A 54,639-nucleotide genomic window follows, 5' to 3' on the forward strand; every position below is an offset into this window, starting at 1 on the left:
GGAAAAGCGCTTCGCCGACCTGCTGCCGGAACTCGTGCTCGGCATCGGGCCCGAGCAGCTCGCCAAGATCGCGGCACGGGCCTTCACTCCCAAGGCGCCGCCGTCGGTGTCGGTCTCGCACATCTACCAACCGATGGCCAGCGTCAGGGAGCAAGCCGCTATTCTTGTCGAGCGGCTGAGGCGGCTGCACACGGCGACCTTCCGGGCGCTGACCGCCGACTGTGCGGGGACGTTCGAGGTCGTCGCCCGCTTCCTGGCCGTCCTTGAGCTGTTCCGGGAGGCCGCGGTCTCCTTCGAACAGGTCGAACCGCTCGGCGATCTGTACGTCACCTGGACGGGAACCGCCGACGGCGACGTCACGGTGGGCGACGACTACGACGAGGGCCGGCGCGAGGAGCGGTCCGCCGAGGCGGCGGCCGCACGGGACGAGTGAGGCGGGCCGCCACGCCCGACCGCTCGAGGCCGCGCCGAACCAGGACGCCGGACGAGTGGCGCGGCGGAGACGTAAGCCGTACGACGAGCGAGGAGCGATGGACGCGAGCGACACCCCCGGTTCCGGCGGCGACCTCTCCGGCTCCGCCGGCGATGTGACGGGGCGGGACGGCGGCGCGCTCGCGTCACCCGGCCTCGGATCGCCGGATCCGGCCTCCGCCGCCCCAGAGTCGGAGGCGGAGCCGCCGGCCGAGGGGGCAACGCTCAGCGCGGCCCTCGAGGCGATCCTGATGGTGGTGGACGAGCCGGTCGCCGAGGTGACCCTCGCCCAGGTGCTCGAACGCCCGACGGCGGAGGTCGCCGCCGCGCTCCGCGCCCTGTCGGAGGAATACACGGCCGCCGGACGGGGTTTCGACCTGCGAGAGGTGGCCGGAGGCTGGCGCTTCTACACCAGGGCGGAATGCGCCGCGCTGGTGGAGAGGTTCGTCAGGGACGGCCAGCAGGCGCGGCTGACGCAGGCCGCGCTGGAGACCCTCGCCGTGGTCGCCTACCGGCAGCCGGTCAGCCGGGCCCGGGTGGCGGCGGTGCGCGGCGTGAGCAGCGACGGCGTCATGCGGACGCTGGTCGCACGCGGCCTCGTGGAAGAGGCCGGAACCGACCCGGAGAGCCAGGCAGTGCTCTACCGGACGACGAGTTACTTCCTGGAGAGACTGGGGCTGCGGAGCCTCGACGAGCTTCCCGAACTCGCCCCGTTCCTCCCGGACGACGTGGAAATTCTTGAGGAGCAGAAGTAGTGAACAACAGGCGTGGCACCCCGTCCGGTGAGGGACGCGGTCGGAGCCGGAGCACCGGTCAGCAGGGCGCGAGCCCGCGTGGATCCCGCGGCGGGTCCGGCGGCTTCCGCCCCCAGGGCGACCGGCGCGGCGGTTCCCGCGTCCCTGGTTCCCGGTCCGGGTACGGTTTCGACTCCAGGTCCGACTCAAGGTCCGACTCCCGGGCCGACTCCCGATCCGACAGGCCGGACTCCAGGCGGTTCCGCGACGAGGAGGCCCCGCGCGGCGACCGGTACGGCGACCGCCGTTCCGGCGAGGGCCGCGACGACCGCTCCCGCGGCCGTTACGGTGACGCCGGTCGTCAGGGCGGCACCAGTCGTTACGGTGACACAGGTCGTTACGGTGACACGGGCCGCCGCGACGCGCGTTCCGGCGGCGAGCGGTATCGCGACGACGACCGGACACCCTTCCGCGCCGAGAGGGGCGGTTCTCGCGGCAGGTACGGCAGGCCCGAGGGCGGCCGCTCCGGCGACCGTGACGGTGGCCGTGACGGTGGCCGTGGCTTCGGGCGCGGGTCAGACCGCGGGTCCGCCCGCGGCTTCGACCGTGACTTCGACCGTGATCGCGGTCCCGGCCGGGAGCGCGGTGCCCGGGACTCCTTCTCCGCCGACCGTCCGTCGTTCCGTACGGAGGGGGCCGGTTCGCGCGGCAGGTATGGCAGGCCGGAGGGCGGCAGGGACCGGCCGCGTGACCGCGACGGCGGTTACGAGACGACGCGTGAGACGAGGCGGCCGGCCTTCCGCGACGAGGACCGCGGCGACCGTGGGGCGCGGCCCGAGCGCGGCGACCGTGGGGCGCGGCCCGAGCGCGGCGACCGAGAGATGCGGGGCGCGCGCGGCGACCGTGGGGCACGGCCCGAGCGCGGCGACAGGGAGGCCCGGAGCGCGCGGCCCGAGCGCGGCGACTTCCGCGCGGCCCGCGGCGGCGGCAGGGGCCGTGCGAGCCGTGACGAGGTGCAGACGATCGGCCGCCTGGGCGGCGGGCGCGGCCGGTTCGGCGGCGCCGGAGCAAGCGGAGGCTCGCGCGGCGCGGCGCGGCCCGCGGGAGGTATCAAGAGCCCCGGCGCGAGCGGCCCGGCGAGCAACCCGTTCAAGACGTCCCGGCAGCCGCTGCGCGACCCGGACTTCTACGACGAGGACTACACCGACGAGCGCGACACGACCGAGGTGCCGGGCGGTGAGCGGCTGCAGAAGGTGCTCGCCCAGGCCGGGGTGGCCAGCCGGCGGGCGTGCGAGGAGATGATCGGCGACGGCCGGGTGTCGGTGGACGGACAGACGGTGCGCCGCTACGGCGCGCGCGTCGATCCCGCCAAGCAGGTCATCCGGGTCGACGGCAAGCGCATCCCGACGTCCTCGGAGACCGTCTACTACGCGATCAACAAGCCGATCGGCGTGGTGAGCACGATGGACGACCCCGACGGCCGGCCGTGCCTGAACGACTACGTGCAGGACCTCGCGCCCCGGCTGTTCCACGTGGGGCGTCTCGACACCGAGACCGAGGGCCTGCTGCTGCTGACCAACGACGGCGAGCTGGCCCACCGGCTGACCCACCCGAGCTACGGCGTGCAGAAGAAGTACTGGGCCAAGGTGCCCGGTCCCATCGCGCGCGACCTGCACAAGGTGCTGCGCAAGGGCGTGGAGCTGGAGGACGGCCTGGCCAAGGTGGACGAGTTCCGGGTGGTGCAGGAGCACGGCCAGCAGGCGCTGGTCGAGGTCGTCCTGCACGAGGGCCGCAAGCACATCGTCCGGCGGCTGATGGAGTCGGTCGGGCATCGGGTGATCGACCTGGCCCGCATCGAGTTCGGCCCGGTCAAGCTCGGCCGGCTCAAGCCGGGCACCGTCCGGGCGCTCACGGTGCATGAGATCGGCGAGCTGTACGCGGCGGTCGGCCTGTAGCCTTTCCGCGCGGCGGACGAAAGCCGCAAGCCGGGCAGAATTGGCTGAAAAACACGTAGATGGGCCGGGCCTGTCTCCGCAGGAGACCGGCCCGTCCCAGCGAGAGGGGAACGACATGGTGCGGGCGATTCGCGGAGCCATCCAGGTCGACGGCAACGATCGTGACGCGATCCTCGCCGGGACGACCGAGCTGGTGACCGAGGTGATGGGGCGCAACAACCTCACGACCGACGACGTCATCAGCGTGATCTTCACGTGCACGCCCGACCTCACCGCCGAGTTCCCCGCGCTGGCCGCGCGCAAGCTGGGGTTCCACGACGTGCCCCTGCTGTGCGCGACCGAGATCGACGTGCCGGGCGCGCTTCCGAGCGTGGTGCGGCTGATGGCCCACGTGCAGACCGACCGTCCCCGGCAGGAGATCCAGCACGTGTACCTGCGCGGCGCCGTGGCGCTGCGCGTGGACATCGCCCAATGAGCATCCCCTGATAGGCAGCGCCCATTGAGCATTTGCCGGTAGGCGCCGCCCGCAGGACCACGCCGGGACGGCGAGGCCGGCGAACCATCACAATCCACCCACGAGACATCCGTCGCGGGACAGCGCGCCTGGGGACGGCGACGGCAGGAAGAGCACGATGACTCCCATCGAGGACACCGAGATCGGCAGTGTGGTCGTTGTCGGGACGGGCCTCATCGGCACGTCGGTCGCCCTGGCGCTGCGGCAGCGGGACGTGCGGGTCTTCCTGGCCGACCGGGACGCGGGAGCCGTACGGCTCGCGCGTGAACTGGGCGCGGGGGAGGACTGGACCGGCGAGCAGCGGGTGGATCTCGCGGTCGTCGCCGTGCCGCCCCAGTTCGTCGCGCAGCAACTGCTCGACCTGCAAAAGCGCGACAGCGCCCGCTTCTACACCGACGTGGCGAGCGTGAAGGCGCTCCCGCTGGCCCAGGCCGCCCAGCTCGGCTGCGACCTGACGGCGTACGTCGCGGGGCATCCGCTGGCGGGCCGCGAGCGGTCCGGCCCGGCGGCGGCCCGCGCCGACCTGTTCCTCGGCCGTCCGTGGGCGTACTGCCCGACGGACGAGGCGTCCCCGCGGGCGGTGGCCGCGGTGGAGCGGCTGATCTCGCTGTGCGGCGGCAACGCCGTGCGGGTGGACGCGGCCGAGCACGACCGCGCCGTCGCGGTCGTCTCGCACGCCCCGCACGTGACGGCCGCCGCGGTGGCGGCCCGGCTGGCCGAGGCGTCGGAGACGGCGCTCGGGCTGTCGGGGCAGGGCGTACGCGACGTGACCCGCATCGCCGCCAGCGACCCCGCGCTGTGGACCGGCATCCTCGAGGGCAACGCGCTTCCCGTCGCCGAGGTGCTGGAGGCGCTCGTGGACGACCTGAGCGCCGCCGCCCGCTCGCTTCGCGCGCTGGCGGGCGACGGCGCGGCCATGGGGCAGGTCACCGACCTCCTGTCGCGCGGCGTGCGAGGGACCGGCAGGATCCCCGGCAAGCACGGTGGTCCGGCGCGGACGTACGCGGTGGTCCAGGTGCTCATCGGCGACCGTCCCGGCGAGCTGGCCCGGCTGGTCCAGGCCGCGGGCGAGACGGGCGTCAACATCGAGGACATCCGCCTGGAGCACGCCACCGGGCTGGAACTCGGCGCGGCCGAACTGTACGTCCGGCCGGAGGCGGCGGAAGAGCTCACCCACGGCCTGCGCGAGCGCGGCTGGCAGGTGCCGGGCTGACCCGGTCTCCCGGCAGGGCCGGTGACGTCAGGCCGGCCGTCGGCCCCGGGGCGGGGGCAGGAACGGGAGCAGGGGCGATGTAGCGGCGCAGGTCGGGGATCGCCCAGGCGATCGCCGTCGCGGTGACCACGGTGAGCAGCCCGCCCGCACAGATGACGGCGCGCGGGCCGGACAACGCGCCCGCGGTGGCGTGCAGAGGGCCGGTGACAATGCGTATCGCGGCGCCGGCGGAACCGTGCAGCAGATTCGCGATCTGCGGCCCTCCGACCAGCACGACGGTGAGCGTGCCCTGCACGCGCCCGCGTACGGCGTCATCGGTGTGCGCCTGAATGATCGTGGTGCGGAAGGCGCTCAATATGCAGTTGACCGCGCCGCCGAGCACGAGCGCCGCCAGCGCGATCCACAGCTCGGCGGCCAGGCCGACGAGCACGACTGCAGGCGCTTGAGCGCGTCGACGGCCGCCGCGCGGGCAGGTCGCACACCCGCCGGATGCGCGCGAGCGGCATGCCGAGCCGCCGCAACCGGGCGATCAGGCGGGCCCGCTCCAGCTGGGCCGGGTCGTAGTAGCGGTATCCCGACTCGCCGTCCACCGCGGCCGGCCGCAGCAGCCCGACCTCGTCGTACAGCCGCAACGCCTTGGGCGACAGCCGGGCGGCCCGCGCGAACGTCCCGATGGTCAGCAGCTCCCGCACCACTCCTCCTCGTCCCGGCCGCCATGGCCGGCGCCGACGATGCTGGGGCTTCACCCAGGGGCAAGGTCAACACGCGGAGGAAGAAGCTACACGGGATACGTGGGGGCCGATCTCAGAGGCCGCTGACCGCCGCCTTCTCCGGGGACGGCGCCGCGGGAGCGTGCTCCGGCAGGCCGTGCCGCCGCCACCATCGGGCGAGGGGCCGGGGCGCCCACCACGCCCGTTCGCCGAGCAGCCGCATGGTGGCCGGCACCAGCAGGCCGCGCACGATCGTCGCGTCCACGACGACCGCGATCACCAGGCCGACGCCGATCATCTTCATGATCGTCACGCTGGAGAAGGCGAAGCCCGCGACGGACACGGCGACGAGGAGGGCGGCGCTGGTGACCACCCCGGCCGTCCTGGCCAGCCCGCGCGCCATCGCCTCCGCGGGATCGGCACCGCGCTCGCGCTCCTCGCGTACGCGCGACAGGAGGAACATCTCGTAGTCCATCGCCAGCCCGAAGGCGATCGCGACGATCAGCACGGGGAAGTTCACGTCGACGGCCCCGACCGGCTCGAAGCCGAGCAGCCCGGCCAGCCGGCCGTCCTGGAAGATCAACTTGATGGCGCCGAAGGACGCCGACAGCGACAACAGGTTCAGCAGCACCGACTTGATCGGCAGGATCACCGAGCCGAACGCCAGGAACATCAGGGCGAACGACACGACGGCCACGAACAGCGCCATCCACGGCAGGCGGGAGACGACCATGTCCACGATGTCCACCCGCGAGGCGGGCATCCCGGTGAACGACGTGACGGCCCCCGCCGGAGGCGGCACCGCCCGCAGATCCTCGACCATCCGCACGGCCTCCCGAGACATCGGGTCCAACGCGTAGCCGAGGGAGATCCTGGCGAGAGTGCCGGTTGTCCCGGTGACGGACGCGCCCTCCACGCCGGACACGGCGTCCAGGCGGGCGGCATAGCCGTCCAGCACCGCCCTGTCCAGGGCGCGCGGCGCCTCGACGACGGCCGTCACGATCTTGGCGGGGTCGGCGGTGAAGCGCTCGGCCAGTTCCCGGGTCACGGTGCGCGCGTCGGCGCCGGAGGGCAGCACCCAGTCGCCGGGCCTGGCCCAGTTCACGCCGAGGAACGGCAGGCCGAGGGCCACGAGCACCGCGACGACGGCGAGCGCGCTCGCGAGGGGCCGCCGCATGACGGCGTGGGCCAGGCGATACCACCGCTCGCCGGAGGCGGCGGGCCGGGCGCGACCGAGCCCCTTCTCGCCGATTCGCCGGCCGAGCCCCCTCTGGCCGGCCCTCCTGCCGATGGCCGCCAGCAGGGCGGGCAGCACGGTGAGGGAGGTCAGCACGGCCAGGACGACCGTGGCGGCGCCCGCGTACGCCATCGACAGCAGGAACCGCGAGGGGAACACCGCGAGCCCCGCGAACGACAGCGCCACGACCGCGCCGGAGAACGCGATCGTCCGGCCCGCCGTGGCCGTCGTCCGCTCCACCGCCGTCTCGACGGACGCGCCCCTGCCGAGCTCCTCCCTGAACCGGGTGACCGCGAGCAGCGCGTAGTCGATCGCCAGGCCGAGGCCGAGCACCGTGACGACCTGGATGGCGAACGTCGAGACGTCGGCGACCAGCGTGACCAGGCGCAGCACCGCCATCGTGCCGAGCGCGGCGACCACGCCGACGGCCAGGGGAAGCGCCGCAGCCAGGAGGCTGCGGAAGACCACCGCCAGCAGGATCAGCAGGATCGGAACCGAGATCGCCTCGGCCAGGCCGATGTCGCGCGCGATCATGCTGTTGACCTGGTCGGTCATCGCGGTGATGCCGCCGAACCGCACGGTCGGGCCCTCGACCTCGAACCTGTCCCGGATGCCGCGCAGGGCCCGTACGCGCTCCTGGTCGTCGGGGGAGCGGAACTGAACGGTGACGTAGGTCGCGTGCCGGTCCTCCGAGACGAAGCCCGGTGAGCCGGTCGACCAGTACGACTCCAGCCGCGCGACGTCCTGACGGGGGAGCGCGTCGAGGGCCCGGCGTACGGGCCCGGCGAAGGCGGGGTCGTCCACGGTGAGGCGGTCGCTTTCGTACAGCACGACGACGTCGGCCGTGTGACGGCCCAGGGGTCCGGCGAGCAGGCGGTCGGCGTGCGACGACGGGCTGCCGGGGTCGTCGAATCCCGCGCCGCCACCGAGACGGCCGAAGACGCCGGCGCCCCATGCGCCCGCGACCACGGTGAACAGCAGCGCGCCCAGCAGGATCAGGCGACGGTGACGGACCGCGAAGCGGCCCAGAGCGCCGAACATGCGCTTCCCCCATTCCGATAGTGGAGAGTGTCACTATCCATTCTGGTAGATAGCGACGCTATCCCTATCCGTGGGTGTGGGCAAGCCCCCGCCTATCCTGGGAGGGTGCGGCGAGGGAGAGGGACATGCGGATCGCGGAACTGAGCAGGCGCACCGGGGTCCCGATCCCGACCATCAAGTACTACCTGCGGGAGGGGCTGGTCCCGCCGGGAGAGCGGACCGGCCCGAACCAGGCGCGGTACGGCGAGGAGCACGTCAGGCGGCTGCGGCTGGCCCGGGCGCTGGTCGAGGTCGGCGGGCTGCCGGTGGCCTCCGCCCGCGAGGCGCTCGCGCTGATCTTCTCCTCCGGCGTCTCGGAGTTCGACGTGCTCGGCAAGGCGCAGTACGCGCTGACCCCGCCCAGGGAGCGCGCCGAGGACGAGGTTTGGGACGAGGCCGCCGCGCAGGTCGACGAGTTGATCGCCCGGCGGGGCTGGCAGGTCAAGCCGGGCAATCCGGCCAGGCGGACGCTGGCGGACGCGCTGGCGACCCTGCGGCGCCTCGGTGAGGACGACTACCTGGACCTGCTGGAGACCTACGCCGAGACCGCCGAGCGGCTGGCGGACACGGAGGTGCGGGCGATCAGCCGGCGGGGCGATCCGCACGCCATGGCCGAGGCGATCGTGATCTGGACCGCTCTCGGCGACCCTGTCATCGCCTCCCTGCGCCGCCTGGCCCAGGAGGCGCGGGCGGCCCGGCTGCTCGGCGGGTCCACCGAGGAGACCGCCTGAGAGCCGTCTCGCGGGAGCTCCTGTCCCGCCGCCGATGCATGCTTTCCGGCGGTATCCCGGTAGCCTCGGGGACGACGATTCGAAGGGGAGAAGGAGAGCCGGTGTCGGGTCTGGTCGTCGCCATGGACGGTCCCTCGGGATCGGGCAAGTCGAGTGCCTCGCGGGGTGTCGCACGGGCGCTGGGCCTGCGATACCTCGACACGGGCGCCATGTACCGCGCGGTCACCTGGTGGATGCTCCGACAGGGCGTGAACCTGGAGGACGCCGCCGAGATCGCCGCGAGGTCCGCCGAGCCCGCACTGGTGATGAGCACCGACCCCGACGCGCCGGGCGTCACCGTGGACGGCGTCGACGTCAACGGGCCGATCCGCGGCCCCGAGGTGACCGGAGCGGTGTCGGCCGTGAGCGCCGTGCCCGAGGTGCGCCACCGGCTGGTGGCCCTGCAGCGGGAGATCATCGCCGAGTCCCTGCCTGGCGGCGGGATCGTGGTCGAGGGCCGCGACATCGGCACCGTGGTAGCCCCGGACGCGCCCGTCAAGATCTACCTCACGGCGAGCGCCCAGGCGCGCGCCCTGCGCCGTACGGCCGAGCTGGACGGGACGACGGTGGAGGCGCAGCAGGCCGCGATGGCCCGGCGCGACGCCCTCGACTCGACGCGCAAGGCCGATCCGCTGGCGATGGCCGCGGACGCGGTGGAACTGGACACGACGCCGCTGGACCTGGACGAGGTGATCGCCGAGGTGCTCCGGCTCGTCAAGGAGCGGGTCTGACGCCCGCACGCCCCGCCTGACCGCTTCCCGCGCCGCGTCCGCCGCGCCGGAGTGGCCACGCGGTGCGACGTACGAACGAGCCCGGCCCCGGAAGCGGTCCGCCGGGAGGCCTCACGGGAGGCCGGGGAGAACGGGAAGAGCAGCCGATGAGGCAGGGTATGGACGTGACGGGGGAGTACGACGAGGACGAGGGCGGCTGGATCGAGGCCGAGCTCGCCGAGCTTTCCACGGAGGAGACGGAGCGGGAGCCCGACTCGGGCCCGCTGCCGGTCGTCGCCGTGGTGGGGCGCCCCAACGTGGGCAAGTCGACACTGGTCAACCGCATCATCGGCCGTCGTGAGGCGGTCGTGGAGGATGTGCCAGGAGTGACCCGCGACCGGGTCACGTACGAGGCGACCTGGCGGGGCAGGCGGTTCACGCTGGTCGACACCGGCGGCTGGGACCCCGACGCGACCGGCATGGCCCTGCGCATCGCCGAGCAGGCGCAGATCGCGGCCGAGCTGGCCGACGTGATCCTCTTCGTGGTGGACGCCAGTGTCGGGGTCACCGACTCCGACGAGGCCGTCGGCGCGGTCCTGCGCCGCTCGGGCAAGCCGGTCGTGCTGGCCGCCAACAAGGTCGACAACCAGCAGATGGAGCTGGAGGCGAGCGGGCTGTGGTCGCTCGGCCTGGGCGAGCCGCACCCCGTCTCCGCCCTGCACGGCCGCGCCAGCGGCGACCTGCTCGACATCGTGCTCGACGCGCTGCCCGAGACGCCGCCGCAGACGTTCGGCGAGCGGCGGGGCCCGCGCCGGGTCGCCCTGCTGGGCAAGCCCAACGTGGGCAAGTCGTCGCTGCTCAACAAGCTCGCCGGGGAGGAGCGTGTGCTCGTCGACCCGATGGCCGGCACCACCCGTGACCCGGTCGACGAGCTGGTCGAGCTGGGCGGCACGACGTACCGGTTCATCGACACCGCCGGCATCCGGCGGCGGGACCGCGAGCTGAAGGGCGCGGACTTCTACGCGGCGATGCGCACGCGGGCCGCGCTGGAGCGCGCGGAGGTCGCGGTCGTGCTGATCGACGCCTCCGAGGTGCTGACCGAGCAGGACCTGCGGATCCTCGGTCTGGTCATCGAGTCGGGCCGGGCGATGGTGGTCGCGTTCAACAAGTGGGACCTGGTCGACGAGGACCGGCGGTACTACCTGGAGAAGGAGATCGACCGGCAGCTCGTCCGCACGCCCTGGGCGCTGCGGGTGAACATCTCGGCGAAGACCGGCCGCCACGTCGAGAAGCTGGCTCCGGCCATCGAACGGGCCCTGCAGTCGTGGGGCACGCGGGTGCCGACGGCCCGGCTCAACCAGTTCTTCACCGAGCTGCTGCAGGCCACGCCGCCGCCGGTGCGAGGCGGCCGGCAGCCGAAGATCCTGTTCGCCACCCAGGCGTCCACGGAGCCGCCGAAGTTCGTGCTGTTCACCTCGGCGTTCCTGGAGGAGACCTACCGCCGGTTCCTCGAGCGCCGCATCCGTGAGGAGTTCGGCTTCGCGGGCTCTCCCATCGAGGTGACGATGAAGATCCGCGAGAAGCGCAAGAAGAAGTAACCTCCGGCCGCCCCCGGGCCTCAGCCTTCGCCGCTGGTCCGGGCGGCGGCCGACAGCAGGGCGAGCGCCGCCTGGCGGGCCTGCTCGCCCGTGCCGGCCGCGCCGTGGTGCGCGGCGACGACGGTGGCGCCCTCGACCAGCATGAGCAACTGGCGTCCCAGGAGGGGCGGATCGGCGGCTCCGGCGCGCTCGGCGATGCCGGTCAGCAGGTCGAGGTAGCGGTCGAGGTGGCGCGTGGTGATGGCACGCACGGCCTCGACGTGGTGCTGGGCCGACGCGTTCACCATCGCGCAGCCGCGGAAGACGGGGTCCTCGTACCACGCGCCCAGCGCGTCGAACACCGCGGCGAGCTGGGCGCGGGGGTCGTCCCCGGCCGCCCCGGCGGCGTCGGCCAGCCAGCGGGTCACCCGCTCGCTGCGCGCCAGGAGCATGGCCTCGACGAGCCCGTCCTTCGTGCCGAAGTGCCGATAGAGCGTCTCCTTCGACACCCCGATCAGGGCGCACAGCTCGGCGACGCCGACGCCGTCGAGCCCGCGCTCGTACAGCACGGCGGTGGCCGCCTCCAGGATGGCGGCGCGGGTGCGCTCCGGGTCGATCGTCGAGCCCTTGGGAACCGGCATATCCAGATGGTACCGATCGGTTCGATGCACTGCTACGCTCCGAGATCGTACCGATCGGTTCGATCTCTGGGAGTCCGTCATGTCCGACCTGCTCGCCATCGGCACGCCGGCCCGGCGGGAGACGCGGCAGGCGGTGCGGCTGGCTCTCGGCACCGCGTCGGCGCTCGGTCTGGCGCGTTTCGCGTACGGGCTGCTCCTCCCGGCGATGCGGGACGAACTGCACTGGTCCCTGGCCGAAGCGGGGGCGATGAGCGCCGCGAACGGGCTCGGCTATCTGCTCGGCGCGCTGGTGACCGCGGTCGTCGTACGCCGCCTGGGCACGGCGGCCACCTTCCGGTGGGGCATGGTCCTCACCGCGCTGGCGCTGGCGGTCACCGCGACGAGCGACGCCTATCCGGTGCTGCTGGCGGCGCGAGCCGCAGCCGGGGTGGCGGGCGCCGCGGTGTTCGTCACCGGCGGCGTCATCGCCTCGCGCCTCGCCGCCCGCGCCGGCTCCGGGGCGCCCATCACGGTGTACTTCGCGGGCGCAGGGCTGGGCATTGTGATCAGCGGCGCGGGCATCCCGCCCCTGGGCGACCACCTTCACCTGGCCTGGGCCGGCCTCGGCGTGGCCGCCGGGCTGGCGGCGCTGCTGAGCTGGACCGCCGCCCGGGCCGACGGTGAGGCACAGGCGGGGGAGGAGGCGCAGGCGGCCGACGCCGGGCGGGTCCACGTGCGGCCGCTGTGGGGGATCGCCCTGGCCTACCTGCTGTTCGCCGCCGGTTACATCACCTACATCACCTTCCTGTCCGCCTACCTGGCCGACCGGCACGCCCCGCTCGGGCAGGTGGTGCTCACCTGGACGGCGCTCGGCCTGGCCGTGGTGGCCGCGCCCGCGCTGTGGAGCCGGCCGATCGCCGAGTGGCCCGGCACCCGGGCCCTGGCCGTGCTGCTCGCTCTCCTGGGCGGTGGCGCGGCGCTGGCGATGGCGGCGCCCGCGCCGCCGGTCATCCTCGCCTCCGCGATCCTGTACGGGGCGACGTTCATGGGCGTGCCCGCCGCCGTCACCGCGCTCATCAAGGCGAACACCCCGTCCCCCGACTGGACGGCCACCCTGGCGGCGTTCACCACGATCTTCGCGGGCGGGCAGACCGCCGGCCCGTGGCTCGCCGGGCTCGTCGCGGACCACACCTCGACCGCCGCCACCCTGGCGTGGACCGCGATCCTGTGCGCCGCCGCGGCTGTGATCGCGGCGTTCGCGAATCCCTCCCGCCGGGCCGGAGCGGGTTCGGCCGAGAAGACAGCCGACGCGGAAGCGTCCACGAGACAGTGAGGCACATCATGACCACGTTCGTCCTGATCCCCGGAATGTGTCACGGCGGCTGGTGTTTCCGCGAGCTCTGCGAGGGGCTGCGCCACCGCGGGCACCGGGCCGTCGCGCTGACGTTGACCGGGCTCGCCGAACGCGCCCACCTGCTGGACGGCGGAGTGAACCTCGACACGCACATCCGGGACGTCACCGGGGTGCTGGAGGCCGAGGACGTCCGGGAGGCCGTGCTGGTCGGCCACAGCTACGGGGGAATGGTGATCACCGGCGTCGCCGACCGCCTGCCCGGCCGGGTGGCCGGTCTGGTCTACCTGGACGCCGTCGTGCCGGGGGACGGCGACTCCTGCTGGAGCCTGGTCTCCGACCGGGAACGGCAGTGGTACGCCGACGTGGTGGAGACCGGCTACGCGACGCGGCCGCTGCCGTTCTTCGATCCCCGGGCCACCCCCCATCCGATCGCCTCGCTGCTCCAGCCGCTCCGGCTGACCGGCGACCCCGCGCGCGCCGGGCGCCGCGTCTACGTGTACGCGGCGGGCTGGCAGGGCGAGTCCCCCTTCACCCCGACGTACGAGCGGCTGCGCGCGGATCCCGCGTGGACGACGTACGCGCTGGACGGCGGGCACAACCTCATGCGCGACGCCCCGGACGACCTGCTGAAGATCCTGGTCGAGGCCGCCGGAGCCCCTTGGTAGGGACCGCCCTACCCCCGGGACTGCCGTCCGCCGGATCGATCTGCGGCGGGCGGGTCAATAGCGTTGGGGACATGCGCCGAATTCTCTCCCGCCTCGGCGGCGACACGGTCTATATCCTCGTGGGGTTCCCCCTCGCGATCATCACGTTCTGCCTCACGGTGGCCGGCCTGTCGGCCGGCACCGGCCTGCTGGTGGTCTGGCTCGGCGTGCCCGTCCTCGCGCTCACCCTCCTCATCGCCCGGGGAATGGGCGACGTCGAACGGCTCCGCATGCGCGCGGTGCTGGGCAGGGACGTGCCCCGGCCGCGGTATCCCACATCGCCGCCCGGGGCGGGCGTGTTCCGCAAGACCGTCACCCCGCTCGCCGGGGGACAGCCCTGGCTCGACGTGCTGCACGCGCTGCTGGCCTTCCCGGTCGCGATCGTGGCGTTCTGCGTGACCGTCGTCTGGTGGGCGCTGGCTCTCGCCGGGCTGACCTATCCGCTGTACGGCTGGATCACCTCGAACATCCCCGGCAACACCGAGCTGCCCGAGCTCCTCGGCCTCGGCCAGGGCTACGTGATCAACTGCGTCTTCTACGGCGCGATCGGAGTGATCGCCGCGATCACCCTCTATCCGGTCGTCCGCTCCTGCGCCTTGATCAAGGCGTCCCTGGGCCGGGCGCTGCTGACCGGCGTCGCCGAGTTGCAGGAGCGCATCGACGACCTCACCGAGGGCCGCCACGCCGCCGCCCACGCGGAGGCGAACGCGCTGCGCCGCCTGGAGCGCGACATCCACGACGGGCCCCAGCAGCGCCTGGTCCACCTGGCCATGGAGCTGTCGCGGGCCCAGCGGGAACTGCAGAAGGACGCCACGGCCGCGCACGAGACGATCGGCAAGGCGATCAGCGCCACCCGGGAGACCCTGGACGAGCTGCGGGCGCTGTCGCGCGGCATCGCCCCGCCGATCCTGGCCGACCGCGGCCTCGCCCCGGCGCTCGCCGCCCTCGCCGGCCGCTGCACGGTGCCCGTGGAGCTGGACGTCCAGACGGCCGAGCGGTATCCCGCGCTCATCGAGAACACGATCTACTTCGTGACCGCCGAGTCGCTCACCAACGTGGCCAAGCACAGCAGGGCGACGTCCTGCTCGGTCGGGCTGACCAGGATCGGCGACACGCTCATCCTCACGATCGGGGATGATGGGGTCGGCGGCGCACACGTCGCCAAGGGACACGGCCTGTCCGGCCTGGCCGACCGGCTGCGGGCCGTCGACGGCGAGCTGTCGGTGCGATCGCCGGCGGGCGGGCCGACACTGATCACGGCGGAGGTTCCGTGCGCGTAGTGGTGGCCGACGACGCCGTCCTCATCCGGGAGGGGCTCGTCCGCCTGCTGGAGGAGTTCGGCTGCGAGGTCGTCGAGACCGTGGGCACGGGAGAGGACCTGGTCAAGGCCGTCGTCGCCCACCGGCCCGACGTGTCGGTGGTCGACGTGCGGATGCCGCCGACGTTCACCGACGAGGGCCTGCGCGCCGCCGTCGTGGTGCGGGAGAAGGTGCCGGGCACGCCCGTGCTGATCCTGTCGCAGTACGTCGAGGTGTCGTACGCCGACGACCTGCTGGCCGACGCCCGCGGGGCGGTCGGCTACCTGCTGAAGGACCGCGTGGTCGACGTCGAGGAGTTCATGGACGGCCTGCGGCGGGTCGCCGCGGGGGGAACGGTCTTCGACCCCCAGGTCGTCGCCCAGCTGATGGTGCGGCGGCGGCGAGACGACCCGCTGGCGTCGCTGACGCCACGTGAACGCGAGGTCCTGTCGCTGATGGCCGAGGGCAGGTCGAACCCCGCGATCGCCCGCCGCCTCGTCGTCACCGAGGGCGCGGTGGAAAAGCACATCCGCGGCATCTTCACCAAGCTCGGCCTGTACGCCGAGGACGGCGACCAGCACCGCCGCGTCCTCGCGGTGCTGGCCTACCTTCGCTCCTGACCGCGCGCGCGTCACGCGGGGTGGTCGCCGCCGCGGTCGCGGCCCAGGCGGCCGCGACCAGGACGAGCAGGATCCGAGCGATCGGCCGTGCGGTGGTCACGCCGCCACGTGCGCGCCGGTGGACGCCGCGACCGGAACGCCCTTGACCAGGGCGCGGGCCCGCCGCACGACGACGACGGCCACGGCGAGGATCGCCACGCCGTCGAGGGCGTGGAAGCCCATGACGACCAGGCCGGCCGTGGTCGACGCGGTGTCCGTCGCGCCGGCGAGCTCCGCCAGCGGGAAGATCACGAACAGCTGCACCGCCGCCAGCACGAACGGCAGGATCGACAGGCCCGCGGCCTTGCCGCCCGCGCGGGCGGCGAGGGCCGTGATCGCGGTCAGCAGCGAGACGAGCGGGATCACCAGCGAGCCGTTCGTGACGTGGTAGTTGATGGCGGCGTCCGGATCGCCAGGCGCCGGGTGCGGGGTCTCGAACGCGCCGAACGTGGCGAGGTAGAACTGGGCGAGCACGGCGACGAGCTGCACGATGGCGAAGCCGAAGAACACCTTGCGCATACGGGGCCTCCTCAGTCGGGAAGGGACGAGCCCCGGGGGTTCTGCGGGGCGGTGGCGAGAGCCGGAGTGGTACGCCGCAATGGTGGACCGTCCGTGTCCCGGGCACCCGGGACATCCGCCCCCGCCCACCGGGAAGTTCGCCCGCCGGACGACCCCGCGCGCCCGCTGACGCGCGGGCCCGTCAGCGAACCCAGGGCGGCACGAGCCGGTCGGTCCCCTTGGGCGCGAGGTCGCAGGCGTCCGCGGCGGTCATCCCGCCGGGGTTGTAGACCTCGCAGCCGGCCGGCGCGGCCACGATCGCGCTGAAGCCGGACTCCGCGCCGGCGTGCACCCGGCGGCTCACGTCGGCGGGCATGACGACGGTGTCCCCGGCCTCGACGGCGACGGTCTCGCCGTCGAGCTCGACGGTCGCGCCGCCGGTGAGGAAGGTCCACACCTGCTCGCCGTCGCTGGCGTGGTGGGGACCGCTGTTTCCGGCCGGCATGTCCACCCGCCAGACGGCCTGGGTGGCGCCTCCCTGGGTGGGCGAGGCGAGGGTGGTCATGACGCCGTTGGGAGTGGTGTTCCTGCGGCTGTCGGCGGAACGGATGACGGGCATGCGTGACTCCTTGGTGACAGAGCGGGCCGGGCGCCGGACGGGTCGCCGGGCCGGTCCGCGGGGAAGGCGGGAGACGGAGGAGGGGCAGAGGTCAGGCGATCCAGGGCGGCACGCCGTGCACGGTGCCGTCGGGCAGGACGGCCCTGGCCCCGGCGGGGGCGGTGACGACGGCGGTGAAGCCCTCGCCGGCGCCCGCCGTGACGCGCCGCGGGGTCGAGGGCGGCATGACCACGGTGTCGCCGGGCGCGACCGTGAACGTCTCGCCGCCGAGTTCGACGGTGGCGGTGCCGCCGAGGAACGTCCACACCTGCTCGGCGTCGAAGTCGTGCAGCGGCCCGCTCGTCGCGGGGGTCGCCTCGACGCGCCACACGGCCCGCGTGGCGCCGCCCAGGGTGGGCGAGGCGAAGGTGGTCATGACCCCGGCAGGGGTCTCGGATCTGCGGCATTGGGCATGGCGGATGACAGACATCGCCGGCGTCTCCTAAGATAGACAACGTCGTTGTCGGTAATAGTGAACCAGGTTGTCTATCCGTGTCAATCGACCCGCCCGGCTTCGAGCTGCCCCTGCGGCTCTTCCTGGGATTTCGCGTTCTCATCGACGAACTGCACGCCGAACTCGCCCGTCAGGGGCATCCGCACGCCCGTCCCATGCACGGGTTCGTCATGCAGGGGATCGGCACGGAGGGCACCACCGCGGTGGAGCTGGGCCGCACGCTCGGCGTCAGCAAACAGGCGGCGGGCAAGACGATCGAGACGCTGGAGCGCATCGGCTACGTGGAGCGCGCCCGCGACCCCCGCGACACGCGCCGCAAGATCGTACGGCTCACGCCGTCCGGAGTGGACATGCTGGTGCGCTCGGCCCGGATCTTCGACGACCTGCGGGCGCGCTGGGCCGCCGTCATCGGGGACGAGCGGCTCAGGGACCTGGAGGCCGATCTGCGGAAGGTGACGCCGCAGGACGTCTTCCGCCTCGACGTGCCCGGCTGGTTCGGCGCCTGACCCGGCAGGGGTGCGGGATCAGGCGCGGCGGCGGGGCAGGGCGAGGGACGCGGCCGCGCCGAGCACGCACAGCCCGCACGTGATCAGGAAGATCTCGGTGTACTCCGCGTGCAGCGCCGCCTGGACCTTCGCTGTGTAGTCCGCGAGCCTGCGGGCGTACTCGGCCGCGTCCACCCCGAACGGCAGCGGCGTGTCCAGGTGCGCGGTGAGCGACTGGAACCGGTGGAATCCCCAGGCCGACAGCGCGGCCACGCCCAGCAGCATGCCCATCATCCTGGCCACCACGACCGCCGCCGACGCCACGCCGTGCTGCGCCGCCGGGACCAGGCGCAGCACCGCCGACGAGACCGGGGCGATCACCACCCCGAGGCCGAGGCCGGCCACCACGAGGTCGACGTCCATCCGCACGCCGGCGGAGGCCAGGTCGAGCGGCCACCGGGAGATCAGCCAGTAGCCCGCGGCGGCCACCGCCATCCCCACCACGGCCACCGGGCGCTCGCCGAACCGCCGCACCAGGATCCCGCCGAGGAACGCCGCGACCGCGAGCGCGGCGAGGAACCGGGTGAGCACCAGAGCGCCGCCCACCGCGTCCTTGCCGAGCAGCGTCTGCGCGGCGAGTTGCACGTCGACCAGCGTGACCAGCAGCGCCGCCCCGGCCAGCAGGCTCACCGCCAGTGTGGCGAGCAGCGGTGTCCTCGCCACGCCCGCAAGGTCGAGCAGGCGGACCGGGGAGCGGATCTCCCACAGCACGAACAGCACCGCCGCGACCGCCCCTGCGGCCACGCACGGCAGTCCCCACGGCGGCAGCACGGCCGTGTCGGGGGAGGGGTTGTAGAGCCCGGCGACCAGCAGTCCGAGCGCCAGCGCGAGCAGGACCCCGCCGCCCGCGTCCACCTTCCCGGCGTCCGTCTTGCCCGCGTCCACCTTCCCGGCGTCCGTCTTGCCCGCGTCCACCTTCCCGGCGTCCGTCTTGCCCGCGTTCACCTTGCCCGTGCTCGCCGCGCCGGAGGGCCGGCCGTACGGCTCGCGCCCGCCGGGGACGGCCGCCTGCACGGCGACGGCGGCCAGCAGCGCGAGCGGGAGGTTGACCCAGAAGATGCCGCGCCATCCGGCGAGCGCGGCCAGGCCCGCGCCGTACAGCGGGCCGAGCACGCTGCCGAGCTCCTGCGCGGCGCCGACCGCCCCGAGCGCCACGGGCCGGGTGCGCTCGTCCCACAGGTCGCCGATGAGGGCCATGGTGATCGGCAGCAGCGCGCCGCCCGCGACGCCCTGGAGCGTGCGGCCTGCGACCAGCGCGGGGACGCTCCCCGCCAGGGCGGTGACGAGGGAACCGGCGGCGAACCCGGCCAGGCAGGCGTGGATCAGCACGCGCCTGCCGTACCGGTCGGACAGGCGGCCGAGCAGCGGCATCGCCGCGACGTAGCCGAGCAGGAACCCGGTCACGACCGGGGTCGCCCGCTCCAGGTGGTTCAGCGGCACGCCGACGTCGGCGGCGACGTCCACGAGCACGGTGACGACGACGTACGCGTCGAGCGCGGCGAGCAGCACGGCGGCCCCGCCGACGCCCAGCGCGAGACGCCGGTGCCGGTTGGAGGACCCGGCCGCCCGCGTCTGCCCGGCCGCGCCGGTGGCGTCGGTGGCGTCCCTGGCGTCGGCGGCGTCGGTCACGACGCGGGCGGGGCGATGGTCACGGGGGCGTCGTAGTCCGCGAGGGTCACGGCCACGGAGCCGCCGGTGAGCGGCAGGTCGAGCTTGAGCAGGCGGCTGGTGGCCTTGTCGATCCAGAGCGTGCCGGTGACCCCCTGCTGCACGCCGGGGACCAGCTTGGCCAGCACCTCCTGCGACAGCGCGGCCGTCACCCGGTAGGCGGCGGCGTCGCCGACCTTCTCCTCCGCCCGCGTCTGGACGTCCTTCGCGGTGGACAGCAGGTCGGGTACGCCGGTCAGCACGGCGGAGGGGTTGTAAAGGGCCATGAGCTGCTGCCTGGTCATCGTCTGGAAGCCGCCGGTGGGTCCCTTGAAGTAGACCTTGTCGCCGACGAGCACGAACTCGATCTCCTGCAGCCCCACGATCTCGATCTGCAGGGTGCCCTTTGCGTCGCCCTCCCGGGTGAGGCTGCCCTCGGCGTGCCGGACCGGTACGGCGGGCTTGTCCTTGGTCTCGATCGTGAAGGCGACCGTCTTGACCGTCCGCATGGCCTCGGCCGAGCGCTTCAGCAGCGCGGGACCGTCCGGCAGGGCCGTCTCGCTCTTCGCGCTGCAGGCGGTCACCAGCAGCAGGCCGGCCACGACGAGCCCGAGGATTGTTCGCACAGCCGGATCGTAGCGAGCGGGCGGGGCCGGCACGCGCTCCCGCGGGAATCGGTTTGGCCCGGCCGGTGGCGGGAAGTCGGGACCGGTGCTCACCCCCCGCCGTCCCTCAGCCTCCTCACCGGGTGCCGCGGACCGCCTGGAGATGATCGACGATCGGCGTGTAGATCCGCTCCAGGGTGGACACCTCCTCGGGGGTCATCAGGTCGATGAAGTGCCGGCGGACGCTCGCCACGTGGTCCGGCGCCACCCGCTGGATCGTCTCCCAGCCGTGGTCGGTCAGCACGGCGAACGTGCCGCGCCGGTCGTCCTCGCAGTCCTGCCGGGTCACCAGGCCGGCGGCCTCCATCCGGGAGATCTGGTGGGACAGCCGGCTGCGGGACTGGATCGTGGCGTCGGCCAGCTCGCTCATGCGCATGCGGCGGCCGGGACTCTCCGAGAGGTTCACGAGGATCTCGTAGTCGTTCAGCGACAGCCCGGTGGCCTGCAGCTCCCGGTCGAGCTGGTGGAAGAGCAGGCGGTGGGCGGCCAGATGGGCCCGCCAGGCGCGCTGCTCCTGCGGGGTGAGCCATAGAGGGGCTTCCATGATGACCAGCATAAGATCACTTGAACGAACGGAGCGGAATGGCTGACAGCGAGAACGGTGAGAGCCTCGGCACCGTCGTGGTCGCGGGCGCGGCCAACCTCGCCATCGCGCTGGCCAAGCTGATTGCCGGCCTGATGAGCTCCTCCTCGGCGATGCTGTCGGAGGCCGCGCACTCGGCGGCGGACACGGCCACCGAGATCGTGCTGTTCGCCGCGATCCGACACGGCGAGCGTCCCGCGGACTCCCGCCATCCGCTCGGCCACGGACGGGCCGCCTACCTGTGGGCGATCGTGGCGGCCTGCTTCACGCTGGTCGTGGGGGCCGGGTTCTCGCTGACGCACGGCTGGCACACGATCACCGCGGGGGAGAGCTTGGGCGACATCGGCGTGTCGTACCTCGTGCTCGCGGTGTCCTTCGCGATCGAGTCGGTCTCCCTCTGGAAGGCCCTGCGGCAGCTTCGCGGCGAGGCCCGCCGCTGGCGGGTGAGCCCCGGGCGGCTGCTGCAGCGCACCTCCGACACCGTGCTCAAGGCCGTCGTGCTGGAGGACTCCGCCGCGCTGATCGGCATCGCGACGGCCGGCGTCGGCCTGCTGCTGTCGCAGCTCACCGGCTCGGCCGTGTGGGACGGCGTCGCGTCGATCGTCATCGGGCTGCTGCTGCTCGGCGTGGCGCTGACCCTGATCAGGACCAACGCCTCGCTGCTCATCGGCCAGGCGGCGCCGCGCGGGTTGCAGGAGGAGATCCGCGGCGAGCTGGCCGCCCATCCGGAGGTCGAGGCCGTCGTCGAGCTGGTCACGGTCATGATGGGCCCCGGCCAGGTCATGGTCGCGGCCAAGGTCGACTTCCGCGACGAGACGTCCGGGCAGCGGCTCGAGCTCGCCTCCGACCAGGTGGAGCGCCGGCTCACCGAGCGGTTCCCGGAGATCCGGCAGGTCTTCCTCGACCCCACCCCGGGGCGGTCAGCCGCCAAGAAGGCGTAGTTTGGCGGGCTCGTCGGTGACCGCGGAGGCGATCACGGTGCCGGCCGTCCACTCGACGAAGTGACGGCCCTGCCATTCCAGCGGGATCGACAGCCCGTCCTCCAGCGGCAGGGCCGACAGGTCCGCCTCGCGCAGCCGGTCGAGCGTGAGCTCTCCCCGTTTGACCAGCGCCTCCTTGCGTACCCACTGCCGGATCAGCCCGCGGTTGTCGTCGCCGACCAGCTTCGCCTCCGCGGGGGTCAGCGCGAGCTCCACCAGCCTCTCGTCGGCCGGGCCGTTCGTGGCGTGCTCGGCGTCCACGCCCACCCGGCCGAACCCGGCGACCGCGCAGACGTAGCCCGAGGTGTGCGCCAGGCTGATCGACACCTCGGGGGCCTCGGCCAGCCAGGGCCGTCCGTGGGCCTGCCCGCAGCCCTCGCAGCGCTGCACCACGGTCAGCATGCAGGCGCGGGTGCCGAGCAGCTCCGCGGCGCAGTGCCGTACGAGCAGGTGGGCGGCGACGAAGTCGAGGCGGTCCCGCTTGCGGGTGAAACGCCCGGCGCGCTCGCGCTCGGCCTCGGTCAGTGTGCCGGCGACCATGTCCAGCACGTCGTCGGTGTGGCCGGCCACGGCCAGTGGGGGGCGCACGAGGCCACTGTAGGGGAGCGATGTGACGATCACGTGAACTGGGGCCCAGGACGCGGCGACGACTCTTCCGCTGGTCTCGCCCCGGATAACGGCATGCCCGTCGATCGGCGCTTGTAGCATCACGCCCAGGAGCCGATTCCGAAGTCAGCGAACTGCCACCAGGGACGGGACGTTGAACACACAGCCCGAATGCTCCGCTGAGGTTCTGGTCCGTGACGTCGTACGAAGGGTCGTGGCCGACTGCGCGCCGGAGGAATCGGTCGTGGTCGAGGGGCTGCTGCGCTACAGCGACGCCGAGGTGCTGGCCCGGCTGCGCCGGCGCGGGCACGGGCGTGACCCGCTCGGCTTCGGACTCGCCGACGTCGTTCCGCTGGTGGCCCCGCTGCTGTGGCTGACGCTGGAAAGCGCCCGCCAGAGGCTGGCCGACGCGGCCGTGGACGGGGCCGCGCGCGGCTCGGCGTCGCTGTGGCGGCGCATCCGGCGCCGCAAGGCGAAACCCGAAACCATCCCTCCCCTCACGCGCGGGCAGCAGGCGATGGTCAGGCAGATGGTCCTCGACGCGGCCGCCGACGCCGGGCTGTCGCCGGGCCGGGCCAAGCAGATCGCCGACGGCGTCGTCGCCGGCCTGGCGCTGGCCGAGCCGGGCGAGTCCCCAGGAGAAGCCGATGTGAGGGAGACGCGGTGACCACCGTCGAGCCTGTCCGGGCCAGGCTCGACGAACGGATACTCGGCGCCGGCACGAACTCCCGCTTCGCTCTGCTGCTCCTCCTGCTCGTGGCCGCCAGCGGCTACATGCTGGTGTCGATACTGACCGTGCTCCGCCTCGGCGGCTACCAGGGGTGTGCGCTGGCGGCCGGCGTCGATTGGGACGCCGCCCACGCGCTGGCGACGGCGACACGTCTGACGGGGCAGGCGCTGGCGTTTCTCCCCTGCGTGGCCCGGCACGCACCGCCTCCGCCGTTGTGGCAGATCCTGGCCGCGCCCGCGGTGGTCGTCACCGCCGCGGCGGCGGTCACAGTCCTGCTGCCGCTGTGGAAGCAGCGCCACGGCCGCTGCATCCGTCTGAACCTTGTCCCTGGCGGCTCCGAGATCGCCGCGCGCGTCGAGGAACTGGCCGCGGGCCGCGTCGCGCGGGTGCCTGAACTGTTCTTCGCGCCGGCCGCGACCACCAGGAGCGCCACGGTGTTCGGCACCAACGGCCGCCCCCGGCTGGTTCTGCACGGCGGGCTGGTCGCCTGCCGCATCACCGACCCCCGGACGTTCGACGCCGTCGTCCTGCACGAGCTCGGCCACGTCGCCAACAGGGATCTCACGATCACCTACGCCACCGTCGCCCTGTGGCGGACGTTCATCGTGCTGGTGATCGTCCCGTACCTGCTGTGGTGGTCGGGACTGTGGCTGCTCGGCATCGCGGCCGGCATCGGCCCGACGCTCACGACCCTGATCACGCGCTATCTGGTCGTTCCCGTGGTCATCGCCATCGTGATGCACTTCGCCCGTGCGGACGTGCTGCGCAGCAGGGAGCTGTACGCCGATCTGACGGCCAGGCGGTGGGGCGCGCCGCTGGAGCACGTCTGGGCCGCGAGGCCCACGCCGGCCGGGCGCCGGCGTCCGCACCGGTGGGCGAGCGTCCTGCTGGACCAGCTGCGCACCCACCCGAGGTGGGAGATCCGCCGCGACGCCCTCGACGACCCGGCGCCGCTCTTCGCGGTGAGTTCGCTGTTGATGTTCCTGGCCGGAACCAGCGCCACGCTGATGAACTTCCACCTGATGGGGCACGTAGCGCCGCACGTCGCCGACCTGAGCGACTGGCTCGGCCAGGGACTCGCCGCCGTTCCGGCCGCCGTGGTCGCGGCGCCCGCCACAGCGGTGCTGTGGCGGGCGGTCGTCCGCGCCGCCGTGCTGGGCCGGCCGGCCCCCACCGGGGTGCGGGCCGGGCTGTGGCTGGGCCTCGGGCTGGCCGCCGGATCGCTGGTCAGCGGCCAGGTCATCGGGAACCTGTGGCCGCCCGGCAGATGGTGGGTGCTGGCGCTGGTCGTAGGTGTCGCGGTCGCCTTCACGTGCTGGACCTGTCAGTGTGCTCGCCTGGCCGCCGCGTCCTGGCCGGGCCGGTCGCTGCGGTGGCCGCTGGCGCTGTGCCTGATCGCGGGCTGGCTGATCCTCGCGGCGTGGTTCGCCTGGTGGAACTACTACGGCGCGATGTACGCCAGCGGATTCTGGTACGACCCGGCGGGCCTGCGACGGACCATCGTCGACTGGTTCCCCGGTATGGGCACCGCTCACCCGGACACGACCGCCGTCATGGCCCCGACGATCACCGTGCTGCGATACGCGGCCTACCAGCCGCTCACCCCTGTCGCCGCCGTCGCGGCCTGGGCCACGCCCTTCGTCCTGTGGGCCGCGGGCGCCGCCGGACGCGGGCCCGGCTGGCCGCGCTCACCGGGCGACGCCGGCGCAGACCGCGCGGCGGCGGATGCCACAGCTCCCGTGGCATGGCGGGCGCCCGCGCTGCGGCAGGCCACCGCACCCGCACTGCTGGGAGCGGTCATCGCGACCGCCGGTGTCGCCGGAGTCCAGGCATGGCTGCACACCCTGCACGCCGCGCCGGGACAGCGCGGCGGCATGTACGCCTTCAGCTACGCGATCTGGTCGCTGTGGGCGATCGCGGCCGGCGCGCTCGTCGCCGCCCTGGTCGCGGCGTCCTCGGCCCGGTTCCGCCTGCCGGCCGCGCTCATCGCCGCGGGGATCGGCGCGCTGCTCGGCCTGGGCGCCGCGACCGCGCTCATCTCCGCCGACGGATGCGTCCAACCGCTGAGCGTCCTCAACGACAGCTGCACCTGGCGTCCCGCCTGGCGGCAACTGCAGGGCGGCAACACGTTCGGCCTCGTCGCGCACAGCACGCTGCTCATGGCCCCGGTCGTCGCGGTGGCGGCCACGGCACTGGCGGCCCTGTTCCATCTTCCCTGGCGGGCGATCCACGCGAAGGACCGCGCCCCGGCGCCCCAGCCGGTCGCGACCAGCGCGCCCGCCCTGACCGGAGGACGGTACGCCGGCGCGGTGCTGTCGGCGGCCGGCGTGCCTTGTGTTGCTCTCGCGACCGCGGCCGTGCTGATGGCAGGCGACGCCGAAGCGCAGTTCGCGACAAAGGCGCAGCTCGTGACGGCCGCCATGCAGACCGCCTTCCAGCAGACGGCGGGTCTGCCGGTCCTGCCGGTGTCGCGGGACATGCGCCGGCGGCAGGTTCACGCCTGGTATCGGCTCGGTGGCCGATACCTCCTCGACCACGCCACTCGCAACGGCCGGTGGATCGTGACGCTGCTCCACTCGGCGGTGCGCGACCGCCGGCTGGAGATCACCGCTGATCTCATGGCCAAGGTGCGACCGGCGTGCCGGAACATGATGAACGTGGCCTCCTGGGAACCCGTCTACTTCCAGATCCCCGACCCGGCCGCGCAGGCGTCCTGGCACCGGTTCGGACTCGACGTCCGGAGCGCGGGTCCGACATGCCTGCAGGCCGCCGACCACACAGACGTCGACGCGTTCGGCACGTCCATGATGGGACTGCTGACCGCGGCGGAGAACGCCATCGACACCTCGATCCGGATCGACGCGGTGATCGACGACCGATCCGACCCCGTCTACAAGGGCGAGCCGGAAGAGCCGCCTCAGCCTCGTCTCTGAGGCGCGGGCCGGCAACCCACGGGACCGCGCACCGTCGGCCGGACGATCGCCGGCCTGCGGCCCCGGAAGGGGACGGTCACCCGGTCAGGGCGGCCATCCACGACTCGATCTCGTCGGCGCGGCGGGGCAGCGCGGCCGACATCAGGCGGGCGCCGTCGGCCGTGACGACGAGGTCGTCCTCGATGCGGACGCCGATCCCGCGCAGCTCCGGCGGCAGGGTCAGATCGTCGGGCTGGAGGTAGAGCCCCGGCTCCACGGTCAGCACCTGGCCCTCCTCAAGCACGCCGTCGAGGTAGGTCTCCGCCCGGGCCCGGGCGCAGTCGTGCACGTCGAGGCCCAGCATGTGGCCGCTGCTGCACAGGGTGTAGCGCCGGTGCAGGCCCGCGTCGGCCTGCGCCCGGGTCAGCAGGCCCCACTCGCGCAGCCCGTCGGAGATCACCCGCATGGCGGTCTCGTGGAACTCGCGGAAGCGTACCCCCGGCCGCAGCACGGCGATGGCGGCGGTCTGCGCCTCGTAGACCAGGTCGTACACCTGCCGCTGCACCGGGCTGAACCGGCCCGACAGCGGCAGCGTGCGGGTGACGTCGGCCGTGTAGAGGTTGTCGCCCTCGACCCCGGCGTCCAGCAGCAGCATCTCGGCGGGGTCGAGCCGTCCGTCGTTGCGGATCCAGTGCAGCACGCACGCGTGCGCCCCGGAGGCCACGATCGACTGGTAACCCACGGCGTTGCCCTCCAGCCGCGAGCGCATGCCGAAGACTCCCTCGACGTACCGCTCGCCGCGCGGGTGCGCGAGGGCCGCGGGCAGCGCGCGCACGACGTCCTCGAACCCGCGCGCGGTCGCGTCCACCGCCTGCTGCAGCTCCGCGATCTCCCACTCGTCCTTGACCAGCCGCAGCTCCGACAGGACCGCGGCCAGTTCGGCGTCGCGGTCGTCGCCGGCGGGGGAGACGAGCGCGTCGACCGAGGCGTCCACCCCGCGCAGCACGCGCGCCGGGCCGTGCAGCGCGGCCGGCAGCGCGTCGATGTGCGCGCACTCGATCTGGTAGGCCGCCTCGGCCTCCGCGAGGTCGAAACGGCGGCCCACCCAGAACTCGCCGTATCGCCGGTCGCGGTAGAACTCCTGCGACTCGGCACGGGACGGGCGGGGATGCAGGAACAGCCGGGCGTCGCCCGACGGCTCGATCACCAGGACGTCGTCGGGCTGCTGGCCGCCGGTCAGGTAGGCGAACGCGCTGTGCGTGCGGAACCGGTGGTCGTCGTCGTTGCTGCGGGCCTGCAGGGTGCCCGAGGGGATGACGAGCCGCTCGCCGGGCAGCCGTTCGGCGAGCCGCGCCCGCCGCTTGGCGGCGTACGCGGCGACCGGCAGCGGCGCCACGTCCTCGCGCGTGCCGGCCCAGCCGCCGCGCATGAACTCCGCGAGCGCGTCTGAGATCGGGAGATCGTGGCTCCCGGTGTTGAGCTTCTCGGCCATCCTCTGCCCCCAGCGTGCGGTGATATTTCGCCATCGTAGGGGTGGGGGCCCTTGACGAGGTAGGACGACCGCTGTTGCCTGGGGAAACAGGATTCGCCGCTCCGGCCGGCCGGCGGGAGCGGAAGCGGGGACATGTCCCCCGGGTGCCCCTGAGAGGCGGTGTCGATGCTCATCGGGACGATCTTGCAGAGTAAGGGAACAGGTGTGGCGACCGTTCCTCCGCACGCCACGGTGTCCGAGCTTCTCGCCCGGCTCGCCGAGCTCAACATCGGCGCGGTCGTGGTCTCCGAGGACGGCCTGTCCATCGCGGGCATCGTGTCGGAACGCGACGTCGTGCGTCGGCTCAACGAGCACGGCGCCGCGCTGCTGGCCATGCCCGTCTCGTCGATCATGACCGCGGACGTGCGCACCTGCGGCCCGGACGCCAACGTCGACGACCTGCGCCGCACCATGACCAACCACCGGATCAGGCACGTGCCCGTGGTCCGCGACGGCCGGCTGGCCGGCATCGTCAGCATCGGCGACGTCGTCAAGACCTCGATCCAGGAACTGGAGAGCGAGAAGGAGGCCCTGGTCGACTACATCAACGGCTGACGCGTGACCCCGCCGGCGTGGGGCGCGGTCACCCGCCTCGCCCCGCGTCCCGGGGCGAGCGGCGATTTAGACTCGCTAGCGTGAAGCTGAAGCTGGACCTCCACGACATCTACAACAAGGGCAGCGAGATCGACAAGGCGCTGCACGGCATCATCCAGGAGGCCGTACGCAAGAAGGCGACCCAGGTGGAGATCATCCCGGGCAAGGGGTCCGGCCAGCTCAAGAAGAAGGTGCTGCGCTTCCTGGAGCAGAAGGAGATCAAGGCGCTCTACCACCGGATCGACAAGGACTCCAAGAACCACGGCCGTCTGTTCGTCTACTTCCAGTGGAAGTAAGGGCGTCTCGCCTCCACCGCGGTAGACGTCATATCGATCTTCCCGAGGGCACAACCAGGGCACTCGGCCCGGTTTGCTCTTGAGTGAAGAACGCGTCCATGGCCTTGCGCGCCCGTTCCGCTGCGTTGGGCATCAGGTGGGTGTACGTCCGGAGCGTGAAGCCAGGGTCGGAGTGACCGAGGTATTCAGCGACCGTGCGAATGTCGGCCCCGGCACCGAGCCACGCCGGTGCCGCAGTGTGCCGCAGCACACGGCATCCATGTTCGCGGTGAGACTTCCGGCGCTCTCCTTTCGCCGGCGGGGGCACGATGCCCGCACGCTCAAGACCGACACGCCACTTGTGGTTGAACGTGTTGCGATGCAGGGCACCGCCATTGGGGCCGGGGAACAGGAGCTCCGCCGTCACCAGGTCGCCCCTGGGCTTGCCCTTCTCGACCCACGGCAGCGTTACCGCGACCGGCGGGTGCTGGGCGATGTGCGCGCTCAGCCGCGGGCCGAGAGACTCAGGCAGAGGCACAGCCGGGGTCTTGCCGCGCTTGGGCGGTGAGAACACCAAGTGTCCGCCGATCAGCCGAACCTGACGGTTCACATGCACCAGACGGCCGAGGAAGTCGATGTCCTCGACGGCTACACCGAACAACTCACCCTGCCGATGCCCGCATCCTGCGCCGAGAAAGACCATGGGCCGTACAGCTCGCCGAGGGCCGCGGCCATCGCCGCAACCTGCCCGAGAGTCCATGGGACGACCTTCTTGCGGGCGGGGGCCGGCGGTTTCACGGACTGCGCCTTCACCGGGTTGCACCCAACCACCTGGTCATCCACGGCGGCCTCGAAGGAGGACTGGCCATCATGTCGCCCGCGACACTTCCGCTCATGCCGATGAGCGTGAACTACTGATCCAACCCGTCGAGTTTGGCTTGACGGGGACTCAGCCGACGGTCGAGTGCTCGTGGCACCGGTCATCGGCGGTGTCCGGCAGCAGGACACACCCGCACACCTGACACGTTCCCCAGCGGCCGTACCAGGATCCCGTGCGCCGGAATCGGGCGGTGGCGGCCCGCCAGGCGGCCAGGTCGGCCTCGTCAGTCTCGCCGTCGGCGTCAGCGGGGTACCCAGGCTCGTTGCCCGCCAGGAAACCGGCGACAAAGTAGCGGGCCTCCTCCGACATCGCCCCCATCTCGGCGCGCGAGACGTTGTAGCCCACGCCCTCGTGGGGACACCACGCCGCCATCCGCCCGACGAACGTGTGGCCGTTACCGACGAGGAAGTCCCGCCTGCCGCAGGGGGCATCGAACCACAGCCGCTCATCGACCGTCGGCTCCTCGACGGGGACCCGCTCCCAACGCAGTGGCAGGCTCACCTTCGCCACAACTGAGGGAGCCGCCTCGCCGGCAGGAGGCCACCAAGCCACGAGGTTGGCCCCCCGCTCGCGGGCGAACGCGATGGCCTCGTCCCGAGCCATCAGCTCCAAACCTGTCCCGCGGTCGAGGTACACCTCGGCAGCCTCGATCGCCTCGTCGAAGCGGAACTCGGCCAGCGACCACATCCTGTCGGGCATGGACGACGATTCTAGATCCGCCAAGCAGGCCCCGAACGTCCGCAATGGCCGCGAGTCACACACCCGGCACGACTCCGGGCTGATCACGTTGACCATCAACCGAGGCCGCAACGTCAAGCATCAACCGAAGCAGGACGGGTCTAAAACTGACGGAGGTTGTTGACACCCCGGGTCTCCGATCGTTACGGAGACATCCATGCCCCCATCAGCCGAGCAGCAGCTCGATCGCCAGGCCCGCCACCGCCTGGCGATCATCCGTCACGCTGAAGAGGTCACCGGCAACGCCGCCGCCTCCCGCTGGCGCTCCCGGCGGCCGGCTAAAACCACGTCGGACGGCTGGCGCGGACGAGTCGAGGCGGGCCGCCGCGCGACAGTACAGCTCTCTCGCATGGGCGGCGGGGCCGGGCTGGAACAGCCGCCAGTGCCGCGCTGCGCGTGGTGACGCCTCCGGCGGGGGGCGCTCCGGCTCCGGGATGGCCTCGAACACACGTTCGGGTAGTGGGGTGGCTGGGGTAGGTGTCCATCCCGCCCGCCATCGACCCCAGGCGAGCCCAGCAGCCCGGCTCCTCCGCCGCAAGCCCGGCTGTGACCCCTGGCGTCCGATGCCCGTGGAAGGTGCCCAGGCGAAGGGACACGTCAAGCCGGGCTTGCACCTCCGTCGCCGGCCCGCTGCCGCTGCGCGGTGGGGTCGACGGCAAACGGGATGGACGGGCGTGTCGTAAGTGCCGGCCTAGCGTGCCCCTTCGCGCATGAGCTGGCTGCGTTGGAAGATCGGTCTACGCCGCCTTGGATCAGGGCCGGATCGACACCGGCGGGTTACGGCGTCTGCTCCTCGGGGTGGCCGCTTCGGCCCGCCCGGGTGAGCGCTACGACCAGATCGCAGCGGTGACGGCCGAGGACGGGCACTTCGACCGGGCACGGAAGATGTTCCTCCAGAACGACCGGCTACGGCTCCCGAAACGGAGCGCGCCGGTCAGGCCGCGCGCTGGAGGGAGCTGGCATCGACGACCGGCCAGATCTCGGCCACCTTGCCGTCCTCCATCCTGAAGACGACGCAGGCGCGGACCTCCACGGGACGGCCGGTGGGCGGGAAGCCGAAGAAGTCGCCCTCGTGCGTGCCGCGCAGCGTCCACCGGGTGGCTACCCGGTCGCCTTCGGCGATCATGTCCTCGATGTCGAAGTGCAGGTCGGGCATGGCCGAGCGGAGGTAGCGGGCGATCTGCTTGAGCGCCTCGGGGCCGACGGGACCAGCGCCGCGGGGCGAGAAGCCCGGAGTGACGATCTCGTCGGCTACGTCCAGGTCGTCGCCGTTGAGCACCTCGTCGTAAAAGCGCTTGATGACGTCTTTCATCGCCACATCCTTACTCTAGACTAGCTACTAGAGAGACATATTTCTAGTTTTCCTAGATACTTGGAACGTAAAGGAGTTCGGGTGGCGATGTCAAGGCGTGCCGATCTCATGGCCCGGTTGCTGGACGCGCTGCGCCGTGCCAATGCGCTGTCGGTCGCGATGAGTCAGGCGGCCGCCGAGCGGATCGGGATCAACACCACTGACCTGCACTGCCTCAACCTGCTCACCAACGGCCCGCTGACCGCCAGCGAGCTGGCCAGGCGTGCGGGCATCACGACCGCGTCCGTCACGGGGGTGATCGATCGACTGGAGACGGTCGGTTACGTGCGGAGAGAACGCGACAGCGTCGATCGCCGCAAGGTCATCGTCACGCTCCAGGTCCAGCAGGCCGCGCAGGACGTCGCTCCCATCTTCAGCCCGTTCGTACGGGCATGGCGAGGCGCGATGGAGGGCTATACCGACGAGCAGCTCGAGCTGATCGCCGGGTTCCTGGACAAGACGGAGGAGGTGTTCCAGACGGAAGTCGGACGCATGCGCGCCGGGTGAGCCCGGACAGACCCCGGCTCATGGGAAGATCCCTGCACGATCGCAGTACTGGTCGGCTCGTCCATGTAGTGGGTGGTGATCAGGACCGTCATCCCGGTGGCCGCGCGTGCTGATCCCGTCCCTTCTCGGCTTGGCTTACAAGCAAGGGTTCGGGTCCGGGAACGCCCCCAGCCTGCGTTGGTGAGTCCTCCATGCGTAAGCTCTGCGCGTGATCGTCCGCTGTGCTCAGATCATCAGTCCCGTGACGGGCGAGGTGGTCGGCGACCATCCCAGTATCCGTATTGGTGCGGAATACCCCGTGCTGGAAGTGCTGGCAGGGAAGGACAGGATGCTGTTCCGCCTCCCGGATCAGGAAGCGTATCCCGATGAGTACGAGTCGCCGACCCTCTGGGCGGCCGACAAGTTCGTAGTGGTGAGCGAGAGGATTCCCGGCTGCTGGACTGCTGAGCTGGTCGCAGACCGCATGACGCGGTGCGATGTGGCGCTCGCAGCCACGTCATCACCGTTGTCCGCACGACTCTGTGGGGGAAATTTTCACCACGGGGACGCCTGGCGGCGGGAGATGGGCGATCGCCATGGCGTGATCGACTTCGCGGAAGCCCCGTGCGCCTTTGACTTCGTACTCGATTCAGTGAGTGCAGTTAACCATCGAACGACTGCCACCACATCGTGGAAAGGCACGGGCTTCGCCCGTACGATCGTCGAAGACCCAGCCCACAATGGTGGTCATCTTCTACAAGAATCAAAAAGCCGGGCTCTTTTGATGTGGGCGGCGCAGCGTCTCACCCAAGGCCGAAAGCGGATTCGCAGCACCGACCTCCAACAATCCATTCCGAACACGGCGTACGACGACGGTTTCCCGGTCGGTTCCGGTCAACGGGACTCCGCCGCCCATACCCGGCGAGGCCTTCTAACCTGCGCAGAAGAACCGGACCGAAAGGGAAGCCGTGGCGCAGCAGCGTTCGGAGTGGTCGGATCAGCAGGAGATTCACGAGGTCGTCCTGCGGTACTGCCGGGGCGTCGACCGGCTCGACATGGATCTGGTGCGCTCGGCGTATCACCCCGACGCGATCGACGCATGACGACCAGGACCCTCTCATCCGACTGCGACAGCGCATCACCTCTTGGGAGGCGGGCTCATGAAAGTCGGTATCAGTTCCCCCATCCTCGCCCTCTCGGGCAACCGCCCCCCTTGGGAGGAGCACGCCGGGGTTCCCGAACTGCTCCAGGTCGCCAAGACCGCCGACCGCCTCGGGTTCGACTTCATGACCTGCCCTGACCACGTCGCCGTGCCGCAGGGCGTCCCCCAGCGCGAGCGCTTCTACGACCCGCTCGCGACGTTCTCGTTCCTCGCGGGGCATACCGAACGGCTGCGCTTCCTGCCGTACGTGCTGGTCCTGCCCTTCTACCACCCGCTTGAGCTGGCCAAGCGCTTTGGAACCCTCGACTACCTCAGCGGCGGCCGGCTGATCCTCGGCCTGGGCGTGGGCAGCCTGCGCGCCGAGTTCGACCTGCTGGGCAGGCCCTTCGACGACCGTGGAGCCCGTGCCGACGACGCACTGCGCGCCCTGCGCGCGTGCCTGTCCACCCGCATCGCCTCCTATGACGGCCCGTACTTCTCGTTCACGGATGTGGTGATCGACCCGCACGCCGTCCAGGACAAGGTCCCGCTATGGGTCGGCGGCCACAGCATGCGCGCCCTGCGCCGCGCGACCAGCCTCGCAGACGGCTGGGCACCCGCCCCCGAAGCGTTCCGCGGCCCGTCGCCGGAGAAGCTGCGCCAGATGCTCGACTCCGTGGAGCTCCCCCCGGACTTCGACGTGGTCTTCACACCCGGCCGGCGCGTCGACGCCCTGAACGCCCCCGACAGGGTCGCCGAACTCCTCGAGACCGCCGCCGGCGCGGGTGCCACCCGCATCAACCTCACCGTGAAGCACGAGTCGCTCGCTCATTATCTGGAGCAGCTCGAAGCCTTCGCCGAACTCGCCTTCTCCGCGTAGGAAAATTCCTCCGGGGCCGTGTCGATCCGCGGGCCGCTCGTTCGACGTGTGGGTGCGAGGGTCGAGAGGCGGCCCAGCCGGAGGAGGAGAACGCGATGCCGAGGTACATGCTGATCATGCGGGGCACCGATGAGTCGAACGCGGCCCTGATGGCCGGGTTCGAGGAGTTGGCGGCCTCGACTCATCAGTACATCGAGGACCTGGTCAAGGCCGGCGTGTTCGTCGCGGCCGAAGGACTGGCCGATGCGGGCCAGGGCGTCGTGGTCGACTTCAGCGGCGAGACCCCGGTGGTCACGGACGGGCCGTACGGAGAGACCAAGGAACTGTTCGGAGGCTACTTCCTGCTCGATGTCGCCTCGAAACAGGAGGCGGTCGAGTGGGCCAAGCGGATCCCGGCGGTCACCGGGTCCAAGATCGAGGTCCGGCGGGTGGCCGGCGACGACGAGATGCCGCTGGACACCGCGGGGTCCGCCGAGGAACGGGCCCGGCGCGAGAGCGACGGCCAGATCTGATGGGTACGGCCGACGTCGAGGCCGTCTGGCGGATCGAGTCGGCGCGGATCGTCGCCGCGCTGACCCGGTTCACCGGCGATTTCGGGCTGGCCGAGGACGCGGCCCAGGAGGCGGTGGCCGAGGCGCTGGTGTCGTGGCCGCTCGAACCTCCGGCGAATCCGGCCGGCTGGCTGATGGCCACGGCCCGGCGGCGGGCCATCGACGTGATCCGCCGCCGGACCGCCCTCCAGGACCGGCACGCCCTGCTGGCGGCCGACCCGGCGGTCGACTCGGCGATCGACGAAGACGTCGACCCCGACAGGATCGACGACGACATCCTGGCGCTGATGTTCATCAGCTGCCACCCGGTGCTCTCCCGCGAGGCCCGGGTGGCGCTGACCCTGCGTGTGGTCGGCGGCCTGTCCAGCGAGGAGATCGCCCGCGCGTTCCTCGTATCCGTGCCGACCGTGCAGGCCCGCATCACCCGGGGCAAGAAGACGATCGCGGCGGCCGGGGTGCCGTTCGAGCTGCCGGCGGCCGGCGAGCGCCGGGAGCGGCTGGGCGGCGTGCTCAGCGTCCTCTACGTGATCTTCACCGAGGGGTCGACGGCCACGTCGGGCGACCGGCTGCTGCGCCCCGACGTCGCGTACGAGGCGATCCGGCTGACCCGCACGCTGGCCGCGCTGCAGCCGGACGAGCCTGAGGTGCACGGCCTGCTGGCGCTGTGCGAGCTGACGGCCGCGCGCTTCCCGGCCCGGACCGGCCCGGACGGTTCGCCGGTCCTGCTGGAGGACCAGGACCGGCGGCGGTGGGACTTCTCGGCGATTCGCCGTGGGCTGGCCGCGCTGGTCAAGGCATCGGCTCGTGGTCTCGGCCCCTACGGCCTGCAGGCCGCGATCGCGGCCGCTCACGCGACGGCGCCCTCGGTCGAGGAGACCGACTGGGATCGGATCGTGGTGCTCTACGAGGCGCTCGGCCGGGTCGCGCCCTCGCCGGTGGTCGAGCTCAACCGGGCCGTCGCCGTGGCCATGGCCTCGGGCCCGGCGCAGGCCCTGGCCATCGTGGACGAGCTGATCGCCTCGGACCGGCTCCCGGGTTCGCATCTGGTTCCGACCGTACGCGGGGAGCTGCTGACACGCCTCGGCCGGCGACCGGAGGCGCGCGCCGAGCTGGAGCTGGCGGCCCGGCTGTGCGCCAACCAGCGGGAACGCTCAGTGCTGCTGCGCAAGGCGGCCGCGCTGGACTGACTTCTCCAGCCCGGCCGGCCGGGATCCGAGCGCGACCCCGTCCGTCGCGGTGATCTGGTAGATCCTCTCAGCGGTCGGCGGAGGGGAGGACGTCCGGTGTCAGGGGTGGATGCGTGTCCCGCTCCGGATGCCTGCGGCGCCGCTGATAGCAGATCGTGGCGGTGGCCAGTGCGGCGCCCCAGATCGGCCAGAAGCACTCCGGCAGCCACGCACCCCATTCGTCCAGTCTGAACCGGCCCGCGATCGACCATCGGATGTAGGTGAGCCCGGCCACCATGATGATGATCGAGACGAACCCGGCCGGGATGACCGCCAGCGACGGTGGCACTCGCCTGCCCCGCAGCCCGGGAATCCAGCGCGGGAAGATCTCGCCCCACCGTTGGGTAAGCCCGAGGGTGAGCACGCCGCCGAACGCCCCGAAGGTCGCCAGATAGGCCCCCAGCAGCCACAGGCCGTCCTCGCCCTCGGCCAGGAACTCCTCGCTCACGCCGAGAGGGATGCCCAGCGCCCACGCCCACCGGGTGGCGCAGTACACCAGGGGAACCGCGACCGCCACGTACACCGCGATGCGCCCGCGCTCCGGAGTGAACCAGCTTCTGCGCTCCTGGCCGCGTCTGTAGGCCAGCGCCGCGGCGGCCAGCAGCAGGCCGCCCAGCACGCACACGAGCTGGTTGAGCACCGGCCAGGGCCAGGCGTCGGCGAAGGTGGCGCCGCCCAGCCCCCAGCCGAAGACGGGGGCGACCAGCAACAGCGGCGTGTAGGCGACGCCCATCATCAGCCGGGAGTCGGGGATCACCAGGACCAGGAACGCGGCGATCGGCCAGGCCGGCCACAACGGCGCACGGCGGGCACTCCTGCGGGTCAGGGCCAGCGCCGTCACCGCGGTGAGCAGCGAAAAGGCGGCGATCCACCAGCCGAAGCGCGGTGTCGTGGCGGCCAGAATCGACAGCGCTCCGTCGAGGTCGGGATCGGAGGCGCCCCAGGGGAAGCCGGGCATGCCCAGGGCCCACGCGGCGCCGAGCACACCGTAGGCCAGCGCCCACAGCGCCGCCGCGTACCCCTGCCGGCCGGAGAGGAATGTTTTCATGGCATCAACCTCCCGGTGCGGCCGGGCGGTGAGCCAGATGCCGTTCGGCACCTTCGCGGGCAGAACCGGTGCCGTTCGGCACTCCTCGGCGCGGCCCAGGAGGCGCGTATCGTCACCCGGGTGACCGTGATGTGGGGTGTCGCCCTGGTGCCGGCGATGGTTGCTGTCGCGGGGGCCGTAACGGGGGTGTCCCGGCCTCGGTTCCGTTCGCGTCTGTCCACGGCGGCGTCGGTTGCGGCGATCGTGTCGCTGGCCGTCACGCTGGCTCAGCCGGCCGGGGTGGCACGGCCGGCGCCCGGCACCGGCGTGCTGGGCATGGTCGAGAGCGTGGCGCTGATGGTGCTCGTCGCCCTGGTCATGCGATATGCGCCGTCTCGGCGGGCCATGGTGTCGGCTCCGATGGCGGGTCTGGCCGCGTCCGTCTGGCTGCTGCGTGTGTTCGCGCCCGTCTCGCCTCTGGAGGGGGTCGGCGCGTGCGCGTTCTGGGGGCTGGGCGCGCTGCTGGCCGCCGCCGTCGGCGGCTACCTGAGGTTCCTCGATGTACGGCAGGAGCGCGCGGTGGCCGACGCTCGTCTGGCCCTGCGACTGCGGCTCGCCGGGGATCTGCACGATTATCTGGCGCACGACATCAGCGAGATGGTTGCGCACGCTCAGGCAGGCCGCGTCGCGGGCGATGCCCGGCAGGCGCTCGAGCGCGTCGAGGGCGCGGGCCAGCGGGCATTGTCCATGCTGGACCGGACGCTGGACATGCTGCACCACGACCGGCCCCTCGCCCCCGGCGGCGACCTGGGCGGCATCCGCGAGGCGGCGGAACGGTTCTCCGCCGCCGGCCCGGCGCGGGTCGACCTGCGCATGGATCCGGCCGCGGCGGCTCCGCCGGACACCGCGGCACTGGCCTACCGGATCGTGATCGAAGGTATGACCAACATCCGGCGGCACGCCCCGCGGGCCAGACGCGTGGACCTGAGCGTCAGCGCCTCGTCCGGCATTCTGGAGGTCACGATGACCAACGACGGCGTGGTCCGCGCCCCGGGCGCCCGCCGTGGCGGCACCGGCCTGCCCGCCCTCGCCGCGCTCGTCCAGGCCCAGGGCGGCGAGTTGGTCGCGGAAACCGTACCGGAGGGGTGGTCGCTGACCGCCCGCCTGCCGCTGGCACAATCCCCGGAGTGGTCACCCGCATCCTGATCGCCGACGACCAGGAAGGCATCCGCAGCGCCTTTCGCCTGATCCTCGACGCCCAGCCCGACATGACCGTGGTGGCAGAGGCCGCCGACGGGCGCACCGCGATCGACACGGCCAGGACGGTCAAGCCTGACGTGGTGCTCGCCGACATCCGCATGCCCGGAACCGACGGCATCGAGGTCACCCGCGCCCTGGCCGGCACCGGGATCCACGTCGTGGTCGTCACCACCTTCGGGCTGGACGAATACGTCCATGCCGCGCTGCGATACGGCGCCGCCGGGTTCATCCTCAAACGCTCCGGCCCCACGCTGCTCATCGAGGCCATCCGGGCCGCGATGAACGGCGATGTGCTCATCAGCCCGCAGCTCACCGTCCGGCTGCTCCGTCAGCGTGAACAGCCACGGGAAACCTCCACGGTGGTTCTCACCGAGAGAGAGGACGAGATCGTGGCCCTGGTCGCGCAGGGCAGGACCAACGCCGAGATCGCCGCGGAGCTCTTCCTGTCCCCGGGCACCGTGAAGAACCACGTCGCCTCCATCCAGCGCAAGGTCGGCGCCGGGAACCGCGTCGCGATCGCCGCGTGGGCGTGGGCGACCGGCAGGGCGGAGCCCTGACGGCATTGAGTGAAATCGATACTGTCACTGGCATGGGACTGCTGTTGGTATTGCGTCCTCCGCAGCCTCGTCCAAAGAGTCTGCGTCGCGCTACCCGGGCGCAACGGCGTGAGCGTCGCCATGCCGACGCCGAGGAGTGGATGACGGCACAGCGGCGGGGTTGGGTGCTGGACGTGGAGGTAGAAGAGCTTCTGCCGCTGGTGGACAGTGCCGGAAGCAGCACACTGCCGGTTCTCGGGCAGCTCGACCCGTGGTCGGACACCGTTCTCGATCGACGCGACCTTCCGCAGCTTGAGGCTGAGGTCGAGCGTCTGGAGGCTGCCGTCGGCGATGACGCACAACGCGAGTTGGTGGCGGCCATACGGAAGCTGCTGATGTGCTGGCACGTAGAGCCCGATCTGATGTTGCACTGCTACGGGGATTGACCGGCACGCGTCGACACGCGCCAGCCGGGGGAGCGCCCAACTGGCCTGCGGCAGTGGAAGTAGGGGCACCGTGCCTCAGCGTCGGCAGGGACCGTCGGCGCGGCCCAGTGCTTCTTGGTGCGGCACCGACCGTCGATTCAAGGCGTCCCGAACCATGCGGAAAGTGCCTCACGCAGCAGGGGCGCAGCGCTGTCTGCGGATTCGTCGATGCCGACCGCTCAGGCGACGTGACCGTCCGGCCGGATCAGCAGTGCGTCGGCCGGAGCGGTGCTCGATCACTTTCAGTGGAAGCAATGGCACCTCGCGGCCAGGTCACCCCCGGCGCGACGGCGTCGGTTACGTGGCTTTCGGCAAGCCATGCGAGTTGCTGAGAGCCACTTGGCCGTCAGCAGGCGCGGCCGGTGCGAGCATCGCGAGAGGCAGAAGCGATCACCGCACCTGGGGGAAGAATGTTCCGGAAACTGATCCTGATAGTGGGCGTGGCCGTAGCGGCGTCACCGGCCGCCGCGGCCACGGCCTGGGCGGGCGAGTCGCCGGCGAATCCACAGGCACGGGCGGCCATCTCCACCCCGCCGGCCGGGCAGTCGTCCGGTGCGTGTAGTCCCGGATCGCCGTGTGCGGCAGTCGACTGTGGACCGGGCCGCGTCTGCGTCCCCTCGCCCAAGCAGTGCTTCACCACACCGTGCCCGCAGTACGACTGCGTGCCCGCGTCCTCGGTCCCCCGCTCGCATCCCCGGCCTGCCTACCCCGGCTCACACCCGGGCCGGCGGTGGCCCCGTGACTCCGAGCACCGACCGGCCTATCCGCGCCACTGGCAAACGGCGGACCGCTCGAAGAGCTCGCCTGTCAGCACTCCTGGTGACCCGGCTCTGAACGTCGGAGGGGTGCTCGAATTCGGGGCGCCGTGAACCCCGTCAGACCGACGGGCACAGCGCGGGCGGCTGAGAGCGGGCGAAACGACGAGCCATCGAGCCGATTAGAACCAGACCTACAGGCCGAAGGGCGAATACCATCGGTCTGGTGATCAGGTTCCGCTTCACGTTGACCCCCTTGGGGAGGGTTGCGCCATGGGGTCATGAGGATCGGAGCCTGCACTGGTTCGGACTGACCGATGGCTGGTATTGGATCGAGCTGGCCGATCACGAGTTGCTGCGCTACTCACCGGACCCACTTCGGCGAACAGATCCCACGCCACAGCGCCCCTACGTCGACTATTTCCTGGCTCGCCTGTGGGAAGACCTCATCGAGATGACACCGGCCGTCCTCGAACCGGTGCCGGCCGATCTCCTCGATTTCGTCGCCGGAGATCCCGGCGTCTGGCGGTCCGTGGACAGTGATGCGGCGTCGACCGCCGCTGTCTGGTGGGACGGACACACCTTGGATCTCGGCTATCTCCGGCAGCCGCCCCGTATCAGGGCTTGGCGTACCGTCAGCGACGATCTCGACGTGGTGACGGTGACCTGGCGGCACGACGATGACGGCGATATCCGGTTCACGGCCCCTCCATCCGGTCGGGTCGTCATTTCCTGCGAGTTGTTCCTCGCCGCCGTCCGGCGATTCGACCATGAACTCATGACCGCCATGGAGCGGAGAATCAGGGCGTTGGAACGGAGCGGGCCACCCAACGGCGTTCACCTTGATCTGAAGCAATTACGCGCCGAGCACGCCGAACGAATGACCTGGCTCGCGCGAGGCCTGCGGCGTGTACCGCGAACCGATTGGACCGCCGTCCGTGCCGGCGCAATGGAGCTTCGCCAGGGGTTGACGGTCCGGGAGTGACCAGGAATCGATGCTCCGTTACGACCCGTCGGCGAGCACGTGCAGGACGCCGGAGTCACTGCCTTCGGGCAGACCGGCTGACGGCTGGTGACGTCATGGCCCTGACGGCGCTGGAACTCAAGCCGCTGATCGCGACCGATGCGTGATCACGCCCACGTCGCGTGAGGAGAAGACAGGATCACGGGTGTCCCGGCGGGACGATCGTGCCCGACTCGCAGCAAGCCCGTGAGTGGTCGGAAGCCCTTGGCATCGATTTCCACGAAGTCCGCTTCGAGACCAGCGGCCACGACATCACACTCGTGTTCTCCGATCTCCAGGTGACCGAGCTTCCGATCGGCTACACACCTTTCACCGTCACCGGATACTGACGCGGGCTGGAAGGCTCAGGCAGGACGGCGACATCCGCGGCGGCCACCGCCGCGGGCGCGCCGACGACGTCGGATCCGCCCGGTTTCAGAGCCAGAAGGTGTCGTGGTGGAGGTAGAACTCCGCCTTCTCCTCTTCACTCATGTCCGCGAGCGTGAGCAGGCCCTCGAAGTATCCCTCTCGCGGCGCGCCGGGCGCGAAGTGCAGCAGCATCGACGCCGGCTCTCCCGACTCGTTCCGGAATGCGTGTACGCCGCCCTCCGGGACGTGCACGAAGTCACCGGGGCCGGTGTCGATCCAGCGCCGTCCGTCGTAGATCCGCACCGTGCCGGTGAGGATGTAGAACGACTCGGAGATCGACCGGTGGAAATGCGCGGCCGGGCCACTGGGCTGCGGTCCCATGTCCCAGCGGTAGAGCCCGAACTGCCCATTGGTCGTCGCACCGGTCGCCAGATAGTGCACCGTGGTTCCGCTCGGGTAGTCGAGCTCGGGCGTGGCGTCCGGGCGCCGGTACGACGCCGTCGGCTCGCCCGCGTCACCGTGGTAGGCCGGTGGTGGATACGTCAATGGTCGTCCTCTCCTCGGGTTCGAGTCGCTCGTCGGGTCGTGGACCGAGCCGTCCGGCGACACGAGCTGGTGAAGGTCAATCGTCGTCGCCCGTGGTGCCGAGTTCTTCGTACGCCTCCCCGCATCGCTCGGTGTCGCCGGGTGCGCACAGCAGCACTCGCACATTGAGATCGACAGTACGCTGACGGCCCGCCGAGGTGTAGGTGATGCGCACACCGTCGGCTCCTGCGGTGGCGTCGCCGGTCTTCGCGTACTGCAGGGCGAGCTCGGTGTGGAGGCTGGTCTCCTCGCAGACGACGGTGACCGCGGGACTGCGGGCGGGGAAGCCGAGCTCGGTCAGCGGCTTCTCGGCGTTGCCGAGCATGGGGCCCGTATGCGGCCGGGACGAGAACGCCTGCACCACGATGTCGTTGTACGGCCTGATCGGCTCGACCCTGGTGATCGTGACGGAACCGGGCCGGTCCAGGCACATGTCCCAGCCACCCAGGGAGTAGGGGCGGTGGGCGACCGTGTCGGGCAGCATGATCTCCGCGTCGGGCCCGTCCGTGCCGGAGCCCCCGTTGACGATCAGGCGTGGGTCGAAAGCCCCGCAGCCGGAGGCCATGGCGGTGACCACGACCATCGGCAGGACCAGGCGGGTGAGAGCACGCATGACGAGACTCGATACCCCCGGGCTTCCGCGGCACGCGCGCCGGCCACCGGCTGAGTCGCGGAACGGCGCGTGGGGGAGGCGAGTCATGGAGCGGGAGTCACGCGGGACGACCACATGCGGGCTTCCTCTTCCGGCAGCACACGGTCGAGGGTGACCGACGGCCGCATCGTCGGATAGGTGCGGCCGATGTTCCAGGTACGCCGGAACGACGGACTGTCGAGGACCACCACACGATGCCCGTCGAGGAGCGGGATGTCGGCGGGGCGCCCGGCGGTGCGGATCGACTCGCCCGTCGTGTCACGCAGGTCGAACCGCGCCACGATCGGCCCGGCCTCGGGCTCAAGAGGCCCGTCCGTGGCCGCCGCGACCCAGGAGGGGTGGGGGATGGTCAGCGGCACGTGCCCGTTCAGGACGTGCGCCAGCAGCGTGGAGAGCTGGAAGTTGTCCCCGATCCCGCCGATCGTCAGCGCGTACGCCCGCCCGGTCGGGCCGGTGGAGGACGATCAGCGGCTCGTCGTCGAGTACGGCGAGGAGCCTCGGCAGGCACCACAGGTCGGGGCGGTCGTCCCCCAGGGCGGCGACCGCCGCGGCGAGTCGCGGGCGCCGGGAGAGATCCGCGCGGATGGCCGCCGACCGCTGGAGCACGGTGGTCGCGGCCGCGCTCCAGTCCTCGGCGATCGCCCAGCCGACGGCCAGGTCGAGGGCGCGAGCGAAAGGCAGGCGACGGCCGAGCCCGAGCCGTCCGGGCAGGCCGAAGGGGCCGGAGAGCACGCGCGCCGCGCCGAGGACCACCTGGTCCTCCGGACCGGGTTCCGGGAGGCACCGGTCGGTGACCGCGCGCCAGGCCCGGGCGAACTCGGCGGAGCGCTCCAGCGCGTCGCACAGTCCCGCGACCACGGGGTCGACCAGCGGGGCGGGGTCGGCTCCGTTCTCGACCATCGCGCCGCCCATCACGGCCAGCCGCGCGCCGAGCCCGGGAGGCAGCCGGTCGAACAGGCCGCACAGGCGGACGAGGGCGGCGTCCGCGGTGGCCGGGTCCGAGTCCTCCGTCCTCTCCCACAGGTCCTGTAGGGTCGCCAGGAAGCCAGGGGCGTCCTGGGTCTCCGCGGCACGGTAGAGGTCGTCGCATCGTTGATCGATCACCTGGTCGAGCACCGCACGATGCTAGGACAGGGCGGAGCTCAGCGGTTGGCGAATACCGACATGTCGGAGAGGGCGGCTTCCGCGTGGACGGCATCGACGCGGGGAGCGCCTCCAGTGCGAGGGTCGTTTCCGCGGCCCGCGAGACGGCAGGCGAGGCAGTCGCCGTGGCCCGCCATCGGGTCCTTCACCCGCCAGTCCCACTGGCCGGGGGGACGGGGGCCGCTGGGCTTGCCCCAGCCCGCCAGGTGCAGGGCCCAGGTGGCCAGACCGCCCAGGACGATGACGCCGATGCCGAGCCAGACGCCGAGGGACGAGGCGGCGCACATCGCCACGCCCACCGTCGTGCAGCCGCACAACGCGACGACGCAGCCGGTCCAGCCCGCGACCGTGTGCCCGAGATCCACGTCGTCGTGCATGCCGCTCATGATTCTCCTCGATGGTGAGATACTTATCTCACGAACTAAACATCTTAGATATTAAGGAGATTGAGGATGGACGGCAAGCCGCGCCCGGAGGCGACACCCGAGCAGGCTCTCGCCGGCATGGATCAGCTGATCGCGCTCAGCCTGGTCGGGCAGCACGACATCGCCCAGCGGCTCGGACTGAACGTCACCGACGTCACCTGCCTGGGCTTCATCCTGGCCGCGGGGGACGACCCGATCAGCGCGGGCGCGCTCGCCGAGCAGGCCGGCCTGACCACGGGGGCGGTGACGGGCGTGCTCAACCGGCTGGAGAAGGCCGGGTACGCGCACCGGCAGCCGGACCCCGAGGACCGCCGCCGCGTGCGCGTCGTCGCCGATCCGGCCGCGGTCGCCACGGCCGCGGCCGTCTACGAACCCTTCTACCGGCGGCTGAACGAGCTGTTCGCCGACTACACGCCCGCGGAGATCGCCGTGCTGTCCGACTGGTTCACACGCGCGGGCGACCTGATGCGGACCTACCTGGAGGAGATCCGGCGCGACCAGCTCGCCGCCATGCCCCGCGCCCGGCGCACGCGGAGCCGTTGAGGCCGCCGCGCCTGTCTATCCGCCGCGGCCTGCCCGCCGCGCCCTGTCTCCCGGGCCGGGCCCGCCGCGCATTCGACCCGGCCGCACCGGGCGGTTCCGCCCGGCCGGCCACCGTGCGTGGGCCGGGTCAGCGCTCGTCGACGACCCGGCCGTTCAGGGCGGTGGCGTCCTTGGTCAGGGCCATGGTCAGCGGCGCCTCCGGGAAGGTGGGCAGGGCGGCGAGCGCGGCGCCCAGCTGCTCCCCGCTCTCCCAGTGCCAGGTGTCGGTGTAGGTGCCGTCCTCGAGCTGGACCAGCACGGTGCGGGTGAGGCCGGGGTGCCCCTCCCTGATGGTCGCGATGAGCGAGGTCCTGCGGGCCAGGAACTCCTCCAGATCGGCCTCGGGGACGGAGTAGCGGTGCGAGCGGACGGCGGACATGTCGGTGTCTCCTTCTGTGCGAGGGGGTGGGGGGCTTACCAGCTGCCGGCGATCTGCCGGACCGGGGCGTTCAGGCGGTTGAAGAGGTTGGTGACGGCGATCATCAGCAGGATCGAGGCCAGCTGCTTCTCGTCGAAGTGATCGGCGGCGTTGTCCCAGACCTCGTCGGAGACGGCGTCGGCGCGGTCGGCCAGCCGGGTCGAGGCCTCCGCCAGCGCCAGCGCGGCCCGCTCGGCGTCGGTGTAGTACGGGGTCTCGCGCCAGGCGCTGACCAGGCCGATGCGCTCGTCGCTCTCGCCGAGCTTGCGCAGGCTCTTCAGGCCGCTGTCGACGCAGGCGCTGCAGCCGTTGATCTGGCTGACCCGCAGGTGGACCAGCTCCAGGAGCTCCTGGGGGAGACCCTGCGACTGAGCGGCCTTCATCAGCTCCATGATCGGCTTCATCGCGGCGGGGATGATCGCGGCGGGGTTCTTCATCCGGGCTTCCATCGTGGTTCCTTCGTATCGGTTCTGCGAGATCCGTCTCGGTTCGTGTGAGATCAGAGTGGCTGCCCGGATTGATACATTCGCTATGCGCGCACGATGCGATCGTGATGGGGGGACGATGCTGCGCTTCACCCTTCTCGGCCCCGTCCAGATGGTCGTCGACGGCGCGCCCCTGACGGGCATCGCCCCACGTCACCGGGCTGTCCTGGCCTACCTCCTGCTCAACGCCGGCCGGGTGATCGGCATCGAGCGGCTGATCGACGCGACGTGGGGCTACGACCGGCCCGACACGGCCCGATCGCAGATCCACGCCTCGATCACCGCGATCCGCAAGGCGCTGCGCGGTGCGGGAGCCGTACGGCTCCTGGAGACGCGCGCCGGCGGCTACGTCGCGCAGCCGGAGCCCGGACAGGTCGACGCGCAGGAGTTCACCGAGCTGGTCGCGGCCGGCGAGCTGCGCAGGGCCCTGGACCTGTGGAGCGGCGAGGCGCTGGAGGACGTGCACGCGCATTACGTCACCGGCGTCCGGGAGCTCTGGAACGACCGGCGGCTGTCGGCGTACGAGCGCCTGGCGGAGGGCGAGCTCGCCGCCGGGCGGCACGGCGATCTGCTCGACGAGCTCGCGGCCCAGGTGGCCGCCAACCCGCTGCGCGAGAAGCTCAACGGCCATCTCGTCCTGGCCCTGCACCGGGCGGGGCGGCAGCCCGACGCCCTGGCCGCCGCGCGCGCCTACCGTACGGCTCTCGCGGACGAACAGGGGCTCGACCCCGGACACGCCTTCACCGAACTGGAGCGGGCGGTCGTGGCGGACGATCCGGCCCTGCGCCTGGCCGACGCGGCGCCGGTGGCTCCGACACCGCCGTCCCGCTCCACCTTCCTGCCCTACGACATTCCCGACTTCTCCGGACGCACGGCCGAACTGGAGCGGCTCGCGGACGAGCACCACAACGACCACAACGGACCGGCGGTCGTCACGATCGACGGCATGGCGGGGATCGGCAAGACCGCTCTCGCCGTCCACGTGGCCCACCGGCTGGCCGCCCGCTATCCGGACGGCCGGCTCTTCATCGACCTGCAGGCCCACACGGCGGGCCGGGAGCCGATCGAAGCCGCCGCGGCGCTGGAGACGCTCCTCCGCCAGCTCGGGGTGCCCGCCGACCGCATCCCGGTCACCCCGGCCGAGCGGAGCGCCCTCTGGCGCGCCGAGCTGGCCGATCGCCGGGTGCTCGCCGTACTGGACAACGCTCTCGACGCCGAGCACGTGCGCCCCCTGCTGCCGGGACGCTCCGGCACCCTCGTCCTGATCACCAGCAGGCGGCGGCTCGTCGACCTGGACGGCGCCCAGGCGTTGTCGGTGGACGTGCTGGGCGAGGCGGACGCCGCCGAGCTGTTCGAGCGGATCGTGGGCGAACGCGCTCACCAGGAGCCGGAGGCCGTACGCGAGGTGCTGCGGCTGTGCGGGCACCTCCCGCTCGCCATCCGGATCTCCGCCGCCCGCCTCCAGCATCGCCCGCGCTGGACCGTGTCCTATCTGGCCGGGCGGCTGCGGGACCATCGCCGGCTCCTGGACGGGGTGTCGGCGGCCTTCGCCCTCTCCTACGAGCAGCTCCACGAGGACGAGCAGCGCATGTTCCGCCTGCTCGGGCTGGTGCCGGGGCGCGACATCGACGTCTGCGGCGCGGCCGCGCTGGCCGGGATCGGCGAGGACGAGGCCGAGGGGCTGCTCGAGGGCCTTCTCGACGCCCACATGCTCCTGCAGCTGGAACCGGGCCGCTACACCTTCCACGACCTGCTCCGCGAGCACGCCCGCTCGCTCGGCGAGGACGACGGCGCCGTCATGCGGCTGCTCACCTACTACCTGCACCGCTCCCGCGCGGCGATGGACCGGCTCTTCCCGTACACCGTCGGCCAGCGGGAGGGCATCCCCCAGCCGGCCGCCCCGATCGCGCCCATCCGCGACGCCGCGGAGGCGATCGCCTGGCTCGACGCCGAACGCTCCAACATCATCGCGACCGCCGTCCACGGACCCGAGATCTGCCTGGGCATGCTGGCCCTGGCGATGCGCCCCTACCTCGACCGGCACGCGCATCACGACGACGCGCTGACGCTGCACACCCTGGCGCTGCGGCGCAGCCGCGCGCTCGGCGATCCCGACGTTCAGGCGCGAGCGCTCACCGACCTGGCGCGGACCTACTGGCGGCTCGGCGAGTACGAGCGGGCGGAGGAGCACGCTCACCAGGCCCTCGACCACTGGGCCCTCGACCACTGGGCCCTCGACCACTGGGCCCTCGACGCGCTCGAGGAGGCCGGCGAACGGGCCCGGGCACTGCTCACCCTGGGAAACGTGGCCCTGCGCCGCGGCCGGGACACCCAGGCGGAGCAGCACCTCAAGCAGGCGCTCGACCTCACCCGCATCGGCGCCGACACCTGGGGCGAGGCCAACGTGCTCGGCATCCTCGCCCTCCTCCTCGACCGGGCCGGCCGTCCCGAGGAGGCCCGGCGCCATCTCGACCTGGCGCTGGCACTCCACCGCAAGGTGGGCGACCCGGCGGGAGAGGCGGCGATCCTCGACCATCTCGGCGTCGTCCTGCGGCGCCAGGGCGAGCTCGCCCAGGCGCGCATCCGCCACGAGCAGGCCGCGGCGGTCTACCGCGCCCTCGGCAACACCGCCGACGAGGCGGCCGCGCTCAACGGGCTGGCCGAGGCGGCGGGCGACCCGGCTCGGGCGGTCGAGGAGCACTCGGCCGCGCTCGCGCTCGCCGACCTGACCCGCAACCGGCCGGAGCGGGCGCGCGCCCACGACGGGCTGGCGCGCGCCCACCTCGCGCTCGGGCACGCGGAGCAGGCGTGTGAGCATGGGCGGCTGGCTCTCGGCCTCTACGGGGAGCTCGGTGTTCCGGAGGCCGAGAAGGTCCGCCACTTCCTGGAGAGCGCAGGAGGGTCCGCGAGGCAGGACCACCCTCAGCCCGTGAGGTCATGACCGCCCCGCCGCAGCACGGCTCCGGCCTCTTCGGAGCGGACTCCCGGCGCGTCCGTCAGCCGCCGAGCACCGCGCTGAGAGCCGTCAGCGCCTCGGCGGCGTCGTCGCCGGTGGCGCGCAGTGTCACGGTCTTCCCGCTCGTGGCGCCCAGGCCCATCAGCGACAGCACGCTGCGCACGTCGACCGAGCGGGAGCCGTACGAGAGGGTGACGGCCGAGGCGAAGGCGGCGGCGGTCTGGGCGAGCGCGCTCGCGGGGCGGGCGTGCAGGTCCTCGGTCAGGACGATCGCGCGCTCGCCGGCGCCGACCCCGGGGGCCGCGGGCCCAGTGCTTGCCGTGGGCCCAGGGCCTGCCGTGGGCCCAGAGTTTGCCGTGGGCTCAGAGCTTACGGACATGCCACGCCTCCTCGGCCGCCGCCAGCACACCGTCCAGTGAGGCCCCGCCGCCCGCCGCGACGACCGCGGAGATGGCGCCCTCCACGAACGGCACGTCGGCTATCACGACGTCACCCGGGGTCTGCAGCAGCCTGGCGGTGAGCACCGAGCTGCCGAGATCGGGGATCAGCACGACGCCGTCCCCCCGGTCCACCTCCTCGATGGCGGCGGTCACCCGGTCGGGGCTGGTGCCGAGACCGCCGTCCTCGGTGCCTCCCGCCGCCGCCAGCGGCACCTGCGCGCCGCCGATCTGCCTGGCCAGCGTGGCCACCTCCGCGGCCAGGCCGCTGCTGTGTGAAATGAGTACGATGCCAACCATTCGTTATTCCTGAAGATCGTTCGGCATAATCGAAAAGTGATCCAGTCGGTGGAGCGCGCCGCGCTCATCCTGAAGGCCCTCGGGTCAGGCACCCCCCGCCTCGGGGTCACCGAGATCGCCGAGCGGGTCGGCCTGGCCAAGCCGACCGTGCACGGGCTGCTGCGCACGCTCGCCGCCTGCGAGCTGGTCGTGCAGGACTCCGACACCGGCAAGTACGCGCTCGGGCCCGCCGTGCTGCAACTCGGAAACGCCTATCTGGAGGGGTCGGAACTGCGGGCCAGGAGCCTGATGTGGGCCGACTCCCTGGCCCAGCGCGTCAACGAGGCCGTCTGGATCGGCACGTTGTCGGGGAGCCGGGTGATCGTGCTCCATCACGTGTTCCGGCCCGACGACGTCGTGCAGATCCTGGAGGTGGGCGCCGCGATCCCGTGGCACGCCTGCGCGCTCGGCCACGCCATCGCCGCCCACGACCCGCGCGGGGACGAGCTGCTGTCGGACGACCTCGCCCCGCTGACCGGGCTCACCAGGACCGGCCGCGACGACCTGGAGCGGGCGCTCGCGGAGGTGCGCCGCCGGGGGTACGCGGTCGAGGACCAGGAGGCGGCGCTGGGGGACGCGGGCGTCGCCGCGCCCGTCTTCTCCCGGGACGGCTCGGTGGCCGGCGCCGTCGCCGTGGTCGGGCCGGTCGAGCGGGTGCTGGACCCGGCGCGGCGCGAGGAGATCGCGCTGGCCGTGCGGGAGACCGCGCGGGCGCTCTCGCGCGACCTCGGCGCGCCCCGCTCCGCCGTGCCCGGCGGCCCGGCCGCCTGACCGGTCCCGGCTCACGGTCATCGGGAGGCGGCCGCCTTCAGCGCGCCGAACAGCAGAGCCGTGGAGGCGGCGCCGGGATCCTCGTGCCCGACGCTGCGCGGCCCCAGGTAGCTGGCCCGCCCCTTGCGCGCCTGCAACGGGACCGTCGCCCTGGCGCCCTGCTCGGCCGCGGCGGCCGCCGCCTCCAGCGCCTCCTCCTGCTTCAGCCCGTCCCGGACGGCCTGGGCCAGCGCCTTCGCGGCCGGGGCGAGGGCGTCGACCATGGTCTTGTCGCCCTCCGCCGCGGCGCCGAGGCGCTGGACGCCGGACAGGGCCGCGTTCAGGCCCGTGCTCAGCTCGGCCGGCGAGATCTCGGCGGCCTCGCCGAACGCCTTGCCCATCTCGCGGAAGGCGGTGCCGTACAGGGGGCCGGAGGCGCCGCCGACCTTGCGGATGAGCGTGGAGCCGACGAGGACGAGGAGCGCGCCGGGGGTCTGCGGGGAGGCGCCGGCCAGCGCCTCCTGCGCGGCGGTGAACCCGCGGTCGAGGTTGGCGCCGTGGTCGGCGTCGCCGATCGCGGCGTCCAGTTGGGTGAGGTGGTCGCGCTGCGCCCGCACGGCGGCGGCGATCTCCTCGATCCAGGCGGCGAAGAACTGGGTGTTCACGAGGGGACTCCAGAGGTTCGGATGGCGGTCAGCGGCCCCAGCGCAGCGCGGGTGTCTCCACCGGCGCGTCCCAGAGCCGGGTGAGCTCGCCGGTCAGCGAGCACGTCGTCACCGAGAAGCCTTGCATGTCGAGGCTGGTCACGTAGTTGCCGACCAGGCTGCGCACGGCCGTCGCGCCCTTCTCCCGCAGGTACGCCTCCACCTCGGCGAAGACGATGTACAGCTCGATGAGCGGTGTTCCGCCCATGCCGTTGACCATGACGAGCGTCTCGCCGGACAGCGGCAGGTCGGCGTCGATCGCGTCCATGGCGGTACGGACGATCTCGCGGGCCTCGCGCATCGGGGCCCGGGTCCGCCCGGGCTCGCCGTGGATGCCGATGCCGAGCTCGATCTCCGTGTCGCCCAGCTCGAAGGTGGGCTTGCCCGCGGCCGGCACGGTGCAGGGCGTCAGCGCCACCCCGAACGAGCGGCTGCGCTCGTTGACCTCCCGGGCGACCCGCGCCACCTCGGCAAGGGGCGCGCCGCTCTCGGCCAGCGCGCCGGCGATCTTCTCGACGAACAGCGTGGCCCCCGTGCCCCGGCGGCCCGCGGTGAACAGGGAGTCCTGCACCGCCACGTCGTCGTTGACGAGCACGGTCGCCACCTCGACGCCCTCGTCGCCGCTGAGCTCGGCGGCCATCTCGAAGTTCAGCACGTCGCCCGTGTAGTTCTTCACGATGTGCAGCACGCCCGCGCCGCCGTCCACGCCCTTGGTGGCCTCGATGATCTGGTCGGGGACGGGGGAGGTGAAGACCTCTCCGGGACAGGCCGCGTCGAGCATGCCGTAGCCGACGAACCCGCCGTGCAGCGGTTCGTGTCCGGAACCGCCGCCGGAGACGAGGCCGACCTTGCCGGGCCGGGGGGCGCCGGCGCGGAAGACGACCTTGTTCTCGAGGTCGACGCGGAGCGAGGGGTGCGCCGCGGCGATGCCGCGCAGCGCGTCGGTGACGACGGAATCGACACTGTTGATGAGCTTCTTCATGATGCGGTCCCTACTGCCGTGGTCGTGCTCTCCAGCTTCGTCCTTCCTCGCGAGGCCGCAAGCGCCGTGTAGGCGAGCGCCCCGAGCAGCCCGCCCGCGAACTCCCCGATGAAGTAGGCCGGCAGCTGGTCCCAGCTCACCACGCCGCCCCAGGCCGCGTTCACGAGGAACGGGCCCGCGTAACGGGCCGGGTTGATCGCGGCCCCGGTCACCGGGCCCACGATGACGATGATCGCGAAGACGATCGAACCGATCGCCATCGGCGCCCACCCGGCGGCGGCCCGCCGGTCGAGCACGCCGAAGACGACGAAGACCAGGATGAACGTGCCGATCGCCTCGATCAGCGTGCCGCGGGCGAAGCCGACCTCGGCGGCGTACGCGGTCATGCCGCCTCCGGCGGCCCTGGCGGCGTCCGCGCCGAGCGTCGCGAGGATCCCGAGCGCGCCGGCGACCGCCCCGGCGACCTGCGCCGCGACGTAGCCCGGCACCTCACGCCAGGGGAATCGGCCGGTCGCGGCGAGGGCGACCGTGACCGCCGGGTTGATGTGGGCGCCGGAGATGTGCCCGATGGCGTACACGGTGCCCACGATGACCAGCATGAACGCGAAGCCGATCACGCCGAGCTGGGCCATGGAGAAGGGAGCGTGGGAGCCGGCGGCGATGACCCCGGTGGCCGCGGCGGACCCGGCGCCGACGTACACGAGGAAGGCGGTGCCGAGGAGTTCTGACAGGAGCTTCTGGAACGTGGAGGGGGGTGAGTCGTTCATGAGACCGTCCAGAGTTTGAACGTCGTTCGATAATGTCGAACGCGGTTTCATAGAAGTTAAATCTGGAGGCCACCCAGGGTCAAGGGCCGCAGGGCTGTGGAGGGCTCAGCGAGTGAGGGAGCGCGGCGGCCGTGCGATCCGGCGGTAGCCGCCTCGGGCCCGGATCGCGAGATGCGCGCCGAGGGCGACGGCCGGACAGCACAGCACGACCGCCAGCAGCACGGCGGTGCCGTAGTCCTCGGGCTGCCCGGCGCTCCAGCCCCGGAACGGCAGGTAGATCGCGGCGAAGGTCAGCGGCGCCGCGACGATCGAGCTCAGTCCCCGCATACGGGAGTACGCGGCGATGACGGCCAGCCCGACGCACCCGCCCATCACGAGGAGCGCCCCCAGGACCGTGAACGGCAACCCGTAGATGCCCGGCGGGCCTTTCACCGCCATGTAGAGGCCCACCCAGGTGCAGAATCCGGCGGCCGCGAAGCCGAGCGGCGACCTCTGCAGGCATCCGGCGAACGCGAGCGCGGCCAGCAGCACGGTGAGCGCGGTGAGGTAGGCCGTCCCCGTCTCCGCCTCGATGCGCTCGCCCGCGTTGGAGAGGGGTGCGGCCGACTGCTCGGACAGGTCGTCGTATCCCCGGAAGCCGAGCCGGTGCCATCGTCCGCTGACGTCGCGCAGCGCCACGCCGTCGCGGCCGTTCGCCACGGCGACGAGGTGTCCCCGGGGCGCCGGCAGGACCGCCACGGCCGTGGACGCCGCGGTGTCGGAGCGGAGAGGGCTGCTCTCGTATCGGCTCCGGTACAGGTAGTGCTGCCGGCCCGGTGAGATTTCCCAGGCCGTCGCCCAGGTGCGCCCTCCGTCGTCGGACTGCTCGACCTTGAGCAGTGGCGGGGCCACTCGGTAACAGCGCCTCGGTTCGCCGGGCACACAAGCTGTCGTGCGCGACGACTTCTCGGACGGCGGGCTGGTCCAGCGGTGCCACGACCGGCCCTGGTCGCTCGTGGCGAGCCCGTCCGGGCCGTAGCCGAGGTACACGACGATCACGGCGTCGTGCGCCTCCACGTGCACGGCGGACGGAGGGATCGGAGCCGCAGCGGTTGCGGTGACCGCGAAAACCGCCGCGGGCAGGGCGACCAGCAGCCGGGCGCGGCGTGCGGAACGGCTGGGACGGGAGGATGGCCGCACGGCGTGCCGCCGGACGATCCAGGCGAGGCCGAGGGCGGGAAGGACGAGCAAATCGGTCGGGTCCGCGACGACTCCGGCGGAGGGGGTGAACAACGCCCAGGCGTCGGCGGCCACGCGCGCTCCGATAGGCGTGGTCTTTACGAGGGCGAAGACCCCGCCGGTCAGCGCGATCGCCGTCAGGGCGGCCCGCCTGTCCGCCTCCCCGCACTCCACTGCGGCGCTCCGCGAGGCGCCGCCACCAGCGCGAGCGACGGTGCGCCGTACGGCGAGGGTCGCGGCGAACGCCAGCATCGGCGGGGCGACCAGCATCCCCGCGACGTCGCTCAGCTTGCCGGTGACCATGCCCGGCCATAGGCGCTTGAGCAGGTGGTCGTTGACGAGGAGCACGGCGATCGCGGCGAGTGTCACGGGATGGCCGAGCCAAGCCGCGGCGGTTCCAGTGCCCCGGGAGCTCACCGCCACCTCGTCTCCTCCGTCTGGCTTCGCCTACGTGGTTTGGACGATCATCGTCGTCGTACGGTTCACCCGCGTCCGATATGGCGTTCCGGGGGGCGGGTGTAGGAGGATCGCAGGGGCCTGACTGTTGGGGAGGCGTTGATGTCGGTGTTGCGGGATCTGGTGGACGGCATCCGGGGCGGGGGGATCGAGGTGCTCGACCTCACCGCGCCGCTGAGCGACACGACGCCGATCCTGCTGCTGCCCGAGCCGTTCGGGCAGACGGTGCCGTTCTCGATGCAGGAGATCAGCCGGTACGACGACCGCGGCCCGGCCTGGTACTGGAACAACTTCACCACCGGCGAGCACACCGGCACGCACTTCGACGCGCCCGTCCACTGGGTGACCGGTCGCGACGGCGAGGACGTGTCGCAGGTGGCTCCCGCCAAGCTGATCGCCCCCGCCGTGGTGCTCGACTTCAGCGCGCAGTCGGCCGCCGACCCCGACTTCCTGCTGGAGGTCGACCACGTCAAGGCGTGGGAGGCCGAGCACGGGCCGCTGCCCGACGGCGGCTGGCTGCTGTACCGCACTGGGTGGGACGCGCGCGCCCACGACCAGGCGGAGTTCCTCAACGCCGACGAGACGGGGCCGCACACGCCGGGCATGTCGCCCGACTGCGCCCGCTACCTCGCCGAGGAGACGCCGATCACGGGCATCGGGACGGAGACCGTCGGCACCGACGCGGGCGCGGCCCACTCCTTCGACCCCGCCTTCCCCTGCCACTCCTACCTGCTCGGCGCCGGGAAGTACGGCCTGACCCAGTTGCGC

General features: G+C 72.2%; 62 protein-coding genes (2 of these 62 running past the window's edge). 33 read left to right on the forward strand and 29 right to left on the reverse strand.

The features are described 5' to 3' along the window. The 5 genes from FLW16_RS02320 to FLW16_RS02340 form a co-directional block, all read left to right on the forward strand. Positions 1–433: the 3' portion of a ScpA family protein gene (locus tag FLW16_RS02320; protein WP_142557041.1), read on the forward strand. 443 nt of this gene lie to the left of the window's left edge; the window shows 433 of its 876 coding nt (coding positions 444–876); its start codon lies beyond the left edge, outside the window; its stop codon occupies positions 431–433. A 97-nt stretch (positions 434–530) separates the two neighbouring features. Next, positions 531–1,226: an SMC-Scp complex subunit ScpB gene (gene scpB / locus FLW16_RS02325; protein WP_142557043.1), complete on the forward strand. Its 696-nt coding sequence runs from the start codon at positions 531–533 to the stop codon at positions 1,224–1,226. Then, a complete protein-coding gene (locus FLW16_RS44930; RefSeq protein WP_260614789.1) occupies positions 1,226–3,160 on the forward strand; it encodes a pseudouridine synthase in 1,935 nt (644 codons plus the stop codon). Before scpB ends, FLW16_RS44930 begins: the two co-directional genes overlap by 1 nt. 115 nt (positions 3,161–3,275) lie before the next feature. Beyond that, on the forward strand, positions 3,276–3,635 hold the full coding sequence (gene aroH / locus FLW16_RS02335; RefSeq protein WP_142557045.1) for a chorismate mutase: 360 nt from the start codon (positions 3,276–3,278) through the stop codon (positions 3,633–3,635). Positions 3,636–3,792: 157 nt separating this feature from the next. Further along, positions 3,793–4,887 carry a prephenate dehydrogenase gene (locus tag FLW16_RS02340; RefSeq protein WP_142557047.1) on the forward strand — a complete coding sequence of 365 codons (1,095 nt, stop codon included), beginning with the start codon at positions 3,793–3,795 and terminating at the stop codon, positions 4,885–4,887. On the opposite strand, the gene FLW16_RS02345 is transcribed toward FLW16_RS02340, so the two are convergent. From FLW16_RS02345 to FLW16_RS02355, 3 genes are read right to left on the reverse strand one after another with little or no spacing between them, the layout of a single operon-like run. After that, a complete protein-coding gene (locus FLW16_RS02345; RefSeq protein ID WP_185949200.1) occupies positions 4,844–5,317 on the reverse strand; it encodes a hypothetical protein in 474 nt (157 codons plus the stop codon). The genes FLW16_RS02340 and FLW16_RS02345 overlap by 44 nt on opposite strands. Continuing rightward, positions 5,199–5,633: a MerR family transcriptional regulator gene (locus FLW16_RS44345; RefSeq protein WP_312847111.1), complete on the reverse strand. Its 435-nt coding sequence runs from the start codon at positions 5,631–5,633 to the stop codon at positions 5,199–5,201. The genes FLW16_RS02345 and FLW16_RS44345 overlap by 119 nt, the downstream gene beginning before the upstream one ends. Positions 5,634–5,691: 58 nt before the next feature. Beyond that, positions 5,692–7,875: an MMPL family transporter gene (locus FLW16_RS02355; protein ID WP_142557053.1), complete on the reverse strand. Its 2,184-nt coding sequence runs from the start codon at positions 7,873–7,875 to the stop codon at positions 5,692–5,694. 125 nt (positions 7,876–8,000) lie between these two features. Here FLW16_RS02355 and FLW16_RS02360 point away from each other — a divergent pair, with 125 nt between their 5' ends. The 3 genes from FLW16_RS02360 (at position 8,001) to der (ending at position 10,992) form a co-directional block, all read left to right on the forward strand. After that, a complete protein-coding gene (locus tag FLW16_RS02360) occupies positions 8,001–8,645 on the forward strand; it encodes a MerR family transcriptional regulator (protein WP_142557055.1) in 645 nt (214 codons plus the stop codon). Between the two features lie 122 nt (positions 8,646–8,767). After that, positions 8,768–9,415 carry a (d)CMP kinase gene (cmk, locus tag FLW16_RS02365; RefSeq protein ID WP_260614818.1) on the forward strand — a complete coding sequence of 216 codons (648 nt, stop codon included), beginning with the start codon at positions 8,768–8,770 and terminating at the stop codon, positions 9,413–9,415. A gap of 146 nt (positions 9,416–9,561) precedes the next feature. After that, a complete protein-coding gene (der, locus tag FLW16_RS02370) occupies positions 9,562–10,992 on the forward strand; it encodes a ribosome biogenesis GTPase Der (protein WP_142557059.1) in 1,431 nt (476 codons plus the stop codon). A 20-nt stretch (positions 10,993–11,012) separates the two neighbouring features. Here the strand turns inward: der and FLW16_RS02375 are convergent, their stop codons facing one another. Further along, positions 11,013–11,612 (reverse strand): TetR/AcrR family transcriptional regulator, encoded by a 600-nt coding sequence (locus tag FLW16_RS02375; protein ID WP_142557061.1) that lies wholly within the window; start codon positions 11,610–11,612, stop codon positions 11,013–11,015. A 79-nt stretch (positions 11,613–11,691) separates the two neighbouring features. On the opposite strand from FLW16_RS02375, the gene FLW16_RS43335 reads away from it, so the two are divergent. The 4 genes from FLW16_RS43335 (at position 11,692) to FLW16_RS02390 (ending at position 15,567) form a co-directional block, all read left to right on the forward strand. Then, positions 11,692–12,924, forward strand: a complete 1,233-nt coding sequence (locus FLW16_RS43335) for a YbfB/YjiJ family MFS transporter (RefSeq protein WP_185949201.1) — start codon at positions 11,692–11,694, stop codon at positions 12,922–12,924. 8 nt (positions 12,925–12,932) lie between these two features. Next, entirely contained in the window at positions 12,933–13,610 is a 678-nt protein-coding gene (locus FLW16_RS43340) for an alpha/beta fold hydrolase (protein ID WP_185949202.1), read from the forward strand. 71 nt (positions 13,611–13,681) lie between these two features. Then, a complete protein-coding gene (locus tag FLW16_RS02385) occupies positions 13,682–14,929 on the forward strand; it encodes a sensor histidine kinase (RefSeq protein WP_142557063.1) in 1,248 nt (415 codons plus the stop codon). Beyond that, positions 14,920–15,567, forward strand: coding sequence for a response regulator transcription factor (locus FLW16_RS02390; protein ID WP_142557065.1), 648 nt, complete (start codon positions 14,920–14,922; stop codon positions 15,565–15,567). Before FLW16_RS02385 ends, FLW16_RS02390 begins: the two co-directional genes overlap by 10 nt. Positions 15,568–15,663: 96 nt before the next feature. Here the strand turns inward: FLW16_RS02390 and FLW16_RS02395 are convergent, their stop codons facing one another. The 3 genes from FLW16_RS02395 to FLW16_RS02405 all read right to left on the reverse strand — a co-directional run bounded on the left by FLW16_RS02395 (position 15,664) and on the right by FLW16_RS02405 (position 17,192). Further along, a complete protein-coding gene (locus tag FLW16_RS02395) occupies positions 15,664–16,125 on the reverse strand; it encodes a DUF6220 domain-containing protein (RefSeq protein WP_142557067.1) in 462 nt (153 codons plus the stop codon). Positions 16,126–16,306: 181 nt separating this feature from the next. Continuing rightward, positions 16,307–16,723: a cupin domain-containing protein gene (locus tag FLW16_RS02400; protein ID WP_139574281.1), complete on the reverse strand. Its 417-nt coding sequence runs from the start codon at positions 16,721–16,723 to the stop codon at positions 16,307–16,309. Between the two features lie 91 nt (positions 16,724–16,814). Beyond that, on the reverse strand, positions 16,815–17,192 hold the full coding sequence (locus tag FLW16_RS02405) for a cupin domain-containing protein (RefSeq protein ID WP_142557069.1): 378 nt from the start codon (positions 17,190–17,192) through the stop codon (positions 16,815–16,817). Between the two features lie 62 nt (positions 17,193–17,254). On the opposite strand from FLW16_RS02405, the gene FLW16_RS02410 reads away from it, so the two are divergent. After that, positions 17,255–17,722 (forward strand): MarR family winged helix-turn-helix transcriptional regulator, encoded by a 468-nt coding sequence (locus tag FLW16_RS02410; RefSeq protein WP_142557071.1) that lies wholly within the window; start codon positions 17,255–17,257, stop codon positions 17,720–17,722. An 18-nt stretch (positions 17,723–17,740) separates the two neighbouring features. On the opposite strand, the gene FLW16_RS02415 is transcribed toward FLW16_RS02410, so the two are convergent. The 3 genes from FLW16_RS02415 to FLW16_RS02425 form a co-directional block, all read right to left on the reverse strand. Beyond that, the gene (locus FLW16_RS02415) at positions 17,741–19,390 is read right to left on the reverse strand and encodes an MFS transporter (protein ID WP_142557073.1); all 1,650 of its coding nucleotides are present in this window, start codon (positions 19,388–19,390) and stop codon (positions 17,741–17,743) included. After that, positions 19,387–20,034 carry an LppX_LprAFG lipoprotein gene (locus FLW16_RS02420; RefSeq protein ID WP_142557075.1) on the reverse strand — a complete coding sequence of 216 codons (648 nt, stop codon included), beginning with the start codon at positions 20,032–20,034 and terminating at the stop codon, positions 19,387–19,389. The genes FLW16_RS02415 and FLW16_RS02420 overlap by 4 nt, the downstream gene beginning before the upstream one ends. 115 nt (positions 20,035–20,149) lie before the next feature. Next, a complete protein-coding gene (locus FLW16_RS02425; RefSeq protein ID WP_142557076.1) occupies positions 20,150–20,617 on the reverse strand; it encodes a MarR family winged helix-turn-helix transcriptional regulator in 468 nt (155 codons plus the stop codon). A gap of 38 nt (positions 20,618–20,655) precedes the next feature. Between FLW16_RS02425 and FLW16_RS02430 the strand changes: the two genes are divergently transcribed. After that, positions 20,656–21,597 (forward strand): cation diffusion facilitator family transporter, encoded by a 942-nt coding sequence (locus FLW16_RS02430; RefSeq protein WP_142557078.1) that lies wholly within the window; start codon positions 20,656–20,658, stop codon positions 21,595–21,597. Here the strand turns inward: FLW16_RS02430 and FLW16_RS02435 are convergent. Further along, complete coding sequence (locus FLW16_RS02435) at positions 21,577–22,224, reverse strand: 4'-phosphopantetheinyl transferase superfamily protein (protein WP_142557080.1); 648 nt, start codon at positions 22,222–22,224, stop codon at positions 21,577–21,579. The genes FLW16_RS02430 and FLW16_RS02435 overlap by 21 nt on opposite strands. Positions 22,225–22,396: 172 nt before the next feature. Between FLW16_RS02435 and FLW16_RS02440 the strand changes: the two genes are divergently transcribed. Both FLW16_RS02440 and FLW16_RS02445 read left to right on the forward strand, forming a co-directional pair. After that, positions 22,397–22,909 carry a hypothetical protein gene (locus FLW16_RS02440; RefSeq protein ID WP_221890844.1) on the forward strand — a complete coding sequence of 171 codons (513 nt, stop codon included), beginning with the start codon at positions 22,397–22,399 and terminating at the stop codon, positions 22,907–22,909. Then, a complete protein-coding gene (locus FLW16_RS02445) occupies positions 22,906–25,905 on the forward strand; it encodes a M48 family metalloprotease (protein WP_142557082.1) in 3,000 nt (999 codons plus the stop codon). The genes FLW16_RS02440 and FLW16_RS02445 overlap by 4 nt, the downstream gene beginning before the upstream one ends. A gap of 76 nt (positions 25,906–25,981) precedes the next feature. On the opposite strand, the gene FLW16_RS02450 is transcribed toward FLW16_RS02445, so the two are convergent. Continuing rightward, on the reverse strand, positions 25,982–27,376 hold the full coding sequence (locus FLW16_RS02450; protein WP_142557084.1) for an aminopeptidase P family protein: 1,395 nt from the start codon (positions 27,374–27,376) through the stop codon (positions 25,982–25,984). A gap of 165 nt (positions 27,377–27,541) precedes the next feature. Between FLW16_RS02450 and FLW16_RS02455 the strand changes: the two genes are divergently transcribed. Next, positions 27,542–27,970, forward strand: a complete 429-nt coding sequence (locus FLW16_RS02455) for a CBS domain-containing protein (protein ID WP_142557086.1) — start codon at positions 27,542–27,544, stop codon at positions 27,968–27,970. Positions 27,971–28,050: 80 nt separating this feature from the next. Further along, positions 28,051–28,305: a Smr/MutS family protein gene (locus FLW16_RS02460; protein ID WP_030509549.1), complete on the forward strand. Its 255-nt coding sequence runs from the start codon at positions 28,051–28,053 to the stop codon at positions 28,303–28,305. Between the two features lie 28 nt (positions 28,306–28,333). Here FLW16_RS02460 and FLW16_RS02465 read toward each other — a convergent pair whose 3' ends face one another. Next, positions 28,334–28,987 (reverse strand): tyrosine-type recombinase/integrase, encoded by a 654-nt coding sequence (locus tag FLW16_RS02465; protein WP_185949203.1) that lies wholly within the window; start codon positions 28,985–28,987, stop codon positions 28,334–28,336. A gap of 246 nt (positions 28,988–29,233) precedes the next feature. Continuing rightward, positions 29,234–29,863: a hypothetical protein gene (locus FLW16_RS02470; protein WP_142557090.1), complete on the reverse strand. Its 630-nt coding sequence runs from the start codon at positions 29,861–29,863 to the stop codon at positions 29,234–29,236. Between the two features lie 196 nt (positions 29,864–30,059). Between FLW16_RS02470 and FLW16_RS02475 the strand changes: the two genes are divergently transcribed. Beyond that, the gene (locus FLW16_RS02475; protein WP_142557092.1) at positions 30,060–30,305 is read left to right on the forward strand and encodes a hypothetical protein; all 246 of its coding nucleotides are present in this window, start codon (positions 30,060–30,062) and stop codon (positions 30,303–30,305) included. A 531-nt stretch (positions 30,306–30,836) separates the two neighbouring features. On the opposite strand, the gene FLW16_RS02480 is transcribed toward FLW16_RS02475, so the two are convergent. Then, entirely contained in the window at positions 30,837–31,214 is a 378-nt protein-coding gene (locus tag FLW16_RS02480) for an ester cyclase (protein WP_142557093.1), read from the reverse strand. An 87-nt stretch (positions 31,215–31,301) separates the two neighbouring features. Here FLW16_RS02480 and FLW16_RS02485 point away from each other — a divergent pair, with 87 nt between their 5' ends. From FLW16_RS02485 to FLW16_RS02505, 5 genes are all read left to right on the forward strand, one after another. After that, on the forward strand, positions 31,302–31,760 hold the full coding sequence (locus FLW16_RS02485; protein WP_142557095.1) for a MarR family winged helix-turn-helix transcriptional regulator: 459 nt from the start codon (positions 31,302–31,304) through the stop codon (positions 31,758–31,760). A 947-nt stretch (positions 31,761–32,707) separates the two neighbouring features. Then, positions 32,708–32,842: a nuclear transport factor 2 family protein gene (locus FLW16_RS02490; protein ID WP_221890845.1), complete on the forward strand. Its 135-nt coding sequence runs from the start codon at positions 32,708–32,710 to the stop codon at positions 32,840–32,842. Positions 32,843–32,899: 57 nt separating this feature from the next. Further along, positions 32,900–33,760: an LLM class F420-dependent oxidoreductase gene (locus FLW16_RS02495; RefSeq protein WP_142557097.1), complete on the forward strand. Its 861-nt coding sequence runs from the start codon at positions 32,900–32,902 to the stop codon at positions 33,758–33,760. 95 nt (positions 33,761–33,855) lie between these two features. Continuing rightward, positions 33,856–34,272, forward strand: a complete 417-nt coding sequence (locus tag FLW16_RS02500) for a YciI family protein (RefSeq protein ID WP_142557099.1) — start codon at positions 33,856–33,858, stop codon at positions 34,270–34,272. Further along, positions 34,272–35,498, forward strand: coding sequence for an RNA polymerase sigma factor (locus FLW16_RS02505; protein WP_142557101.1), 1,227 nt, complete (start codon positions 34,272–34,274; stop codon positions 35,496–35,498). Before FLW16_RS02500 ends, FLW16_RS02505 begins: the two co-directional genes overlap by 1 nt. A gap of 67 nt (positions 35,499–35,565) precedes the next feature. Here FLW16_RS02505 and FLW16_RS02510 read toward each other — a convergent pair whose 3' ends face one another. Further along, positions 35,566–36,585, reverse strand: a complete 1,020-nt coding sequence (locus tag FLW16_RS02510) for a hypothetical protein (protein WP_142557103.1) — start codon at positions 36,583–36,585, stop codon at positions 35,566–35,568. Positions 36,586–36,705: 120 nt separating this feature from the next. Here FLW16_RS02510 and FLW16_RS02515 point away from each other — a divergent pair, with 120 nt between their 5' ends. From FLW16_RS02515 to FLW16_RS43345, 5 genes are all read left to right on the forward strand, one after another. Further along, positions 36,706–37,770: a sensor histidine kinase gene (locus tag FLW16_RS02515; RefSeq protein ID WP_142557105.1), complete on the forward strand. Its 1,065-nt coding sequence runs from the start codon at positions 36,706–36,708 to the stop codon at positions 37,768–37,770. After that, on the forward strand, positions 37,752–38,381 hold the full coding sequence (locus FLW16_RS02520; RefSeq protein WP_142557107.1) for a response regulator transcription factor: 630 nt from the start codon (positions 37,752–37,754) through the stop codon (positions 38,379–38,381). The genes FLW16_RS02515 and FLW16_RS02520 overlap by 19 nt, the downstream gene beginning before the upstream one ends. A 32-nt stretch (positions 38,382–38,413) precedes the next feature. Next, positions 38,414–38,806, forward strand: a complete 393-nt coding sequence (locus FLW16_RS02525; RefSeq protein WP_142557109.1) for a hypothetical protein — start codon at positions 38,414–38,416, stop codon at positions 38,804–38,806. Between the two features lie 1,020 nt (positions 38,807–39,826). Then, the gene (locus FLW16_RS02535; protein ID WP_142557111.1) at positions 39,827–40,585 is read left to right on the forward strand and encodes a DUF5984 family protein; all 759 of its coding nucleotides are present in this window, start codon (positions 39,827–39,829) and stop codon (positions 40,583–40,585) included. 203 nt (positions 40,586–40,788) lie between these two features. After that, positions 40,789–40,953, forward strand: coding sequence for a hypothetical protein (locus FLW16_RS43345; RefSeq protein ID WP_185949204.1), 165 nt, complete (start codon positions 40,789–40,791; stop codon positions 40,951–40,953). Positions 40,954–41,038: 85 nt separating this feature from the next. On the opposite strand, the gene FLW16_RS02540 is transcribed toward FLW16_RS43345, so the two are convergent. The 5 genes from FLW16_RS02540 to FLW16_RS02560 all read right to left on the reverse strand — a co-directional run bounded on the left by FLW16_RS02540 (position 41,039) and on the right by FLW16_RS02560 (position 43,738). Next, positions 41,039–41,518 carry a cupin domain-containing protein gene (locus FLW16_RS02540; RefSeq protein ID WP_142557113.1) on the reverse strand — a complete coding sequence of 160 codons (480 nt, stop codon included), beginning with the start codon at positions 41,516–41,518 and terminating at the stop codon, positions 41,039–41,041. Between the two features lie 76 nt (positions 41,519–41,594). After that, positions 41,595–42,170, reverse strand: a complete 576-nt coding sequence (locus FLW16_RS02545; protein ID WP_142557115.1) for a hypothetical protein — start codon at positions 42,168–42,170, stop codon at positions 41,595–41,597. 83 nt (positions 42,171–42,253) lie between these two features. Next, the gene (locus FLW16_RS02550; protein ID WP_142557117.1) at positions 42,254–42,568 is read right to left on the reverse strand and encodes a hypothetical protein; all 315 of its coding nucleotides are present in this window, start codon (positions 42,566–42,568) and stop codon (positions 42,254–42,256) included. Then, positions 42,510–43,325, reverse strand: a complete 816-nt coding sequence (locus tag FLW16_RS02555) for a hypothetical protein (RefSeq protein WP_142557119.1) — start codon at positions 43,323–43,325, stop codon at positions 42,510–42,512. Before FLW16_RS02555 ends, FLW16_RS02550 begins: the two co-directional genes overlap by 59 nt. Positions 43,326–43,351: 26 nt before the next feature. Further along, positions 43,352–43,738, reverse strand: a complete 387-nt coding sequence (locus FLW16_RS02560) for an HGxxPAAW family protein (protein WP_221890847.1) — start codon at positions 43,736–43,738, stop codon at positions 43,352–43,354. 66 nt (positions 43,739–43,804) lie between these two features. Here FLW16_RS02560 and FLW16_RS02565 point away from each other — a divergent pair, with 66 nt between their 5' ends. Beyond that, positions 43,805–44,320 carry a MarR family transcriptional regulator gene (locus tag FLW16_RS02565; RefSeq protein ID WP_142557121.1) on the forward strand — a complete coding sequence of 172 codons (516 nt, stop codon included), beginning with the start codon at positions 43,805–43,807 and terminating at the stop codon, positions 44,318–44,320. A gap of 127 nt (positions 44,321–44,447) precedes the next feature. Here FLW16_RS02565 and FLW16_RS02570 read toward each other — a convergent pair whose 3' ends face one another. Together FLW16_RS02570 and FLW16_RS02575 are read right to left on the reverse strand one after the other, a co-directional pair. Beyond that, a complete protein-coding gene (locus FLW16_RS02570; RefSeq protein ID WP_142557123.1) occupies positions 44,448–44,738 on the reverse strand; it encodes a hypothetical protein in 291 nt (96 codons plus the stop codon). A gap of 35 nt (positions 44,739–44,773) precedes the next feature. After that, positions 44,774–45,226 carry a carboxymuconolactone decarboxylase family protein gene (locus tag FLW16_RS02575; protein ID WP_142557125.1) on the reverse strand — a complete coding sequence of 151 codons (453 nt, stop codon included), beginning with the start codon at positions 45,224–45,226 and terminating at the stop codon, positions 44,774–44,776. A 115-nt stretch (positions 45,227–45,341) separates the two neighbouring features. Between FLW16_RS02575 and FLW16_RS02580 the strand changes: the two genes are divergently transcribed. Further along, positions 45,342–48,203, forward strand: a complete 2,862-nt coding sequence (locus tag FLW16_RS02580; protein ID WP_221890848.1) for an AfsR/SARP family transcriptional regulator — start codon at positions 45,342–45,344, stop codon at positions 48,201–48,203. Positions 48,204–48,258: 55 nt separating this feature from the next. On the opposite strand, the gene FLW16_RS02585 is transcribed toward FLW16_RS02580, so the two are convergent. Both FLW16_RS02585 and dhaM read right to left on the reverse strand, forming a co-directional pair. Then, positions 48,259–48,597: an HPr family phosphocarrier protein gene (locus FLW16_RS02585; protein ID WP_142557127.1), complete on the reverse strand. Its 339-nt coding sequence runs from the start codon at positions 48,595–48,597 to the stop codon at positions 48,259–48,261. Further along, on the reverse strand, positions 48,581–48,955 hold the full coding sequence (dhaM, locus tag FLW16_RS02590) for a dihydroxyacetone kinase phosphoryl donor subunit DhaM (RefSeq protein WP_142557129.1): 375 nt from the start codon (positions 48,953–48,955) through the stop codon (positions 48,581–48,583). Before dhaM ends, FLW16_RS02585 begins: the two co-directional genes overlap by 17 nt. Positions 48,956–48,991: 36 nt before the next feature. Here dhaM and FLW16_RS02595 point away from each other — a divergent pair, with 36 nt between their 5' ends. Continuing rightward, positions 48,992–49,765: an IclR family transcriptional regulator gene (locus FLW16_RS02595; RefSeq protein WP_142557131.1), complete on the forward strand. Its 774-nt coding sequence runs from the start codon at positions 48,992–48,994 to the stop codon at positions 49,763–49,765. 17 nt (positions 49,766–49,782) lie between these two features. Here FLW16_RS02595 and dhaL read toward each other — a convergent pair whose 3' ends face one another. The 4 genes from dhaL to FLW16_RS02615 all read right to left on the reverse strand — a co-directional run bounded on the left by dhaL (position 49,783) and on the right by FLW16_RS02615 (position 53,838). Then, positions 49,783–50,409: a dihydroxyacetone kinase subunit DhaL gene (dhaL, locus tag FLW16_RS02600; protein ID WP_142557133.1), complete on the reverse strand. Its 627-nt coding sequence runs from the start codon at positions 50,407–50,409 to the stop codon at positions 49,783–49,785. A 28-nt stretch (positions 50,410–50,437) separates the two neighbouring features. Continuing rightward, positions 50,438–51,430 carry a dihydroxyacetone kinase subunit DhaK gene (dhaK, locus tag FLW16_RS02605; RefSeq protein WP_142557136.1) on the reverse strand — a complete coding sequence of 331 codons (993 nt, stop codon included), beginning with the start codon at positions 51,428–51,430 and terminating at the stop codon, positions 50,438–50,440. Continuing rightward, positions 51,427–52,197, reverse strand: a complete 771-nt coding sequence (locus tag FLW16_RS02610; protein ID WP_142557137.1) for an MIP/aquaporin family protein — start codon at positions 52,195–52,197, stop codon at positions 51,427–51,429. The genes dhaK and FLW16_RS02610 overlap by 4 nt, the downstream gene beginning before the upstream one ends. Before the next feature lie 105 nt (positions 52,198–52,302). Further along, complete coding sequence (locus tag FLW16_RS02615; protein ID WP_142557139.1) at positions 52,303–53,838, reverse strand: hypothetical protein; 1,536 nt, start codon at positions 53,836–53,838, stop codon at positions 52,303–52,305. A 135-nt stretch (positions 53,839–53,973) separates the two neighbouring features. Between FLW16_RS02615 and FLW16_RS02620 the strand changes: the two genes are divergently transcribed. After that, positions 53,974–54,639, forward strand: the 5' portion of a protein-coding gene (locus FLW16_RS02620; protein WP_142557141.1) for a cyclase family protein. The gene runs 108 nt beyond the window's last position; the window shows 666 of its 774 coding nt (coding positions 1–666); the start codon lies at positions 53,974–53,976; its stop codon lies beyond the right edge, outside the window.

Origin of the sequence: Microbispora sp. KK1-11 (assembly GCF_006874435.1) — a bacterium.
GTDB lineage: Bacteria > Actinomycetota > Actinomycetes > Streptosporangiales > Streptosporangiaceae > Microbispora > Microbispora catharanthi.

Coding starts and splice junctions, on each gene's coding strand:
- scpB (WP_142557043.1), top strand. CDS start 531: ATGGACGCGAGCGACACCCCCGGTTCCGGCGGCGACCTCTCCGGCTCC.
- aroH (WP_142557045.1), top strand. CDS start 3,276: ATGGTGCGGGCGATTCGCGGAGCCATCCAGGTCGACGGCAACGATCGT.
- FLW16_RS02340 (WP_142557047.1), top strand. CDS start 3,793: ATGACTCCCATCGAGGACACCGAGATCGGCAGTGTGGTCGTTGTCGGG.
- FLW16_RS02355 (WP_142557053.1), bottom strand. CDS start 7,875: ATGTTCGGCGCTCTGGGCCGCTTCGCGGTCCGTCACCGTCGCCTGATC.
- FLW16_RS02360 (WP_142557055.1), top strand. CDS start 8,001: ATGCGGATCGCGGAACTGAGCAGGCGCACCGGGGTCCCGATCCCGACC.
- cmk (WP_260614818.1), top strand. CDS start 8,768: ATGGACGGTCCCTCGGGATCGGGCAAGTCGAGTGCCTCGCGGGGTGTC.
- der (WP_142557059.1), top strand. CDS start 9,562: ATGAGGCAGGGTATGGACGTGACGGGGGAGTACGACGAGGACGAGGGC.
- FLW16_RS02375 (WP_142557061.1), bottom strand. CDS start 11,612: ATGCCGGTTCCCAAGGGCTCGACGATCGACCCGGAGCGCACCCGCGCC.
- FLW16_RS43335 (WP_185949201.1), top strand. CDS start 11,692: ATGTCCGACCTGCTCGCCATCGGCACGCCGGCCCGGCGGGAGACGCGG.
- FLW16_RS43340 (WP_185949202.1), top strand. CDS start 12,933: ATGACCACGTTCGTCCTGATCCCCGGAATGTGTCACGGCGGCTGGTGT.
- FLW16_RS02385 (WP_142557063.1), top strand. CDS start 13,682: ATGCGCCGAATTCTCTCCCGCCTCGGCGGCGACACGGTCTATATCCTC.
- FLW16_RS02395 (WP_142557067.1), bottom strand. CDS start 16,125: ATGCGCAAGGTGTTCTTCGGCTTCGCCATCGTGCAGCTCGTCGCCGTG.
- FLW16_RS02400 (WP_139574281.1), bottom strand. CDS start 16,723: ATGCCCGTCATCCGTTCCGCCGACAGCCGCAGGAACACCACTCCCAAC.
- FLW16_RS02405 (WP_142557069.1), bottom strand. CDS start 17,192: ATGTCTGTCATCCGCCATGCCCAATGCCGCAGATCCGAGACCCCTGCC.
- FLW16_RS02425 (WP_142557076.1), bottom strand. CDS start 20,617: ATGGAAGCCCCTCTATGGCTCACCCCGCAGGAGCAGCGCGCCTGGCGG.
- FLW16_RS02430 (WP_142557078.1), top strand. CDS start 20,656: ATGGCTGACAGCGAGAACGGTGAGAGCCTCGGCACCGTCGTGGTCGCG.
- FLW16_RS02450 (WP_142557084.1), bottom strand. CDS start 27,376: ATGGCCGAGAAGCTCAACACCGGGAGCCACGATCTCCCGATCTCAGAC.
- FLW16_RS02455 (WP_142557086.1), top strand. CDS start 27,542: ATGCTCATCGGGACGATCTTGCAGAGTAAGGGAACAGGTGTGGCGACC.
- FLW16_RS02465 (WP_185949203.1), bottom strand. CDS start 28,987: ATGGTCTTTCTCGGCGCAGGATGCGGGCATCGGCAGGGTGAGTTGTTC.
- FLW16_RS02470 (WP_142557090.1), bottom strand. CDS start 29,863: ATGCCCGACAGGATGTGGTCGCTGGCCGAGTTCCGCTTCGACGAGGCG.
- FLW16_RS02475 (WP_142557092.1), top strand. CDS start 30,060: ATGCCCCCATCAGCCGAGCAGCAGCTCGATCGCCAGGCCCGCCACCGC.
- FLW16_RS02480 (WP_142557093.1), bottom strand. CDS start 31,214: ATGAAAGACGTCATCAAGCGCTTTTACGACGAGGTGCTCAACGGCGAC.
- FLW16_RS02485 (WP_142557095.1), top strand. CDS start 31,302: ATGTCAAGGCGTGCCGATCTCATGGCCCGGTTGCTGGACGCGCTGCGC.
- FLW16_RS02495 (WP_142557097.1), top strand. CDS start 32,900: ATGAAAGTCGGTATCAGTTCCCCCATCCTCGCCCTCTCGGGCAACCGC.
- FLW16_RS02500 (WP_142557099.1), top strand. CDS start 33,856: ATGCCGAGGTACATGCTGATCATGCGGGGCACCGATGAGTCGAACGCG.
- FLW16_RS02505 (WP_142557101.1), top strand. CDS start 34,272: ATGGGTACGGCCGACGTCGAGGCCGTCTGGCGGATCGAGTCGGCGCGG.
- FLW16_RS02510 (WP_142557103.1), bottom strand. CDS start 36,585: ATGAAAACATTCCTCTCCGGCCGGCAGGGGTACGCGGCGGCGCTGTGG.
- FLW16_RS02525 (WP_142557109.1), top strand. CDS start 38,414: ATGGGACTGCTGTTGGTATTGCGTCCTCCGCAGCCTCGTCCAAAGAGT.
- FLW16_RS02545 (WP_142557115.1), bottom strand. CDS start 42,170: ATGCGTGCTCTCACCCGCCTGGTCCTGCCGATGGTCGTGGTCACCGCC.
- FLW16_RS02560 (WP_221890847.1), bottom strand. CDS start 43,738: ATGAGCGGCATGCACGACGACGTGGATCTCGGGCACACGGTCGCGGGC.
- FLW16_RS02565 (WP_142557121.1), top strand. CDS start 43,805: ATGGACGGCAAGCCGCGCCCGGAGGCGACACCCGAGCAGGCTCTCGCC.
- FLW16_RS02570 (WP_142557123.1), bottom strand. CDS start 44,738: ATGTCCGCCGTCCGCTCGCACCGCTACTCCGTCCCCGAGGCCGATCTG.
- FLW16_RS02575 (WP_142557125.1), bottom strand. CDS start 45,226: ATGGAAGCCCGGATGAAGAACCCCGCCGCGATCATCCCCGCCGCGATG.
- FLW16_RS02580 (WP_221890848.1), top strand. CDS start 45,342: ATGCTGCGCTTCACCCTTCTCGGCCCCGTCCAGATGGTCGTCGACGGC.
- FLW16_RS02585 (WP_142557127.1), bottom strand. CDS start 48,597: ATGTCCGTAAGCTCTGAGCCCACGGCAAACTCTGGGCCCACGGCAGGC.
- dhaM (WP_142557129.1), bottom strand. CDS start 48,955: ATGGTTGGCATCGTACTCATTTCACACAGCAGCGGCCTGGCCGCGGAG.
- dhaK (WP_142557136.1), bottom strand. CDS start 51,430: ATGAAGAAGCTCATCAACAGTGTCGATTCCGTCGTCACCGACGCGCTG.
- FLW16_RS02610 (WP_142557137.1), bottom strand. CDS start 52,197: ATGAACGACTCACCCCCCTCCACGTTCCAGAAGCTCCTGTCAGAACTC.